We start from the raw sequence: 54,137 nt of genomic DNA, 5'->3' as shown, positions 1-54,137 counted from the left end.
TTGAGTTCACGCATTACCGCCCCATTTGTCGGCGAATCCAAACGTAACAGCAAGGTCTGGCAGTGCACATGCGGCCAGTCGGTGTTTTTCCCCAATTCCCAATGCCTGGCCTGTTCGGCTGCGCTGGGTTACCTGCCCGAGCAGGGTCGCGTGGCTACGCTTGAAGCAGGGCCTGAGCCTACCTGGCGCCTGAGCGACGAACCGGGTGCGGGTCTGTATCGGCGTTGCGCTAACCTCGATACCCCGGCAGCCTGTAACTGGCTGTTTCCGGAGCACAACGCCGGTGAGTTCTGCGTTGCGTGCAGCCTCAATCGCACCATTCCCGACCTGTCCATCGCCGAAAACGGTGAGCGCTGGCGCAAGGTCGAGACCGCCAAGCGTCGTCTGGTTGCGCAGCTGATTTCCCTGGGGCTGCAGGTCATCCCCAAGAGCGTCGATGAAGAAGCCGGCCTGGCCTTTGACTTTGTCGGTGTCGATCTGGAAGGCAAGCTGCCGACCACTGGCCACGCCAATGGCCTGATTACCCTTAACATCGAGGAAGCCGACGACGCTCACCGCGAAGCGATGCGCGTGCAGATGCACGAACCCTACCGCACCTTGCTCGGCCATTTCCGCCATGAAGTCGGCCACTATTACTGGGATCGGCTCATCGCCAATACCCACTGGCAGGACGGCTGCCGCAATCTGTTCGGCGACGAGCGCGCCAGCTACGCCGATGCGCTTGATCACCACTATAAAAACGGCGCGCCCGACAACTGGCAGGAAAGCTTTGTCAGTGCTTACGCCACCATGCACCCGTGGGAAGACTGGGCCGAAACCTGGGCTCACTACCTGCACATGATGGACGCGGTCGACACTGCCCTGGGTTTTGGCATGAGCGCCCGCGACATGGAGCTGGACTACCAGCCATTCCCGCTGGAAGTGCTCTACGATCCACAGCACCCAGGCGGCCCGGCGTTCCTGTCGTTCGTCAACGCCTGGATCGAACTGGCCAGCATGCTCAACGAGCTGTCACGCAGCATGGGCCAGCCGGACTTCTATCCGTTCGTGCTGCCTCCGGCGGTAATCGCCAAACTGCACTTCATCCACCTGGTGATTCAGGATGCGGGTGGCAAGGCAGACGAGGTGTTGCAGGCTCAGTAACCCAGGCAGCGTCTGACATCGCTGGATGTCAGGCGCGTGCTCAAACTTCGTATCAAAGTGTCAGCACCAGCCTGCGCTCAAAACCGATCCTTCCGCGGTAAGCCTCTCCGGTGTCCACCCAGCCCTGACCTGCATAAAGCCCGATAGCAGCGCTATTGTCTGCATCGACCGAGAGCATCAAATGCGTGATGTCTGGCCACTTCAGGCGCAGCGCCGCAGGCAATGCCTGCAAGCACGCCTTGCCTAACCCCTTGCCCTGTTCGCGGTGATCGATCTGCAACGCATGCAGCGTCGCAGCCAGCGTCTCCTGAGCCCAGTTCGGTAGACAGTCCCCGCGCTTGAGCAGGAAAAAACCCACCGGTTTATCGTCGCCCAGAAGCACAAAGCCGCAAACATTCGGGTTGGGGTTGACCAGCAGAGTATTGAGCGCGGTGTAAATATCGCCGGAGAACTGCATCTGCTCCTGCGTCACTTCAAGGTGTTCGAGCTGTTGACGTTGAGAGGCGTTGAGATCGTGGTAGCCGACCAATCGAGTCTGCATGAGCAACCTGCTGGCTGATTATTATTGAGGCGGGCAGGGTACAGGATCGAATGAGGGTGTTTCGAGGATTTGTCACACCGACGGCCGATGCAGCTTTGCGTTTCAGCCCCGGCACACAAGTGCTTGAGCCCCCTCGAAATTTTTATCCGAACCAACGGTTGTAAACTCACGCCAGACCGGTACAATGGCGCGGCTCGCCAACTGGTGAGTGTCGTTATGGTGACCCCATCGGTCCCCCCGCAACGATTACCCGTGAACCTGGTCAGATCCGGAAGGAAGCAGCCACAGCGGGAACATTGTGTGCCGGGGTGTGGCTGGTGGGGGCACCACCTTAACGAATCCTTAGTCGGCCCTCGACGCAGTTGCACTGAAATCTCCACATCCCCGATTACCTCCCAACCGTCTCCGTATGCCGAGTGCGTTAGCTGTTCCTGCGCCTGTATGCCATGCCCGATGTGAAAGCTGCTGGTAATGCGATCCGAATTCGTCTGAACCCTCGGCGTCATGTGCCACCTAACCCCTTACGCGTCGCTTGAAACCGTTTTACGGCAAGGGGCAATTCAAGTCGCTGCGGGTGTCACGGGCTTTTCGGTCAGGCGTCTCGTAGCAGTGGAGCCGGGGGCCGGATGGAACAGGACATCATCAGATTTTTCACAGACTCGCAATTTCTGGGCATTTCGCTCGCCAACTGGATACTCGCTGTGTTCGCCTCGACCATGAGTTTTATTCTGGTCAGGGGGGTTATCGGTTTTGTGCTCCGAAAGATGCGCTCGCGGCCTGATTCGCCCAGCACGCATATGCGCTACATCGTGGTGCAGGTGCTGTCGGGCACCAGCAATACACTGTTACTGCTGGCTTCGATTCTGATCGGGGTGGGCATGCTCGATCTACCGGAGCGCTGGCTTGGGCGGGTCAGCAGTCTGTGGTTCGTGGTTGCTGCATTGCAGGTCGGGTTGTGGGCTAACCGGGCAATTGCGCTCGCGCTGCAGCGCTACTTTGTACGTCACAACGCTGGCGGCACCTATCAGGGCAGTGCGCTGGCAACGTTGAGTCTGTGGGGCGCGAAGGTGTTGCTGTGGGCCACGGTGGTCATGGCGATGTTGTCGAACGTCGGGGTCAACATCACCGCGTTTGTCGCCAGCCTCGGGGTGGGCGGTATTGCGGTTGCGCTGGCGGTGCAGAACATTCTGGGTGATGTGTTTGCCTCACTCTCCATTGCAGTGGACAAGCCTTTTGAAGTGGGCGATTTCATTGTGGTTGGCGCGCTGTCCGGTACGGTCGAACATGTCGGTCTGAAGACCACGCGCATCCGCAGCCTGGGCGGCGAGCAGATCGTGATGGCCAACGCCGACATGATCAACAACACCATTCAGAACTACAAACGCTTGCAGGAGCGGCGGATTGTCTTCGAATTCAGGCTGACCTATGACTGTTCCGTCGATCAGATACGGGAAGTGCCAAAGAAAGTAGAAGCGATCATCAACGCGCAGAAACTCGCCCGTTTCGACCGCTCGCATTTCCGTGGTTTTGGCGAAACGTCACTGGAGTTCGAGACCGTCTTTATCGTTCTCGACCCCAGCTACAACGTTTATATGGATGTGCAGCAGGCGATCAATCTGGACATCATGGAAGCCTTCGCCGAACTGGATGTGCGTTTCGCGTTTCCGTCCCGCACGGTGTATGTGGCGTCCTTGCCACCGGTCAAGACGTCGCGTCCGACTGCACTGGAGGCAGCCGACGCGAGTACCTGAGCCCTACAGCGACGGAATCAGGCAGGAAAGTGCAATGCGTTGGTCAGGTCGCCCATGGGGGCCTGGCCGCGCGCGATCATGGCGTCGTCGCGGCGCTTCAGCCCGTCGAGCTTTTCCAGGCCGTGAACACGGGTAATCAGGCGCAGAATCGAGGCCGTGTCGTAAACCGTGTGGTCGACCTTGCCTTTGCGGGCGAAGGGTGAAATGACCAGCGCCGGAATACGCGTGCCGGGGCCGAAGCGGTCGCCTTTGGGCGGTGCGACGTGGTCCCACCAGCCGCCGTTCTCGTCCACAGTCACGACGATCACCATGTTGTCCCACTGCGGGCTCTTGCGCAGGACCTTGATCACCCGGTCTATGTGTCGGTCACCCGCAGCCACGTCGGCATAACCGGCGTGCATGTTCAGGTTGCCCTGAGGTTTGTAGAAGGTCACGGCGGGCAACTTGCCCGCTTCGGCATCGGCGAGGAAGCGGTTGGTGCTCGACTCGTCACCCAGGCCGCCGTCACGCAGACGTTTTTTGCGTTCTTCAGGGTTTTGCGGGCCCTGTTGCTTGAAGTAGTTGAACGGCTGGTGATGGTATTGAAAGTTAGGGATTTTCGGGATTCCCGTGGAGTCCTTGAACTCGTCCAGCGTCACTTGCCAGGCCCCTGCGTACCAGGCCCAGTCGACATTTCTTTTCGACAGTTTGTCGCCGATGTGTTCGTGGCTTTGCGGAACCAGCACGTTGGGCAGATCCGGTTTCGAGTAATCAGGGTTCTGCGGGTCGCGCAGCCAGGTTGGCCAGTAGGGCGGGGCCATGGTGTTGACGGCGTAGTTGTCCGGGGTAATGGCGCTGGGACCGAACTGCGGTGGCCCCTCCATCGCGCTGGCAGGCGACTTGTCCAGCGGCTTGAGGCGCGGGTCCTGCGGGTTGAAGCTCTGCAGGGTCGCGATCTGCGATTTGGCCGGAGACTCGGCAGCGTTAGGGTAAATCGGCGCGGTGGCTGAAATCAGGTACTGGTGGTTGAGGAACGAGCCGCCAAATGCACCCTGAAAAAAGTTGTCGCACAGCACGAATTCCGAGGCAACGTCCCACAGGCGTAGCGAGTACTGAGTCTGTGCGTAGTTGCCCATGGTCAGTCCGCCGGCGTCGGCCCAGGCGACGAATCGATCATTGCGACCGTCGTTGATCTGCATCTGATTCTGATAGAAAACGTGCCACAGGTCGCGAGTGACCAGACTCAGCGGCAGGTCTTCGCCGTTCGGCCCCTTGAGCGGGAAGGGGGCGTTGGGCAGGTCTTTCTGAAACTGCTCGCCTGCCGGGTAGGTCACGCCGTCAACGGTTTGCGGCCCGACCTGTAACACACCACCCCAGGCGGGCGGCAGTTTGGACAATAGCGTGCCGTCGCGGTCGCGCTGTTCATAGTCGGAAGGTCTGAGCGAGGAGAGTGGCTTCTGGACCCCGGGGAAATCGCCGAACAGGTTATTGAAGCTGCGGTTCTCGGCGTAGATCACCACAATAGTCTTCACGTTTTCGCGCAAGGCCCGGTCCAGCGCAGGCCCGGCAAGGTGATGATGCTTGTCGTTGTCGGCGGGCGGTTTCTCGTGGGCCGACACGTAGCTGCTCAGCGTGACGCCTGCGCCCAGGGCAGCCATCCCGCCCAGAAAACGACGGCGGCTGGGGTTGTTGTTGGTGTCTTCGTCGTCTGATCTGTCGCTCATCGCCAAATACTCGCGCTGGTTAATGTATTACCAAAGATTTCAGGCGAGCGTAACGACGGAATATGACGCTATTGCTACACCGCAGATGAAGGGTCACGGGGGCGTGGGCGCGGTGTAGTGATCGATGATTTGCTGAATCTCGCCTGACAGGCGCATTTGCACCAGTGTGCGCAGGATTTTACCTGTCGGCAGCTCGGGGGTGTTGCGTATCAGGCAGGCCGCAGGCTGCTCTGCGACCAGCGATATGGGCTTCAGCTTTTTGCCGACAGGCAGGTTTCGATTGGTCCATTCGAGGATCAACTGGTTGGTCACGGCGTAGTTGTAGCGTCCAGCCATCAGCTTGCCGAGCGTCTGGTTCTGCGTGCGTGCGTCTTCACGTATCAGTTGATGATTATCAAAAAGGTGCTGCAGGGCAGGGTAGTTATAGCCTAGTACCGTGCCGACGGTTTCATTGTCGAACTGCTCTGGGTATGGGCCCGCAGCCGTTTCGGCTGAAGCGACCAGCCAGTCGCGTTGATAGAGAATCGGCAGGCTCCAGAGGTAATCCCCGGACAGATCGGGATACCACGCCTGTGAGCTGTAGCAATGCATGTCTACTTCACCGCGCTCAAGCGCCGACTGGATGCGCAGGCGCGGCATCACGTGGTACGTGGCTTCGAGGCCGACATGGTGCGCAACGCTTTGCATGATGTCGAACAGGATGCCGGATTCGGGCCGAAAGTCGGTGATATGCATCATCGGCATGGTCCAGCCTTCGTTGACCGCGAAGTCCAGAGTAGCTTTGGCCGCGCTGACGGTCTGCGTCGACAGCAATAGCATGCACGCCACGGCTGCACGAGGTAGCCGAGGCTCTGCAAACGTCCGTTTAAAGCGCGTCATTGGATTCATTTGCTCAGCTTAGCCACAATAGAGACGCACACCAGATGCAATTTTGCCCCTGCTCGGCTAGCATTGGCGGTCTTCCGCTTACCAGTTGCGACGGTTTTAAATGAGTTATCAGGTTCTTGCACGTAAATGGCGTCCGCGCTCGTTCCGCGAAATGGTCGGCCAGGCTCATGTGTTGAAGGCCCTGATCAACGCGCTGGACAGCCAACGCCTGCACCATGCCTATTTGTTCACCGGCACGCGGGGCGTCGGCAAGACTACTATTGCGCGGATCATCGCCAAGTGCCTGAACTGCGAAACCGGCATTACCTCTACGCCCTGTGGCACTTGCTCGGTGTGCAAAGAGATCGATGAAGGTCGTTTCGTCGACCTGATCGAGATCGACGCCGCCAGCCGCACCAAGGTCGAAGACACGCGCGAACTGCTGGATAACGTGCAATACGCGCCAAGTCGCGGTCGCTTCAAGGTCTACCTGATCGACGAAGTGCACATGCTCTCCAGCCACTCGTTCAACGCCTTGCTCAAGACGCTTGAAGAGCCGCCGCCCTACGTCAAGTTCATCCTCGCTACCACCGATCCGCAGAAGCTGCCCGCGACCATTCTGTCGCGTTGCCTGCAGTTCTCGCTGAAAAACATGACGCCCGAACGTGTGGTCGAACACCTGACCCACGTACTGGGCGTCGAGAATGTGCCGTTCGAAGACGATGCGCTGTGGCTGCTCGGGCGCGCTGCCGACGGTTCGATGCGTGACGCGATGAGTTTGACCGATCAGGCCATTGCCTTTGGTGAAGGCAAGGTCATGGCTGCCGATGTGCGCGCCATGCTCGGCACGCTGGATCACGGTCAGGTGTTCGATGTGCTGACTGCGTTGTTGGAAGGCGACGCTCGCGGTGTGCTGGAAGCGGTGCGTCACCTGGCCGAGCAGGGGCCTGACTGGAACGGCGTGCTCTCGGAGATTCTCAATGTTCTGCACCGCGTGGCGATTGCCCAGGCGTTGCCGGAAGGCGTCGACAACGGGCACGGCGACCGCGACCGGGTGTTGGCGCTGGCCCAGGCATTGCCTGCCGAAGACGTGCAGTTTTATTACCAGATGGGTCTGATTGGTCGTCGTGACTTGCCGCTGGCCCCGGATCCGCGTGGCGGTTTCGAGATGGTCCTGCTGCGCATGCTGGCATTCCGCCCGGCCGATAACGACGATGCGCCGAGGCAACCGCTAAAGCCGGTGGGGATCAGCCAGGCCACGGTTGATTCCCGAAAAGCAGTGGCCGATGCGACACCTGTTGCATCGGTAGCTCCCGCAGTTTCAATAGCACCGGTTATGGCTGCGCCCGATCCGGCCTTCGAAGCGCTGCCGCCAGCCGCCGCCCCGATGCCGACCTCTGCTGCACGAGCTGAGCCCGCAGCACAGCCAGAATCACAGCCGCAAGCACAGCCCGAGCCGGTCGAAGAAGTCGATCTGCCGTGGAATGAGCCAAAGGCACCGGTTGCCGAAAAAAACGCTGAATCCGCACCTGACACTGGCACTGTTGCAGAACCGGTAGCCGAGCCGGTTCTGGAGACTGTCTCCGAACAGCCAGACCTCACCCCAATGCCGACGCCTGCGCCCGCCAGCCCAGTGCCAGATGCGCCGGAGGCGGAACCTGCGCAGCCGGTTGCCGAGCAGCAGGTTACACCGGCGATGCTTGAAGCTATCCCTGATTCCGCCTATCTGTCCATGAATCCGGATTCGATGTCTTCGAATTCCGGCCCAATGGGCCGCGATGACGAGCCGCCAGCGGATGACGATTACGTCGAGCCGGATATCGACATCGACCCGGCGTCCTACAGCTATCTGGATGAACTGGCCCACGAGAGCGTCGTCGAGCTTGAAGCGGTCGAGCCCGAGCCCGCTCCGGCCGCCAAACCAGCCACCGGCCTTGCTGCCGACTGGCTGGAGGTATTCCCCAAACTGCCGATCTCCGGCATGACCGGCAGCATTGCCGCCAACTGCACCTTGATGGCGGTCGATGGCGATAAATGGCTGCTGCACCTGGACCCGGCGCACAGCGCCCTGTTCAACTCAACCCAGCAGCGCCGCCTGAACGATGCGTTGAACCAGTATCATGGGCGCACGATCAATCTGAGTATCGAGCTGATCAAACCCGAGCAGGAAACCCCTGCCCAGGCTGCTTCGCGACTGCGTGCCGAGCGTCAGCGTCAGGCCGAAGCCTCGATCCAGGCCGACCCGTATATCCAGCAGATGCTGCAGCAGTTTGGCGCTGTTATCCGGGAAGATACGATCCAGCCTGTGGACGCGCCTGCGGTGCAGACTCAATAACTGAAGACAGGGCGCCATTGGCGCCGCGTAAACGAACCATCCATTTTCGAGGAGATATCCCATGATGAAAGGTGGCATGGCTGGCCTGATGAAGCAGGCGCAGCAAATGCAGGAAAAAATGGCCAAGATGCAGGAAGAACTGGCCAACGCGGAAGTCACCGGTCAATCGGGCGCGGGCCTGGTGAGCGTTGTGATGACCGGTCGTCACGACGTCAAGCGCATCAACCTGGATGACAGCCTGATGCAGGAAGACAAGGAAGTGCTGGAAGACCTGATCGCCGCCGCCGTCAACGACGCCGTGCGCAAGATCGAGCAAGCCAGCCAGGACAAGACCGCTTCCATGACCGCAGGTATGCAATTGCCACCGGGCATGAAACTGCCGTTCTGACGGTCGCTTGGGTCACGATCAATGCCAGGCCATGTGCCTGGCATTTTTCTGTCTGCTGTCTGGCCGCACGCCGCCGTTCGGCTTCAGGACAACCATCAGTATTTGGCCTGACCGACTGAATTGAGCGACAATCGTCACCCGCTTCTGGAGTGCCCCATGTCTGAGCCCATTGAAAACCTCACCGTCGACGCCGTGCTGGACGCTGTCGGGCTGTTCTGCCCGGAACCGGTGATGATGCTGCATCAAAAGGTGCGTGACCTGCCTGCGGGCGGCCTGCTCAAGGTGATTGCGACCGATCCTTCCACGCGCCGTGATATTCCGAAATTCTGTGTTTTTCTTGGGCATGAGCTGGTTGCGGAGCAGGCCGAAGAGGGCACATTCCTGTACTGGATACGCAAAAAGTCCGATTGATTGATTGTTACATCGCTGCAACCCGCGCCGGTTCACGACGCACCTGTTCCCACTGGGGACCGGTCCCTGTTCGCCAGACCCAGAGAGTCTTCCATGCGCATTGTTGCTGACGAAAATATTCCCCTGCTCGACGCTTTTTTCGCTCATTTCGGTGAGATTCATCGCTTGCCGGGACGCGCCATAGATCGCGCTGCGGTGGCGAACGCCGACATCCTGCTGGTGCGCTCCGTGACACCCGTAACCCGTGAGCTGCTCGAAGGCAGCCCGGTGCGGTTTGTCGGTACCTGCACCATCGGCACCGATCATCTGGATCTGGACGGGTTTCAGCAAGCTGGTATCCAGTGGGCCAGCGCACCGGGCTGCAATGCACGCGGTGTGGTGGATTACGTGCTCGGCAGCCTGCTGACCCTGGCGGAAATCGAAGGCGTCGACCTCGCGCAACGTACTTACGGTGTGGTCGGTGCAGGGCAGGTGGGTGGTCGTCTGGTCGCTGTCTTGAAGGCGCTGGGCTGGAACGTACTGGTCTGCGATCCGCCACGCGAGTCTGCTGAAGGCGGTGACTTCGTCAGCCTTGACGAGATTCTGCAGCGCTGTGACGTCATCAGCCTGCACACGCCGTTGAGCAAGACCGGGGCGTTAGCCACCTGGCACCTGCTCGACGAAGCCCGTTTGCGCCAACTCAGGCAGGGTGCGTGGCTGATCAATGCCAGTCGTGGTGCCGTGGTGGACAACACAGCGCTGCACGACGTGCTGCTTGAGCGTGAAGACCTGCAAGCCGTGCTGGATGTGTGGGAAGGCGAGCCGCAGGTCAACGTTGCGCTGGCCGACTTGTGCGTTCTGGGTACGCCGCATATCGCCGGTTACAGCCTTGATGGCAGGCAGCGGGGCACTGCGCAGATCTATCAGGCGCTGTGTGCCTTTCTGGGGCAGCCTGCGGTGATAAAACTGGACGATCTGCTACCCAAACCCTGGCTGGCGCAGGTCAGCCTCGATGCTGACAGCGATCCGGTCTGGGCACTGAACATGCTGTGCCGTGGCGTGTACGACCCACGGCGTGACGATGCAGATTTTCGGCGCAGTCTGACCGGCGACACTGCCAGCCAGCGCTTGGCCTTCGATGCGTTGCGCAAGCATTACCCGCCACGTCGGGAAATCGAAGGGCTGAAGGTCCGCGTAGAAGGTGAGTCCGGGGAGCTGGCGCAACTCGTGCGGGCACTGGGGGCGGTACTGGTCTGATCGTCCGGTAAACGCGGGGCATAAAAAACCCGACTCAGGGTCGGGTTTCAAGGCATTTGGCACGGTTCGGTTTTATTTTTCCGGGGTTACCCAGTTCTTGTCGCATTCCTGGCAGGCAGCCTGAACCATTGCTTCAGTGATCAGGACTTCTTGCCCATGCTCGTCGAGAATTGCACCGCCAACCGGCAGATTGGGCGTGGCTCGAACGACTGGAACTTCGTTGCTGCGCTCTTGCAGGCTCATGGTGTTTCTCCTTTCATCAGGTAACGGCGTTAAATTAACCGCGCTTGATGACCGGTCCGTGACAGGTGCTGTCAGCCGCTCAAACGCGTTCCCAGTGCAACAGAAATGATGCGAATCTGCCAGTAGACGCTTAGATCGATGTCTTATAGCGGCCCCTGTAAAGCAGTCATAACCTGACCTTTGAAGCCGGGCGCAAGTTCATTCGAAATGATGCACAGCGCGCCATGCATGACAGGTGTAGGCTTCGCCATTCAGAAAGATCGGGCAAACAGGCAGGCTTCATGATTTCACTGATTACGCGACGTCACCGCCAGGCCCTTCGCCTGGCTGCGAGTTTCATTGCGCCGTATCGCTGGCAAGCGTTCGGAGCATTGTTGGCACTGGTCATTACTGCGGGCATCACCTTGTCGATCGGCCAGGGCATCAAGCTGATGGTCGATCAGGGCTTCATGACCCGCTCGCCGCAGTTGCTCGAGCGCTCGATCGGCTTTTTCATGCTGCTGACGGTCGGCCTGGCCATCGGAACGTTCGCCCGCTTTTATCTGGTGTCATGGATCGGCGAGCGCGTGGTCGCCGACCTGCGCAAGAAAGTATTCGATCACCTGATAGAGCTGCATCCGGGCTTTTACGAGAACAATCGCAGTTCGGAAATCCAGTCGCGGCTGACCGCCGATACCACGTTGTTGCAGTCGGTGATCGGCTCGTCACTGTCGATGTTCCTGCGCAACGCACTGATGGTCATTGGCGGCATCGTGCTGTTGTTCATCACCAACCCCAAGCTCACCAGCATCGTGGTGGTGGCGTTGCCGCTGATCATCGCGCCCATCCTCATGTTCGGACGGCGGGTGCGAAACCTGTCGCGCGAGAGCCAGGACAGGGTCGCCAATGTGGGCAGCTACGTGGCCGAGGCGTTGGGGCAGATCAAGACGGTGCAAGCCTACAACCATCAGCAACAGGATAAGCAGCGTTTTTCGCATACGGTGGAGCAAGCGTTCGAGACCGCTCGCAAACGGATTTTGCAGCGCTCCTGGCTGATCACGCTGGTGATCGTTCTGGTGCTGGGTGCGGTGGCGGTGATGCTGTGGGTCGGCGGTATGGACGTGATCAGCGGCCGCATATCAAGCGGTGAGCTGGCAGCGTTCGTGTTCTACGCGCTGATGGTCGGTATGGCGTTCGGCACGTTGAGCGAGGTGATTGGCGATTTGCAGCGCGCCGCCGGTGCCGCAGAGAGGATCGGCGAACTGCTTCAGGCACGTAGCGAGATTAGCGTGCCGACCACCGACCTGCAGAGCCTGCCACAGCGCATCAGCGGGCGTCTGGCGCTGGAGAATGTCACCTTCGCCTACCCTTCGCGTCCCGAGCGCAATGCGCTGGATAGCCTGACCCTGAACATCGAGCCCGGTGAAACCCTGGCGCTGGTCGGGCCTTCCGGAGCAGGTAAGTCGACCATCCTCGACCTGCTGCTGCGTTTCTACGACCCGATTCAAGGGCGCATCCTGATCGAGGGCGTGCCGATCGCACAGCTTGATCCGCACGATCTGCGCCGCTGCTTCGCGCTGGTTTCACAATCGCCCGCACTGTTTTTCGGCAGTGTCGAGGACAACATTCGTTACGGTAACGCCACTGCCAGCCTTGAGCAGGTACAGGCAGCAGCGCGTATCGCCCATGCGCATGAGTTCATTCTCGACATGGCCGACGGCTATGGTACGCACCTGGGTGAGGGCGGGGTGGGATTGTCCGGCGGACAGCGGCAGCGTCTGGCGATTGCCCGCGCGTTACTGGTCGATGCGCCGATTCTGCTGCTGGACGAGGCGACAAGTGCGCTGGACGCGCAGAGTGAGCACTTGATTCAGCAAGCCTTGCCAAGCCTGATGCAGGGGCGTACCACGCTGGTTATCGCCCACCGGCTGGCCACGGTGCAGAATGCCGACCGGATTGCCGTCATGGATCAGGGCCGGCTTGTGGCGGTCGGTACCCATCAGCAACTGATCGCCAGCAACCCGCTCTACGCACGTCTGGCGGCGTTGCAGTTCAATGCTGGCGTCGAATAGAAAGGCGCAGTGTAAGCAGGTGTGCGGGCAATGTGGGAGGTCAGGCCCCCCACGTGTTCAGTCTCAGCGGTATTCGCACAGGTAAGCGGTATCAACGCTGACCTTGAGCTGGAACTTGCTGTTGGCCGGGACATTGAACTGGCTGCCGGTGGAGAAAGTTTCCCAGTCGGTACTGTCCGGGAGCTTCACGTTCAGCTCGCCGGAGATCACGTGCATGATTTCCCGTTGCGCTGTACCGAACTCATATTCGCCCGCCGCCATGACACCGATGGTTGCCTGACCGTCGACCTGGCTGAAGGCGATGGATTTGACGGTGCCGTCGAAGTACTCGTTGACCTTGAACATGGGCGATTCCTTTTGAAAGGGCTGGAAATGGCCCGCCAGTATGCCCAACACGGTAAAACTCGTCACGCCCCTTGCAAGTCGATGCTGAACAACTGACGACGTGCAGCGAGATTCAATTAGGCAGTATCAACGGCAAGAGCCGGGCGGTATTGCGCGCATCAACCAGTGCCCGGTGTTGCTGACCTGTGAATTGCATGCCAGCCAGTTGCAGGGCGCTGTTCAGGCCCATCGGCTTTTGCAACTGACGCGCTTGAGCGAATCGCTGTTTGAGGTTGACGTGCGGCATGCTCGACAGTGCGCTGTCGAGGCGATGGTAGCGCCATTCCTCTTCCAGTTGCTGGCGGTCGTAATCCCCCCAGCTGGCCCATCCCAGCACGCGGGCACGGTGATGGCTCAACCAGCGCTCGAACTGAGGCCACACGGTCGTCAGGGGCGCAGCGCTGTCGATACTGCTTTGATTGATATGGGTCAGCTCCCGGCAAAAATGAGTCAGCACAGGCCTGCGTGCGGGTCGTACGAAGCGCTCGAAATGGTCCAGCTCGCGCCCGTCCTGATTGACCAGCGTCGCGCCTATTTCGATGACTTCCATTTCTGCGACCGGCCAGCCACCTTCTTCGGTGGTAGCCTCCAGATCAATCACCAGCCAATGCGGCATCATCAAGCTCCCTTACGATAGTCAATGGCTTCAGCGTAGCCAGATTAGCCTGTTGCGCCCACGCCTGACGCTGCGCCGACAATATCGTTTTTACAACTGCCCTTACAGTGACCGCTGCTAATTGCATTGGTGCCTCACGCGAGTTCATCGCAGCGGTGCACAATAGTAACCACTGTGAGCGATGCTGACGCCGTTGATTTGACAGTTGTTTAAATCATGGAAACCGCATAGCGTGGAGGGCTTTGATTGATGTCGTGTTTTATGAAAAAATTTGCAGTATTAATTGATGGCGTCGCGCGGACGTTCGCCACAGGCCTTCTGCTCTTTGTGCCGTTCATGGCAACGTCCCACGTCTTTGCCGCGCAGGTCGTGCGGGTGGCCGCCGTGCATTTCCCTCCGTATATGGTGCGCCCTGAAAAAGGCGAAGACGCCGGTCTGTTGCCCAAGCTGATCGATGCCCTGAATGCCGAGCAGGACGATTACGAGTTTGTGATGATCCCCACCTCCGTGCCCCGGCGTTTTCGTGACTTCGCGGAAGGGCGTTTCGATGTTGCGATCTTCGAGAACCCTGACTGGGGCTGGAAGGATATTGCGCACGAAACCGTCGATCTGGGCCTTGAAGATGCCGAGGTCTATGTAGCAAGGCGGGTCGAAGGGCGTGATCAGAATTACTTCGATGATCTGTCTGACAAACGTCTGGCGTTGTTCAGTGGTTACCATTATGGATTTGCCAACTTCAATACCGATCAGAAGTACTTGAGTGAGCACTTCAATGTGACCTCCACCTATTCTCACGACAGTAATCTATTGATGGTGGTGCGCAATCGGGCGGATATCGCGCCTGTTACCCGTTCTTATCTGATTGATTTTATGGCACATAACAAAGATGAAGCGGCGCAGTTAATGGTCTCCGAACGCGTTGATCAGATCTACCGTCAATACGCGTTGTTGCGCCCCAATGGCAACATTGATGTTCCACACTTCAAAGCGCTGCTGGAGAAGTTGCGCGCGGACGGCGAGTTGGAGACGATCTTTCAGCCGCTTCATATCAAGGTGCTTTCGGTCAGCGCAGAGATCGGGAAATAGGCAGGGGCAGGTTTTCAGCCTGCCACCCGGACTTATTTAACGGTCCTTGGCTTCCTTGGCGTCCATTTCGGCGTTGCGCTCATGGACGCGCTTGAGTTGTTCTTCGGTGAGGGGCAGTTTCTTGGCTGTATCGCGCAGCATCATAAGACCGCCGACGATCGAGCCGATGGCTACGAGCAGAATTAACCAGGCATACCAGGGCATAGCGCTCTCCTTGTTGTGATACCGGTTTGAGCAGCGAGGCTGCTCAATGGTTCAAGTGTATGCGCCTTGACCGGGTTGCGTGCAAAACCCTTTGCGCGCAACCCCGGAAAGTCTCTGAATTATTGCCCGGTCAGCATCGCGTCGGTCGGTGCATCGGCGCGCGATTTGGCAGTCAGGCTGAAGTAGATAAAACCGATGGCCATCAGCCCGAGGAAAATCAGGCCGATCAGCATGTTGAACCAGGCCATTGCCACCAGGCACACGACTGCCAGAGCCAGCGCAATACCGGGCACCACCGGGTAACCTGGCGCGCGGAAGCTGCGCTCAAGGTCAGGTTCGGTCTTGCGCAGCTTGAACAGGCTGAGCATGCTCATGATGTACATGACGATAGCGCCGAATACAGCCATGGTGATCATTGCAGCGGTGAGTGTCATGCCGCTCAGGTTGATCAGGCCATCGCTGTAGATGGCCGCGATACCGATCAGGCCACCTGCGATGATCGCCCGGTGCGGTGTCTGAAAGCGTGACAACTTGGCCAGCGAGGCAGGCAGGTAACCGGCGCGAGCCAGAGCGAAGAACTGGCGCGAGTAACCCATGATGATGCCGTGGAAGCTGGCGACCAGACCGAACAGGCCGATCCAGACCAGCATGTGCAGCCAGCCGGAGCTGTTACCGACCACGGCTTTCATGGCTTGTGGCAATGGGTCGTTGATGTTGGCCAGAGTGCGCCAGTCACCCACGCCACCGGCAAACAGCATGACGCCGATAGCGAGGAATACCAGGGTCAGAATGCCGCTGATGTAAGCCTTTGGAATGGTGCGTTTCGGGTCCTTGGCTTCTTCGGCGGCCATTGCAGCGCCTTCAATGGCCAGGAAGAACCAGATCGCAAAGGGGATGGCGGCGAACATGCCGGCAATCGCTTCCGGCCCGAAGGTCTGGGAACCGGCCCAGCCGTTGAGGGCGAAGTTGCTGAAACTGAATGCGGGCGCGACCACCCCCATGAACACCAGCAGCTCGGCCACGGCCAGAATGCACACGACCAGCTCAAAGGTTGCTGCCAGCTTTACGCCGACGATGTTGAGCGCCATGAACACGATGTAAGCGCCGACAGCCGCATGTTTGGGGTCCAGCCCCGGGTATTGCACGTTAAGGTACGCACCGATTGCCATGGCAATGGCCGGTGGCGCGAATACGAATTCGATCAGGGTGGCCATACCGGCGATCAGACCGCCTTTTTCGCCAAAGGCGCGGCGGCTATAGGCAAACGGGCCGCCCGCGTGCGGGATGGCCGTAGTGAGCTCGGTAAAGCTGAAGATGAAGCAGGTGTACATGGTCGCAACCATCAAGGCTGTTACCAAAAAGCCCAGTGTACCCGCCACGCCCCAACCGTAGCTCCAGCCGAAATATTCGCCGGAAATCACCAGCCCGACAGCGATCCCCCATAAATGAATCGTGCCCAGCGTTGGCTTGAGTTGCGTGCTCATGGTCATCTCCCTGAGATTCGGTAATCGTTGAAACATCCTGTTGCAGAGGCCGTGCCAGTGCACTGATCATTGTCGTGTTGCTTCAAAACGGGTCGTTTACAGAACGCTGCAGTGAACCGATTCACCGGGTTGTGCAGGTTTGGTGCAGGCCGCCGAAGCAATGGTCGCTGCGAGTGCAGGGAATCATGAGTTTTTACGACAGCGGCTGGCTAAATGCCGATCTACGGGTCCCGTCTGCTCGCCGGTTCGGCTACAATGCGCGCCGATTTCGACTTACCTGAGACCACGCTCATGTCCGCCTGCCAGACTCCTGTCATCGTCGCCCTGGATTTTCCGACCCGTGAAGCCGCCTTGCGGTTGGCTGATCAGCTCGATCCCAAGCTGTGCAGGGTCAAGGTCGGCAAGGAGCTGTTCACCAGTTGCGCGGCCGATATCGTCGAGACCCTGCGCAACAAGGGCTTCGAGGTGTTTCTTGATCTCAAATTCCACGATATCCCCAATACCACGGCGATGGCGGTCAAGGCCGCTGCCGAGATGGGCGTGTGGATGGTCAACGTGCACTGCTCAGGCGGGCTACGCATGATGACGGCGTGCCGCGAAGTGCTGGAGCGGCGCAGCGGTCCTCAGCCACTGCTGATTGGCGTGACCGTTCTGACCAGTATGGAGCGGGAAGACCTTGCCGGTATCGGCCTGGACATTGATCCGCAGGTGCAGGTGCTGCGCCTTGCAGCGCTGGCCGAGAAGGCCGGTATGGACGGTCTGGTCTGTTCGGCGCTGGAAGCGCAGGCCCTGAAAGCGGCTCACCCGTCGTTGCAGCTGGTGACGCCCGGCATTCGTCCGGCGGGCAGTGCGCAGGACGATCAGCGCCGCATCCTGACTCCGCGCCAGGCCCTGGACGCCGGCTCCGATTATCTCGTCATCGGCCGCCCGATCAGCCAGGCAGCTGACCCGGCAAAGGCCCTGGCTGCGGTGGTTGCCGAGCTGGCTTGAGCGCGAGGACGCACAGCGTCAGGCAAGGCACCCCACGCCGAAGCACGAGGTGTCCGGCCCACGGGTTTTATTCCACTTTCAAGATCAGCTTGCCCTGGTTCTCACCGCTGAACAGCATCTGGAAGGTCTCCGGGAAAGTCTCGAGACCGTCGACGATATGCTCTTTGCTCTTGAGCTTGCCTTCCTTGATCCAGCCCGCCATAACCTGACCGGCTTCAGCGAAGCGCTCGGGGTGGTCGAGTACGATGAAGCCTTCCATGCGTGCACGGTTGACCAGCAGTGACATGTAGTTGGCCGGGCCTTTGATCGCCGTGGTGTTGTTGTACTGACTGATGGCACCGCAGATCACCACACGCGCGCCGACCGCCAACTGGCTGAGCGCCGCGTCCAGAATGTCGCCGCCAACGTTGTCGAAGTACACGTTCACGCCATCCGGACAGTGGCGCTTCAAACCATCCATAACGTCTTCGGACTTATAGTCGATGGCTGCATCGAAGCCCAGTTCTTCGGTCAGTAAACGGCATTTTTCTGCGCCTCCTGCGATGCCGACAACCCGGCAGCCCTTGAGCTTGGCAATTTGCCCGGCGACGCTGCCCACAGCACCCGCTGCGCCGGAGATCACTACGGTGTCACCGCTTTTTGGCTGGCCGACATCCAGCAGCGCCAGGTAGGCAGTCATGCCGGTCATGCCCAGAGCAGATAGATAAAGCGGTAGCGGGGCAAGGCTGGTATCAACCTTGTAAAAGCCTTTTGGCTCGCCCACAAAGTAATCCTGAACGCCAAGTGCGCCTTGCAGATGGTCGCCTACGGAAAATTTCGGGTTTTTCGATTCAAGCACTTCGCCCACGCCCAGGGCGCGCATCACTTCGCCCAGCTTTACGGCCGGAATGTAGGATTTTCCGTCATTCATCCAGCCACGCATCGCCGGGTCCAGCGACAGGTATTTGTTCCTGACCAGTATCTGGCCTTCGGCAAGTGCGGTGACCGGAGCCTCTTGATAGGTGAAGTCTTCACGGCGCACATCGCCCGACGGACGCTTGGCGAGCAGGAACTGGCGGTTGGAAAGATCAGTCATGGCAGGGTCTCCAGAAAATGGTTCAAAGGTGGATTCAAACGCTCGCCGCGTTGCTCAGGCAAGAAGCGATCATCAAGCGAATGCTGTTTGATCCATGTGATTGATAGGAGTCCGTTGCGGCTTTGGCGTTCAGACGGATCTGCAGACGACGCATGCTGAAGGCCGATAGGGCTTGAGTCAGTTGCGGCGGTGCTCTAGATTCGTCGCTCGACAAACGCCAGGGTGACCGTAATGCCAGCTATATCCAAACCGACGCTTTACCCTCAGGTTCTGCGCGCTGGCGACGCCGTGGCGTTGGTGTCGCCTGCCGGGCCGGTTGACCCTGGCAACATCGACGCTGCGGTCGAAGTACTCAAGGGGTGGGGGCTGCGGCCGCGCGTCTATCCGCATGCGCTGGGTAAATACTCATTCTATTCGGGGACCGACGAGGAGCGGCTTGCTGACCTCAACGCCGCACTGGCTGATCCGGAGATTCGTGCGGTCATCTGCAACCGCGGTGGCTATGGCGTGCAGCGAATTGTCCAGCAGGTAAATATGGACGCCGTGCGTCGTGACCCCAAGCTGGTAACCGGCTTTTCCGATATTACCGCGCTACATGGTGCGCTGTGGAACCATGCGCGTCTGGTCACTGTTCATGGGCCGGTCGCCTCGCAGCTGGAACGCGGTGGCCTGTTCGTCAGCGGCATGCACCACGTGCTGATGAGTACCGAGCCGGTATTGCTCAAGGCTGATCCTGGCTCACCAACGGCGAAGGTCAGAACCGGCGGCAGCGCGCAGGGCCTGTTGCTGGGCGGCAATCTGTGCATCCTCGATACCTCGGTGGGCACGCCGTTCATGCCCGACATGACCGGTGCGATTTTGCTCATCGAAGAGGTCAACGAACCGGCCTATCGGGTTGATCGCATGCTGACCCATCTGGGTAACTGCGGCATCCTTGCGCGTCTGGCGGGTATTGCGGTGGGCGAGTTCACCCCGGCCGCTAACACCGGCGGCACCATTAGCCCCGCCGATGTGCTGCTGGAACGGCTGGGCAGCCTGGGCATTCCGGTGCTGGGCGGCTTGCCGGTAGGGCATGGAGATCTCAATCAGGCCGTGCCACTCGGAACGCAGGCAATACTTGATGCAGATGCCGGAACCTTGCTGGTATCGGCCGCTGCCCGCAGTTGATTGCTGTTTTGCCGTACGCTTGAGGCAGGCTTATCCGGGCTTGCGTGCATTGAGGATCAGTATGGTCAGCAGGCCCGCAACAATGCCCCAGAATGCCGAACCTATGGAAAACAGCGTCAGCCCTGAGGCCGTCACCATAAAGGTGATAAGAGCGGGTTCGCGCTCGCGGGGCTCGGCCATGGCCACGGTCAGGCCATTGGTGATCGAGCCGAGCAGCGCCAGTGCGGCAATCGAGAGCATCAGTTCCTTGGGGAACGCACTGAACAGACCTGCCAGCGTGGCGCCGAAGATCCCGGCGATTGCGTAGAAAATCCCGGCCCAGATCGCCGCTGTGTAGCGTTTGGACTTGTCTTCGTGCGCATGAGGGCTGGTACAGATGGCGGCGCTGATGGCGGCCAGGTTGATCCCGTGGCAGCCGAACGGTGCGGTAAGCAGAGAGGCAAAGCCTGTTACCGATATCAGCGGTGAGGTAGGCGGGTAGTAACCGTCGGCTCGCAACACCGCCACACCGGGCATGTTCTGCGAGGTCATAGCCACCACAAAGAGCGGAATGCCGATGCTGACCGTCGCAGCCCAGGAAAACTCGGGAGTGGTCCAGACCGGCATGGCGACTTGCAGCGCCAGGCCGCTGAAGTTCAGCAAGCCCAGCGCGCCCGATATCCCGATGCCGACCAGCAGTGCGAGCAGCACCGAATAACGTGGCGAAAGACGCTTCACCACCAGATACGTAAAAAACATGCCCAATACCAGGATGGTGCGGTGCTGGGCGGCGATGAATATTTCACTGCCGATTCTGAACAGGATTCCCGCCAGCAAGGCCGCAGCCAGCGAGGCTGGCAAACGCCGCACGATACGTTCGAAGCTGCCCGTTACGCCGCACAGAATAACCAGCAGCGCGCTGGTCATGAACGCGCCAATCGCCTGCGGGTATGCCACACCACCCAGACTGGTGATCAGCAGTGCGGCACCGGGTGTGGACCACGCGACAGTAATCGGCATGCGGTAGCGCAACGAAAGGCCGATGCTGCACACCGCCATGCCCATGAACAACGCCCACAGCCAGGACGAAATCTGCACGCTGCTCAGACCGGCCGCCTGTCCGGCCTGAAACATCAGCACCAGTGAGCTGGTGCAGCCAGTCATCATGGCAATGAAGCCGGCAACCACCGCAGACGGCGATGAGTCGGTCAGCGGGCGCAATGGTGCCTTGAGGGTTTCGTTCATGCAGGGCGTTCCTTGAAGCGGGCAGGTAGCAAAGGACGCCAAGCCTAAACGCATGACCGCTCGGCTTTACGATACAGCGATATGAGTAAATGCCAGCACAGTTGCGCCAGTGGTATTTATTCGACGTCAGTCCCGATTGGACACGCACCGGATTGCAGTGTCTGGCCCAGCGCGAGGTTGACTGTCATCCAGCCATCCACCGCTTCCTGACCCGCTTCGGCGAACACGCGTTGCAGCAGCTTGACCTGTTCACGCCGCAACGCCTGCTCGAAACGGGCGCCTTCATCGGTGAGCCCGAGCAGTCGTTTACGCTTGTCGGTTTCCGGGGCGGTGCTGTGCACCAGGTCCATGCCGATCAATTGGCGCAGCGGGGCATTGAGCGCCTGCTTGCTCACGCCCAATACCGTGAGCAGTTCCTTGACGCTCAGTTCGGGATAGCGAGCGATAAAAAATACAATGCGCTGATGCACGCGACTGAAGCCGCGCTTGGCCAGCATTTCATCAGCCTTGGCGGTGAACGCCTGATAGCCGAAGAAGAAGGCCTCCATGGCCATTTGTTGATTGGCAGGTTTTTTTAAGTCAAGCATGTTGACGTATCCGGGCTGGGCGTCGTAATTTGAGTCAACAAGTTTGACTTATTTTCCTTCGTCTCGGCTACAGGTAAGTGCCATGGCTTTTTCCGAACGCGTTTCCCGTCTGAAAAGTTCTCTGATTCGCGAGATCCTCGCCGCCGCTCAGCGTCCGCAAGTGATGTCGTTCGCTGGTGGCCTGCCTGCCGAGTCGATGCTGCCCAAAGTCGAGTGGGCTGACATGCCTGTTTCTCTGGGCCAGTACGGCATGAGCGAGGGCGAACCTGCGCTGCGCGAAGCGCTGGCTGCCGACGCCCGCGCCCTGGGTATTGCTTGCGATGCCAGTCAGGTCATGGTGGTCACTGGTTCTCAACAGACCCTGGACCTGGCAGCCAAGCTCCACATCGACAAAGGCACCGAGATTCTGCTTGAAGCACCCACCTACCTGGCGGCGCTGCAGATATTTCAGCTGTTTGGTGCCGACTGCATCACCGTGCCTCTGCAGGCCGAAGGCCCGGACCTGGTCGCCATGCGTCAGCGCCTGGAGCAGCACAGGCCCGCTTTCGCCTACCTGATCCCGACCTTCCAGAACCCCTCGGCAGTGCGCTATAGCCAGGCCAGCCGCGATGCAGTTGCGGCGTTGCTTGACGAGTTCGGCGTCACGTTGATCGAGGATGAGCCGTACCGCGAGTTGAGCTTTGACGGTGGCAGTGCCAGGCCGATTGTCAGCGGCCTGAAGAAAGCCAGCTGGATCTACACCGGCACGGTCTCCAAAACGCTGTTGCCCGGCCTGCGTGTGGGTTATCTGATCGCCAGTCCTGATCTGTTTCCGCACTTGTTGCGCCTGAAGCAGTCCGCCGATCTGCATACCAATCGCCTCGGCCAATGGCAGGCCTTGCAGTGGATTGGCACTGAGCACTATCGTGAACATCTACTGACGCTGTGCGAGTTCTACCGCGGTCGCCGGGATGCATTCGAGGATGCCTTGCAGACGCATTTTTCAGACCTGGCCGAGTGGAATAGCCCGCAAGGCGGATTGTTCTTCTAGCTGACCCTGAAACAGCCGCTGGACACCCGTACCTTGCTGGATGCCGCGTTGGCGCAGGACGTCGCGTTCATGCCGGGCGAACCTTTTTTTGCTGACCCGGACGCCAATCACGGCCATCTGCGCCTCAATTTCAGTCATATCGACCCGGCGCGTCTGAATGAAGGCATAAAACGACTGGCGTCTGTGGTCCGTGCGGCACAGAATCTGAAAGCCGCCTGATCATAGCCGGCAATACAGGCATATCGAGGGAGCAGGGCGATGTACAAGGTTTATGGCGATTACAACTCGGGCAACTGCTACAAGGTCAAGCTGATGCTTAACCTGTTGGGCTGCGAGTACGAGTGGGTACCGGTCGATATTCTCAATGGCGAAACCCAGACCCCGGCTTTTCTGGAAAAGAACCCCAACGGCAAGATCCCGGTGCTGGAGCTGGAAGACGGCACCTGTCTATGGGAGTCCAATGCGATTCTCAATTTTCTGGCTGATGGTTCCAGGTATCTTCCGAGCGAACCGCGGCTGCGTACCCAGGTACTGCAATGGCAGTTTTTCGAGCAGTACAGCCATGAGCCGTCGGTGGCGGTTGCCCGTTTCATCCAGTTCTATCTGGGCTTGCCGGCTGAACGCATGACCGAGTATCGCGCCATGCAGAAGTCCGGTTATCGAGCGCTGGCGGTCATGGAGCAGCAGCTTGATCGCACACCGTTTCTGGTCGGTGAGAATTTCTCCATCGCCGATATCGCCTTGTACGCCTACACCCACGTCGCTCATCAGGGCGGTTTCGATCTGGCACCTTACACCGGAATTCGGCGCTGGCTGGATCGGGTCAAGGCGCAGCCCGGTTATGTCGGTATGCTGGATTGATGCCCCCATTGGCTGAATAAAAGGAAATTTATGCGCGTTTCAATAGCACTTCTGGCCGCTTTTATCGCGCTGGGTATCGGCTGCTCGGCACAGGCTCAGGATTGTGACGCCAATCAGGCCAGCATGAATCAATGTGCAGCCAATGAGCTGGCGGCGCTCGATGCCGATCTCAACAAGCAGTACAAGGCGCAGATGACGTGGCTGAAGACGCCGGCCAAAAAGCAGGCGTTCAAGGATGCACAACTGAAGTGGATAGCCCTGCGTGACGCCGATTGTCTGTATCAGGCTGGCAAGCCCGAGGATTCAGGCTCCATCTGGCCGTTGCTGCAGTCGCAATGCCTGGCTGACCAGACCCGCGTGCGCCTCAAGCAGTTGCAAGCCTATGTCGCCTGCCGCGAGGAAGTTTGCCCGCGTTGAGGCACTTCGGGCATGTAGTGTTCAGATCGCGCCGAACCGTTGGTTCAGGTAGTCGATAATGACTTTGGATTCGTACATCCACACAGTTTTGTCGCCTTCTTCGATTCGCAGGCAAGGCACCTTGATTTTACCGCCCTCGTTTAGCAGCGTCTGACGGTCAAGCTCGTTGTTCTTCGCATCGCGCAAAGCAACAGGAACATTGAGACGGTGCAGGGTGCGACGGGTTTTCACGCAGAACGGGCAGGCGTGGAACTGGTACAGCGTCAGGTCTTGAGCCGCCTCAGCGACAGCCGCCTGTGCCTGCGGATCGCGCTTCTTCTTGCTCGGGCGGGTCAGGAAGTCGATACCGATGACGAGCTGGCCAAGGCCGACTCTTAACGCTTTCATGAACACGGTCATACCTCTTGCGGACAGTGGCGGAAATCGGCCGGACGTTCAGCGTGCGCCAGGGCACGTGAACGCGGGCTGAACGGGTCACTTGATCAGGCTGAGAAACTCACTGCGAGTGGCAGCGTTTTCACGGAATTCGCCGAGCATCACCGAAGTGATCATGGCCGAGTTCTGCTTCTCGACACCGCGCATCATCATGCACATGTGCTTGGCTTCGATCACCACCGCCACACCCAGTGCACCGGTAACCTGCTGGATGGCCTCGGCGATCTGACGGCTGAGGTTTTCCTGGATCTGCAGGCGGCGGGCGTACATATCAACGATCCGCGCCACCTTCGACAGGCCCAGCACCTTGCCGTTGGGAATGTAGGCGACATGTGCCTTGCCAATGAACGGCAGCAGATGATGCTCGCACAGCGAGTACAGCTCGATGTCCTTGACCATGACCATTTCACTGGCATCGGAGCTGAACAGCGCGCCGTTGGTGACTTCTTCCAGCGTTTGCGCGTAACCGCGACACAGGTACTGCATGGCCTTGGCGGCGCGCTTGGGGGTGTCCAGCAGACCTTCGCGCGAGACGTCCTCGCCCAGTTGCCCGAGTATGGCGGTGTAATTCTGTTCCAGTGTCACAGGGGTGTGTTTCCGTGTGGGTTTCGATGGGTGCGAGGGCAGGCCCGTCGCCGACGGCGCACATAGTAACTTACGCAAGAGTGCGGGTGCACGGCAGCGCTGCAAATCAACCGGGCGTTATGCGTTTTGTATCGTAGCGCTTACACGTTGGCGACCAGATCGCTACCCACTTCCCCGGCACCGCGCTGTCTGAATGTGCAGGTTATTAATCAATTGCCTGTCGAGAGAGTGAATCCGGATGTTGGGTCGAGTAGCAAAAATAGCGTTGTTCGCCATCGTACTGTCGTCGGTTTCCGGCTGCTGGCCGTTTTGGCCTGGTCCGGGCGGACATGGCGGCGGCGGTGGGCATCATGAAGGGGGTGGACCTGGTGGGCCTGGTGGCCCCGGCGGTCCTGGTCCGCGCTAAGTAACACGCCGGGCAGCATATTGCTGTCCGGCAAAAGGGGCGCGAGGAGGATTACTCGTCGCGCCCTTCCATCATGGTGCGTCTGAGTATCACGTACACCGCACCCGCACCGCCATGCTTGGCCAGGCATGAACAAAAGCCCAGTACCTGCGAATGCTGACGCAGCCAGGTGTTGACGTGGCTTTTGATCATGGGGCGCTTGCCGTCCAGGCGTACCGCCTTGCCGTGGGTAACACGTACGCAGCGTATTTCCAGTCGGGTCGCTTCCGCCAGAAACTCCCACAGCGTCTCACGCGCCACTTCGACGCTCATGCCGTGTAAGTCCAGGCTGCCTTCGAAGCTGATCTGCCCGAGTTTGAGCTTGCGCATCTGGCCTTCCTGCACGCCGTCGCGCGACCAGCTCAGGACATCTTCCGGACCGACATCGATTACGAATTGATCCGACAAACCGTCGACGGTCACCGAATCGGTGCGCACGGTCGCCGACTGACGCAGGCGGGCCAGCATTTTTCGATCGGTCTTGGGTTTGCCGACATCGGCGTGTTCATGCTTGAGCGGCTTTACGCCGCGCGTTTCGCTTCTGAACAGGGAAAAATCGTCGTCTTGCATGGGGCCTCCGCGAAGGAAGCCATTCTAACCGTTCATGCGCGAGGGTCAGTTGTGTTTTTTCATCAGGTGCGCAGAGATACTCAAGCCGCTGGCACTGCGCTGACGACGGCAGCGGCGCCATAGCCAGACGCCCACGTACAGCACCAGCAACCCGCCGACAGCGACAAATGCGGCGCCTCCCGGGCTGGCATTCAGCTCGCCGAGCATCTGCGGGTGAATGGTCAGGCTGGATACACCGGCAACGGTCAGCAACACGCCTGACGCCACAAGAAGCAGCGCAATCAGCGTGCCGATGCGTTTGCCCCAGTTGCCCTGACCCCTGGGGCGCAGGCGACGTGCATCGAAACCATCTGACGTTTTCATGCCTTTTCCTCAATAGGTATCGGCTCAATGGAGTATCGGCGCTCTGACCCGGAGAAGAAGGGGTGGTTCCCGCCTCCGGGATGATACGGGCTGGCAAGGGATGGGCGGTTATGTGAATACGCCCACACAACCACTCGTTCCGGCGCAGATCAGATCAGATCAGATCAGGTCTTTGGTCAGCGCCAGTGTGGCGAAGTTGTCGGCCATGATCGCCATCTCGGTTCTGTGCACCACTTGTGCGCTGACGACGCCGTGCGGGCTCGGCAAGTCGCGGGTTGCGCAGGCATCGTCGACCAGTGTGCAGCGATAACCGTAGTCCTTGGTAGCGCGAACCGTGGTGCTGATGCTCGAGTGGCTCATGAAGCCGCAGACGATCAGGTCCAGATGACCCAGCTTTTGCAGAAGATCATGCAGGCCGGTGCCATTGAAAGCGTTGGGCAGGCGTTTTTCGACCAGATGTTCGTCGTCTTTTGGTAACAGCTCCGGCACCAGTTGACCGCGCTCGCCCTGTGGGTCGAACAGGCCGCCCACAGTGCCCAGATGGCGAATATGAACAATCGGGCACTTGACCGCACGTGCCTTCTCGACCAATTGGCAGATATTGGCCAGGGCTTCGTCGACGCCGGTCAGGGCCAGTGGGCCGCTGAGGTATTCTTTCTGGGCATCGATGATGATCAGCGTCGCATTGCTCAAATTGGCGGGCGCATGCACCCGGCCGCTGAGTTGGAACATGGTCTTTAAATCGGACATTCACGGGCTCCTTGGTGTGGGGCTTTTGTGACATTGTCCTCTGGCTGAGGCGTTCTGGGAATGGCAACCATCGCAGGCCACGGTTTTTATGGCCTGCAGGGCAGTTGGGGGAGGGTGTGGCTGGCGGTTTGCCTTGATGGCAGTACGCGAATCATGGAAACTTCCACGCCTATCGGGTACGAAGAATGTGCATTGTTCGGAACCAGACTTTTCACCGTGGCTCGTCTTACAGCAGCTCGTCGCCTTTTCAAGGAGTTTGTCCATGATCACTTCCCGTTTGCGTACCGTGCGCGACCATATACGGTGGGCCGTCAGCCGCTTTCACGAGGAAGACGTATTTTTTGGTCATGGCACCGACAATGCCTGGGATGAAGCGCGGCAGTTGGTGCTGGGCGCACTGCACCTGCCTTGGGAAATCGCCGACAGCTACCTCGATTGCCGCCTGGAAGTCGACGAAATATCCGAACTGCAACGCCTGATCAAACGCCGAATCGATGACCGTGTGCCAACGCCATATCTGCTGGGCGAAGCCTGGTTCTGTGGCATGTCGTTCATTGTCGATGACCGCGTATTGATCCCGCGCTCGCCTATCGCCGAGCTGATCGAAGAGCGTTTCGCCCCCTGGCTGGCCGATGAGCCGGCACGGATTCTGGACCTATGCACCGGCTCCGGTTGCATCGGTATCGCCTGTGCCGATGAGTTTCCGCAAGCTGAAGTGGCGCTGGCTGACCTGTCTTATGACGCGCTCGAGGTGGCTAACCAGAACATCGAGCGTCACGGCATGGAGGACCGCGTCTATACCGTGCAGGGCGACGGGTTCGACGGTTTGCCGGGGCAGCGCTTCGACCTGATCGTGTCCAACCCGCCCTATGTGGACGCCGAAGACTTTGCCGACATGCCCGACGAGTATCAGCACGAGCCGGAGTTGGCGCTGGCCTGTGGCAGCGATGGTCTGAACCTGATACGTCGTATGCTTGCCCAGGCAGCCGATCACCTGAATGAGAAAGGCTTGCTGATCGTCGAAGTAGGCAACAGTCAGGTGCACGTGCAGGCGCTGTACCCGGAAGTCGATTTTGCCTGGCTGGATTTCCAGCGCGGTGGTCACGGGGTGTTCATGCTGACTACAGAACAATGCCGCAACCATCAGGCGTTGTTCCAGTCGAAGGTTTGATAGGGACGACTGAGAGAAGGGGGAGCTGAGATCAGCTCCTTTTTTCATCGGTGGGTCGCGATCCAGATCAGCAGTCCCGCCTGAAATACCGCGAAGGTCACCAGGCAGGCAATCGTGAAGCGCAGACCGGCGTCCTCGCGCTTGTACTTGCCGACCCGGTCCTCGTGCTGGCGAATGGTCACTTCCTGTTCGATCAGGTTCTTCTCGGCCTTCTCCAGCATTTGCGAGGCTTCGAGAATTTCGATGATCTGCACCTTGTCGTTGTTCCAGGTGCTGTGCAGGTTGCCGACGTGTACGTCCTTGATGGTGCCTTTCATGTGTTGGGCATCGGCGTAAGCCACTTCAAAACCCAGGGTGCGCAGAAAGTGGTCACGGCGCAGGCGGGTGTCTTCGTTCAGGCCGTCCTTGCTCGCCAGCGCTACGCCTTCAATCTTGTAGGATGACCATCTTTTCTGCGCCCAATGCACGGCATGGGCAATCATGAAACGACCGATGCCGCGGTTCCACGGCTCGATCTGCAAGCCTGATTCGGGACCGAAGCGCACAGTGCGCTTTTCGTGGTCGGCCCAGACATCCAGATTGTTCTGTTCCTTGCGAACCCGTTGGCCTGGCAGCTGCACATTGATGCGCAACAGGCTCAATTCCTTGCTGTGCCGCTCGGCACGGCCAAACTGCACAAAACGCAAGGGTCGCCCACCCGTGGCGCGGTCGGTGGGCTGTGGTGCCAGACGCAACATCTGAAAGTTCTCGGGCAGAACGTCTTCCCACGGCTGCGGCGGTGCCTGAACCTCGGCTTCGGCGCTTTCGGGTGCTGCAGTGGTTTCAGTCATGATATTCGCGTCAGTCATAATGGTGTCCTTTCCTGGGCCTTGCACCGGAATACTTGCAACGGAACAAGAAGCCAGCAAACCGCTATCGGCCAGATATCCCAAGACTGAAGGGCCTGCAATTATCTGGCGTCAGATTTTTTTTCCGGGTGGGGCAGGGCCTTGATGAAGGCCAGGATCCGCTTGGTCACTTCACTGGCCAGCGGCTGGGTCGGGTTGCGGTAGGACAACAACTGTTGCTGCAGATCGTCAGGCACGATACGCAGCACATGATTCATCCCGTCGATCAGGGCCAGCTCGGCATCCGGTCTGGCTTTTTGCAGCAGCAGGGCATCGCCCACGCCCACCTGAATGTCGTTGCGCCCCTGAACGATCAGCGCCGGAATGTGCACTGCAGCGAAGGCTGCGGCGGGGTCCTGGCGAAACAGCGAGATCAGATACGGCTGGACACTGGGGCGAAATACCACTTCCAGCTCGGCGGGCACGTTGTCATCGGTCTTGCCCGCCTTGAGTTCATCGAGCAACTGATTGCTGCGTTGCAGCAGGTCCGGTGGCAAGCGCTCCTGAAACTGTTCGCGCAGCACCTGATCGACAGGCCGTCCGGTGCCGGCCACGGAAATCAGCGCCGCTGCCCCCACTTTTTCAGCCGCCAGCGTCGCCACCAGCGCACCCTCGCTGTGGCCCAGAAGGATCAGCTGGCCAAGGCGCGGGTTGGCTTTGAGCGCTCTGGCCCAGAGTTGAACGTCGGCCACGTAGCGCTCGACGCTCAGATTGCGTTCATCCGGCGTGACGGCCTTGCTGGCTGCGACGCCGCGTTTGTCGTAGCGCACGCTGGCGATATTGTTTTTGGCCAGAATCACCGCCAGGCGTTTCATGCTGTCGTTGCGTCCACCCTCTGGGTTGTTGCCGTCGCGGTCGGTGGGGCCGGAACCGGCGATGATCAGCACCACCGGGACCGGTTTGTCCGAACGGGGCATCAGCAGGGTGCCGTACAGTTTGCCGTTTTCGGTATCCACCGTGATCGGCCGCTGCACCACGCTGGGCGCCGCAGCACTGGCTGTTCCGGCGATAAGGCTCAGGGTCAATGTTATCGGCAGGGCCAGCAGACGCAGCGCGTTTGATACTCGAAGCAGGGAATTACCGGATAACATCGCAAGGCCATCATAGGGAGGGTCTCGCTTGGACGCACGGCGTGACAGAAGGTTCGAGGATGAACTGAACCGCGAGCCTGCGTATACTGGCGCGCTTGGTTTAACGATCTGGTTTTTTGGCTGATTTTTCGGAGCGCCCGCATGTCCGGCAACACTTTCGGCAAGCTGTTCACTGTTACCACCGCCGGCGAAAGCCACGGCCCGGCGCTGGTCGCTATCGTCGACGGCTGCCCGCCGGGGCTGGAGCTGGACCTGCAAGACCTGCAGCGCGATCTGGACCGGCGCAAGCCGGGCACCAGCCGTCACACCACGCAGCGTCAGGAGGCCGATGAGGTCGAGATCCTCTCCGGCGTCTTCGAGGGCAAAACCACCGGTGCCTCCATAGGCCTGCTGATCCGCAACACTGACCAGAAGTCCAAGGACTACTCGGCCATCAAGGACCTGTTCCGTCCGGCCCATGCCGATTACACCTACCACCACAAGTACGGTATCCGCGATTACCGCGGTGGCGGTCGCAGTTCGGCACGGGAAACCGCCATGCGCGTGGCAGCGGGGGCGATTGCCAAGAAATACCTGGCAACCCAGGGCATCGTCATTCGCGGCTACATGAGCCAGTTGGGCCCGATCCAGATTCCGTTCAAGACCTGGGATTCGGTAGAAGACAACGCGTTTTTCTGCCCCGACCCTGACAAGGTGCCGGAACTGGAGGCCTACATGGATCAGTTGCGTCGTGATCAGGACTCGGTCGGTGCGAAAATAACGGTGGTGGCCGAAGGCGTAATGCCCGGCCTTGGCGAGCCGATCTTTGATCGTCTGGACGCCGAACTGGCCCACGCGCTGATGAGCATCAACGCGGTCAAGGGCGTGGAGATCGGTGCCGGTTTCGACTGCGTTGCACAACGCGGCACCGAGCACCGCGACGAGATGACCCCACAGGGTTTCCTGTCCAATCAGGCGGGCGGCATTCTTGGCGGCATTTCCTCGGGCCAGCCGATCATTGCGCATCTGGCGCTCAAGCCAACCTCCAGCATCACCACGCCGGGGCGTTCGATCGATACCGATGGCAACGCGGCCGACGTCATCACCAAAGGTCGGCACGACCCGTGTGTCGGCATTCGCGCCACACCGATTGCCGAGGCGATGATGGCCATCGTGTTGCTCGATCATCTGCTGCGTCATCGCGGTCAGAACGCCGATGTCAGCGTCAATACGCCTGTGCTGGGGCAGTTGTAATGCACACTGTCACGGTCGCGGACTGCTAGCGTGACGCAAACATCCGGCGGACAGCTTCCTTACTGGCGGCTGTCCGGCTTTTACGTGTGCTATTTCGCCTTGCTCGGCCTGTCTGCGCCGTTCATGGCCCTCTATCTTCATCACCTGGGTTTTTCCAGCTCACGCATAGGCGAACTGATCGCCATCCCCATGCTGATGCGCTGCGTTGCGCCCAATCTCTGGGGGTGGCTGGGTGATCACACCGGTTGGCGTCTGACCATTGTGCGTTCTGGCGCCATCTGCACGTTGTTGGCGTTTTCGCTGATTCTGGTCGAAAAAAGCTATGCCTGGCTGGCGATGGTCATGGCGCTCTATGCGTTCTTCTGGCACGCCGTCCTTCCGCAGTTCGAAGTCATCACCCTCGCGCACCTCCAAGGCCAGACCTCGCGCTACAGCCAGATCCGCCTGTGGGGCTCGATCGGTTTCATTCTGGCGGTCGTGGTGCTGGGACGGGTGTTCGAATGGTTCAGTCTGGATCTGTTTCCTTACATCGCGCTGGCGATCATGGCCGGTATCGTCGTCAGCAGCTGGTGGGTGCCGAATGCGCATCCCTCGCCGTCGAGCCGTGAAACCGTGTCGGGCGGCTTTCTCAGGCAGCTGGCGCGTCCCGGTGTCTTGGCGTTCTACCTCAGTGTCGCGCTGATGGTGCTCAGCCATGGGCCGTATTACACCTTTTTGACCCTGCACCTCGAAGCGCTCGGTTACAGCCGTGGCCTGATCGGCCTGCTATGGGCGGTCGGCGTGGTGGCTGAAGTGCTGATGTTCATGGTCATGAGCCGGATTCTGCAGCGTTTCTCCGTGCGCCAGGTGCTGTTCGTCAGCTTTCTGCTGGCCGCATTGCGCTGGCTGCTGTTGGGACTGTTTGCCGATTACCTGACCGCGCTGCTGATTGCCCAGGTGATGCACGCCGCCACATTCGGCAGCTTTCACGCCGCTGCCATTCATTTCGTGCAAAGTAGCTTTGGCCCGCGTCAGCAAGGACAGGGACAGGCGCTGTATGCCGCACTGTCAGGCGTGGGTGGCGCGTTGGGCGCTCTGTATTCCGGTTACAGCTGGAACGCGCTGGGGCCAGCCTGGACGTTTGCCATTGCCAGCCTTGTCGCCTTTGCCGCAGCCATCATGATTATCACACCCAAGAAAGAGGAAGGTGTATGAGCCGCGAACAACTTAGCGTGGAAATAATCGAGGCCGGACGCTTCCTGTATGGCCGCGGCTGGTCGCCTGCCACCAGCAGCAATTACTCCGCGCGTCTTTCAGCCACCGAGGCGCTGCTGACCGTATCCGGCAAGCACAAGGGCCAGTTGGGTCCTGACGATGTGCTGGCTACCGATATGGCAGGCAACAGCCTGGAGCCCGGCAAAAAACCGTCTGCCGAAACTTTGCTGCATACCCAGTTGTACAGCAGCAGGCCGCAGGTCGGCGCGGTGCTGCACACCCACTCGGTGAATGCGACGGTGCTGTCGAGGCTGACTACCGCCGATCATCTGGTGTTCGAGGATTACGAGCTGCAAAAGGCCTTTCACGGCGTGGTCACTCATCAGTCGCAGGTCGTGGTACCGATTTTCGACAACGATCAGGATATTGCCCGTCTCGCCGCAAAGGTGCAGCCTTGGCTGGACGCCCATCCCGAGTGCGCTGGTTACCTGATCCGCGGTCACGGTCTCTACACCTGGGGGGCAAAAATGAGCGACGCCTTGCGCCAGATCGAAGCGTTCGAGTTTCTGTTTGAATGCGAACTTAAAATGCGCGCGGTATTGAACTGTTGAAAACGTCGTATTAAAACCAGCCTGTAAGCCTGACCTGCCTGTAAAAGCCGGAAGGTGGTGCCCCAAACCGAGGATTCATGCCATGAGCAGCCTGTCCGTTTATCACGTTTCAAGCCCTGACACGCCCAACAAGGTGCTGACCCATCTGGAAGATATTGCTTCGACGCTGGCCGAGCACGGCGTGGCATTCGACCGCTGGGAAGCGGCAGCGCCGATTACCCCCGGTGCCAGCCAGGAAGAAGTGATCAGCGCCTATCGTACCCAGATCGACAAGCTGATGACCGAGCATGGTTATGTCACCGTGGACGTCATCAGCCTCAACAGTGACCACCCGCAAAAAGCCGAATTGCGCGCCAAATTTCTTGAAGAGCATCGGCATGGTGAGGACGAAGTGCGCTTTTTCGTAGCCGGGCGGGGCTTGTTCACATTGCACATCGACGACTATGTGTACGCCGTGCTGTGTGAAAAGAACGATCTGATTTCCGTACCGGCCGGCACCCGGCACTGGTTCGATATGGGCGAAAACCCGCATTTCGTTGCCATCCGCCTGTTCAACAATCCGGAAGGCTGGGTGGCGAATTTTACCGGTGAAGACATTGCTGGCCGTTTTCCACGGCTGGAAGACTGACAGGAGCCCGATTCTGATGCCCATCAAAGCTATCCTCACGGATATTGAAGGCACCACCAGCGCAGTGAGTTTCGTTTTCGACGTGCTGTTTCCGTTTGCCAAAAAGCACCTGCCCGGGTTCGTTCGGCAAAACGCCGGACAACCGGCAGTGGCGTCGCAGCTGCAAGCAGTACGCACCGAGGCCGGCGAGCCTGATGCCGATGTCGAGCGGGTTATTGCGATACTGCTGGAATGGATTGCCGAAGACCGTAAGGCCACGCCGCTCAAGGCGTTGCAGGGCATGGTCTGGGAGCAGGGCTATAACGCCGGACAGCTCAAGGGCCATGTTTATCCGGATGCTGTCGATGCCTTGAAACACTGGCATCAACAGGGCTACAGGCTTTACGTTTATTCCTCGGGCTCAATTCAGGCTCAGCAATTGATTTTCGGCTGTTCCGAGGCGGGCGATCTGTCCGGTCTGTTCAGTGGTTACTTCGATACGACGTCCGGCCCCAAGCGCGAAGCGCAGTCCTACCGGACGATTGCGCAGGCAATCGAGTGTCCTGCCGAGGACATTCTGTTCCTCTCGGATATCGTCGAAGAGCTCGACGCAGCGAAGGCCGCTGGCATGATCACCTGCGGTCTGGCGCGTGACGGCGGGGTGCTTGCGGGTCACAAACATGTGGGCAGTTTCGCGCTCATCGACCCTGCTTCTTTCTAAACGAAGTCAGCCTGTCGTGCGCGGCATTGTCCTGATGCCGCGGTATGAAAATCTGCCCGCCGCAAGGCTTGCACGCTATTTTCTGTAAGGAGCGTCCTGCTTTTGAGTGGGACGTTGCCTACCTGAAAGTGCGTTGAATCTGTTTGTTCTGCTCGTCATTCTTCAACGCGATTATTCGTGTAAGTTCTGCGCCCATCGTCCCCTGAGTCACGGACAACACCTGTACCGATTCACGGGCGCATAAGGAGCGGCAGCGATGTGCAGTGCCATTACAGAAAGCGCAAGCAGGGACTTATTGATACAGCAGATGGTGAGCACGATCAGCGAACTCGATGGCCAGACCGCTATCGAGAATGCCCTCGAATGGCTAAGGCGCGAATGTAACAGTGAGCGGGCGATGTTCTATCAGTTCAAGGGCCCGGTGCTGCTGACGTTCATTACCTGCAATATCGATGATGCCTGGGGCCAGGCTTACCGCCAGCGCGGGTTGATCACCCAGGACCCGGTCATCCGTTGTTATCGCAACCAGCTGGGGTTTGTAAACTGGCAGGATGCATTCAGACAGTATCCGGTGTCAGCGTGTTACGAAGAAATCGTCGATACGTGCGAACTGCTTCCGGCCATTTCCTACGGTTACATGAACCATTGCCGTGGTGCCGACAGCGTGACGTCGGTTTGTACGCTGGGTGAAGTGGGGCGAGCGATCTCCGCTGAACAAAAATACCTCATGAGCAGTCTCATGCCGGTGCTGCACAGCGTTGCGCGGGGTTTGAAGTTCTGCTCTCGCGGTTTGACCCATCGGGAACTGGAGGTACTGCAGTGGGCCAGGGATGGAAAAACTGCCTGGGAGATCTCAATGATCCGCGACGTGTCGGAGTCGACGGTGAAGTATCACCTCAAGACCATCTATTCCAAGCTCGGTGTCGCCAATAGGGCGCAGGCGGTAGGCGAAGCGCTGTGCCGGGGGCTGATCAGGTAATAGACACCTGAAAACGCGGGCAAAAAACGCGGGCAAAAAAAAGCCACGAGAACAAGGTGTAATCGCGGCAAACAAGGGATGAGAGCGTACAGCGGGTGCCGCCTGTCAAGGCGGCGGGAAAATCAACGGGTGTGGTAAGTCGGCAGGTCGAAGCGGTGCTGACTTTGCAGCATCGAAATAGCTGGCAACTCGCTGGCTTGTGCAGCCAGGTCGCGGCGGATAGCACTGATTACCCATTCCAGCTGGACCGGAGTGTGCAACTGAGCATAAGACACGGAGCGACGGATCTGCTTGCCATCGTGAGTACGCAGTGACAACAGAACACCACCATCAGGACGTGGCTGGGTGGTAACGGTGTAGTCGGAGAATACGGAAGCGAATTTTTCTTGAATAAAAGTCATGTCAGGCGGCTCCATTGCTCATGGGATAATAAGCTTGGAAGTACTATTGCAGTGTCTGTGCCAGTCTTTGACTTAAAATAAATCCTTTAAAATCAACAACTTGAAATATCCTCTATTTTAAGGCTTCGTGCATTTTGCATGAACCCCCTTCGTGCGCCCTGCATTTTGCCGTTTCCTGCACGATGGGTATCGGGCAGAAGGGGGATTGCATCGATTGCGGTGATCAGGAGTAGGCATTGCGCATCCGTATCGATGCTGATCGAACAGCTGGCGAGACTTGAGGTCAGTGTGTGTATCGACGCCGGGTCAACGCATGCCCGGAGTACCGTGCGCCAAGGAGTAGTTAATGACCGATACAAATATCAGCGCTTCGCAAACCATGACTGAAGACGAAGCCGCCGAGTTCGCCGAGCAGGTATTCGATGTGGCTCGCCAGGGAAATGCAGTCATGTTGGAGCGTCTGCTTGAAAAGGGCCTGCCTGCAGACTTGCGCAACCACAAGGGCGATACGCTGTTGATGCTGGCCAGTTATCACTGTCATGCGGATGCGGTCCGGGTGCTGCTTGATCACAAGGCCGATCCGGAAATTCGCAACGACAATGGTCAAAGCCCTATCGCCGGTGCTGCGTTCAAGGGCGATCTGGCGGTGGTGAGGCTGCTGGTCGAGGCCGGTGCCGACGTCGATGGTGCCTCTGCCGATGGTCGTACTGCGTTGATGATGGCGGCGATGTTCAATCGCAACGAAATAGTCGATTACCTGATCAGTCAGGGCGCGGACCCGCATGCCACTGATGCCAAGGGCATCACCGCACTGGGCGCCGCTCAGGCAATGGGCGCGACCGTCACCATTGATCAACTGATCAAACTGGGCGTACAGCCGGCCCGGTCCTGATGCCGAGTGCTTTCAGGGCATGAACACATAGAGGCGCGATGGATTTACCGTTATCCTTCGCGCCTCTTTTTTTGCCCGCTATCAGGATCGCTCCCATGAAAGACTCACTGGTCGAATTAATCAGCAAAGTCAGCTCTGGCTGCATGGGCGATGATGAAATCGTGCGTATTGCCGATGAAGCCGCGCAGGCGTATGCCGACCCGCAGGCGTTTCTGGCCGCCAACCCTGATATCAACTACGACGACACCTTTCCGATTCCGCTGGGCGAATGGGTGATGGTGGGCAGTCTGCCGGAAACCGTGCTGTTCCAGGCCGACAGCTATATGGACCTGTTCGAGCAGATCGTGCAGTCATTCGGCAAGGACGTCACGTTCAATATCAAGCCGAAACAACTGGCCAAGGTCGAACCACTGGTAGCGCTCAACCGGATTCAGATTCAATTGAGCAGCATGAACAAGGACATGGGCGGCTATGTGCTGATGAACTTCAGCCAGCCGCTGGATGACGAACTGCAAGCGGTGCTGGTGTATGGCCGTGACGAGGAGCGGGTGCTTGAACTGGCAGCGTTGGCCGGCATCCATGCCGCACCCGCGCTAAAGGCATTGCGCGGTTAACCCAGCGCCGTATCGAGAAACATCATTACCGCGAAGCCGCCCATCAGGCCGAGCGTTGCCGAGGTCTGATGGCCGTTGCGGTGGGTTTCCGGGATGACTTCATGGGACACCACGAAGATCATCGCACCTGCCGCCAGCCCCATGCTCAGCGGGTAGGCGATGGCAAACCCGCTGGAAATACCCAGGCCCACCAGCGCGCCCAGCGGCTCCATGAGTCCGGAACCGATGGCCACTAGCATCGCTTTGAAGGCTGACAGGCCGGTTGCGCGCAGGGCCAGCGCAATGGCCAGGCCTTCAGGAATGTCCTGAATGGCGATGGCGGTGGTCAATGGCAGGCCGACATTCATGTCGCCGCTGGCGAAGCTCACGCCTATCGCCATGCCCTCGGGCAGGTTATGCAGGGTGATCGCCAGCACGAACAGCCAGACCCGGCTGATTCGCTCTGAATGAGGGCCCTGACGGCCCACGCTTTCATGCTCGTGCGGGGTGAACTTGTCCAGCCCGAGCATCAACAGCACACCAAGGCCCAGACCGGTCACTACCGTCGCAGCTGCCCAGGGGCCGCTGTCGGTTATGCCCCGGGCGGCCTCCAGCCCCGGCAGTATCAGCGAGAACGAGCTGGCAGCCAGCATCATGCCAGCGGCAAAACCGAGCATGATGTCCTGAGCGCGTTGCGAAACGTTGCGCAGGGCGACCGCCATGACTGCACCCAGCGCCGTCGCCAGGAAACCGGCCGTGCCGCCCAGCAATGCATGATTGAAGTTGACCTGGCTGGTGCCATAGAAGGCATTGTAAAGACTGATGCCGCCGAGGCCGACGACGATCAGCAGAGCAAGGGCGAAACCCAGGCTCACCAGCGGGCTGCCCTGAAGATGGTTGAACCATGTCGCCCAGGGCGTTCGGGGTTGTGCGGGCGTTGGCATGAAGAAGGCTACCTGTATAAGGGTTGAACGCGATAATGAATGAAAAGCAAAGTCGACCCCGGTTGGGAGCCCGAGAATATAAGGTTGGTTCAACGGAACCCCCGAACGGCGCAACTATCCTAGGAAGGTAAGCATTCAATTAGGGGCAACACCATGGGTTCTAGCTTCAACGGCCTAGTCGGCTTGATCATTCTGGCGCTCGATATCTGGGCCATCATCAATGTCTTGAAAAGCGGCGCCGAGACCGGCAAGAAAATTCTCTGGGTATTGTTGATCGTGCTGTTGCCTGTTGTGGGCCTGATCATCTGGGCAATCCTCGGACCGCGCGGCAACGTGCGAATCTGACACGCCGGCAGGTTGGTAGCGAACGCTTGATTACCTTGGGTAATCAGGCGTTTTTCGTTCATGGGCCAAGGCATTTGCAAGCAAGACGCTGCACAGAGGTTCGACCTGTCATGTTCCTCGACGTAGAATGCGCGCCTTTGTTGTGGGCGGTCGGCCGTCCTGTCATCAGTACCCAGCGGGAGCTTACCCATGAGCGATTATCAGGAAACGTTATACGAAGGCTACGGCCAGCGCTTTCGTATGGAAAAAATGCTTCACGAAGTGCGTACCGAGCACCAGCATCTGGTGATCTTCCAGAATCCGCGCATGGGCCGCGTCATGGCTCTGGACGGCGTCATCCAGACCACCGAGGCGGATGAGTTCATCTATCACGAAATGCTCACTCACGTGCCGATTCTGGCTCACGGCGCAGCCAAGCGTGTACTGATCATCGGCGGCGGCGATGGCGGCATGCTGCGTGAAGTGGCCAAGCACCTGACGGTGGAACATATCACCATGGTCGAGATCGACGCCACGGTGGTCGAGATGTGCAAGGAGTTCCTGCCCAATCACTCCAGTGGCGCTTTTGACGATTCGCGCTTGAACCTGGTCATCGACGACGGCATGCGCTTTGTCGCGACCACCGAAGAGAAGTTCGACGTGATCATCTCCGACTCCACTGATCCTATCGGTCCGGGTGAAGTGCTGTTTTCGGAGAACTTTTATCAGGCCTGCCATCGCTGCCTGAACGAAGGTGGCATTCTGGTGACCCAGAACGGTACGCCTTTCATGCAGTTGAGCGGTGTGCAGACTACGGCCGGGCGTATGAACGGTCTGTTTGCCGACTGGCATTTCTATCACGCAGCCATCCCGACCTACATCGGCGGTGCAATGACCTTTGCCTGGGGCTCGACCGACAAGAGCTATCGCAAACTGCCGCTGGAAACCCTGCGTCAGCGTTTCTCGGGCAGCGGTATTGTTACGCGTTATTACAATCCAGAAGTCCACATTGGTGCGTTCGCCTTGCCGCAGTACGTTCTGCAGGCCGTGGGCAAGGCCAGCAACGACTGATCAATCGATCTGACGTTCACCGGCCGGGTCGCCCTGAACGCCGCCTGAGAGGCGTTCAAGCGCGCAACTGGCGACAGAAATTTCACACTTTTTGTCCCAGAATTGCGCGCGAAGCTGAACAGGCACGCTTATTCATGGGCCGCCCCGGCCCCTAGCGACCTGCAATCAAGTAATATCTGCGCCCTGTCGTACGCCGCCCGCCCTCGGGGAGGGCGGTGCTGCACCCTGAACCTACCCCTGAATCCACCGGATCCTGACAACCATGGCTAAAACGGACGCCCAGATTCATCGGCAAGCCCGCCTGCTAAACCCGACTGTCAAATCGCATCTGGCTTACATCCTGCTCAGCGGTTTCGCTTTGATGGTGATGTACACGCTGCTGCGTATCGGTCTGCTGGTCTACAACCGCGAGATGATTGGCGACACGCCAGCCTCGACATTCCTTGAAGCACTCTTCAACGGCACGCGTTTCGACCTGCGCCTGACCATGTATCTGCTCATTCCGTTGGTGCTGTCGCTGTTCAGCGCCCGGGCCATGGCGGCACGCGGGTTCTTCCGGTTCTGGCTGACCCTGGTCGGCAGCATCACGCTGTTCTTCGGCTTGATGGAAATGGACTTCTACCGCGAGTTTCACCAGCGCCTGAACGGCCTGGTGTTTCAATACGTCAAGGAAGACCCAAAGACTGTCCTGAGCATGCTCTGGTACGGTTTTCCGGTGGTTCGCTACCTGCTCGCCTGGGCAATCGTGACCTGGCTGTTGAGCCTGGTGTTCAAGGGCATCGACCGCCTGACGCGGCCACGCCTCGTAACGACTAAGGGCACCCAGACGGTCAGTACAGTTGCGCCGTGGTACATGCGCATTGGCGTTTTCGTGCTGGTATTGCTGGTTATGGTGGTGTGCATCCGTGGCACCCTGCGCCAGGGCCCGCCGCTGCGTTGGGGTGACGCTTACACCACCGATTCCAACTTCGCCAATCAGCTGGGCCTGAACGGCACACTGACCCTGATTACGGCGGCCAAGAGCCGTATGTCCGAAGATCGCGACAACATCTGGAAAGCCACGCTGCCACAGGCCGAAGCGCAACAGACTGTGCGCGACATGCTGCTGACCTCGCATGACAAGCTGGTCGAACCGGATATTGCGGCTGTGCGTCGTGACTTCACGCCACCGGCAGAGAACACCTTGCCGATCCGCAACGTGGTCGTGATCCTGATGGAAAGCTTCGCCGGTCACTCGGTAGGGGCGCTGGGCAACGATGCCAACATCACGCCTTACTTTGACAAGCTGTCCAAGGAAGGCCTGCTGTTCGATCACTTTTTCTCCAACGGTACCCACACCCATCAGGGCATGTTCGCCACCATGGCGTGCTTCCCGAACCTGCCGGGCTTTGAGTACCTGATGCAGACGCCAGAGGGCAGCCATAAGCTGTCGGGCCTTCCGCAATTGCTGAGCGCGGGTCGCAACTACGATGACGTCTATGTCTATAACGGCAACTTCGCCTGGGACAACCAGTCGGGTTTCTTCAGCAACCAGGGCATGACCAATTTTGTCGGTCGCGAGGACTTCGTCAATCCGGTGTTCTCCGATCCGACCTGGGGCGTTTCCGACCAGGACATGTTCGACCGTGGCGCTCAGGAGCTCAAAGCCCGTCAGGACGGCAAGCCGTTCTATGCGCTGCTGCAGACCCTGTCCAACCACACGCCGTACGCGTTGCCGGACCCGCTGCCGGTCGAGCGCGTGACCGGACACGGCTCGCTGGATGAGCATTTGACTGCCATGCGTTATGCCGACTGGGCGCTGGGACAGTTCTTCGAGAAGGCCAAAAAAGAGCCTTACTACAAGAACACCCTGTTCGTGGTGCTGGGCGACCACGGTTTCGGCAATGACAAGCAGTTGACTGAAATGGATCTGGGGCGTTTCAACGTGCCATTGCTGCTGATCGGGCCTGGTGTACAAGAGAAATTCGGCCAGCGCAGCAGCATTGTCGGCACACAGGTTGACGTCGTGCCAACCATCATGGGCCGTCTGGGTGGTCTGAACCGCAACCAGTGCTGGGGCCGCGATCTGCTGAACCTGCCGGAAGGCGACAAGGGTTTTGGCGTGATCAAGCCGTCGGGCAGTGAGCAGGTGGTCGCGATCATCAGCGGCAACCGCATTCTGATCGAACCGACAGAAATGCCGGCCAAGCTGTTGACCTACACGCTGGGTGCCAAGCCTTCTGCCGAAGAAGTGCCTGACGCACCTGACACGCAGGAACTCAAGCGCAAGCTGGAAAGCTTCCTGCAGACCGCCACCAAGAGCCTTCTGGACAACACGGCCGGTGTCGAGGCCAGCAAGAACCGTAACTGACCGTGACTGACTTGTCCGGGTAACCGGCAAGTCGGATCAGCAGCACACAAAAGGCCCTCGGCATCCATTGCGAGGGCCTTTTGTTTTGCCCGTCATCGCGGGCTTTCCGGCTTAATTTGTTGGAACGAATGCGTGGGCCAAAAGGTCCTTATCACATAAGCCAGAGTGCCTGGCTTCGTTCTGGAGGCATTGATGAAAAAGTGGGTCATTTCGTATCTGGACAAGGACGGCATGCAGCAGCACCTCGAGGCCGATTTTGAACAGCATCCCAGTGACGAGCAAGTTGCACGTCTCCTGCGCAAGGACCTGTATCCAGTCACCGATGAGCTGGATCTCAATGATCTTGACGGGCGCACCGACGAGCCTACGGTGAAAACGCTCAAAGACCATAACAGTGTGCGGATCATTTCCATTACAGAAGTTGCCTGACCTGCGGTGATTCAAAAAGCTTTTCGTGGCAACCACTTGGCATTCGACCCACGATGGGTCTACTCTGCAGACGAGGCTGTTCAAACGGCCTCTGACATCTCGATACCGACCTGTGCCAAGCCTGGTCTGGTCAGCTACATGCTTGATTCCCCACGCCGGATTATCTGTCGTGCGGCGGCCCCCGATGATCCGGCGGTCGCTCTGGAAGAGTTGAAACTCTATCTATCGTTGCATAGGAGGACGTTTCATGAGCACAGCCTATCAAGAGGACATCAGCAGTAACGTACTGCGCCGCATGAAAGAAGGCGGTTTTGATTTCGCGCGAATCTATCCCATCGAGTTTTACGCCATCTTCCCGGACGAGGAGCGGGCACGGCAGGCCGCAGAGCAATTTCGCGGCGAATCCCTCAATACTCAGGTAAACGTACGTGATGACGGTAACTGGCACTTGCAATTGAGCAAAGTGATGTATGCCACTTATGACGGTATCGGTGATTTCGAGCAGGACTTTCAGATGGTGATTTCACCCATGGGCGGTGAGGTCGAAGGTTGGGGCGTCACTCAGGAGATCAGAAGACTGCACGCTTGATGGCTTTTGATTGTCAGGCAACACATTACCGGCTGATTCGGGATACGTTCTGGATCGGCCGGTTCTGTTTTTGCTTCGCGCTCATAAACAGTGGTCAAAAAAAAGCCACTCAAATGAGTGGCGCAAAGGGAAGTCTGTTTAGAATCCGCACGCGTTCTTCGCCTGCTGGACAAAATAACGGTTAGCGCAAAAACGGAGTTTGGTGCCCTGTTTGCTCGGTTGCTGTGGAGTGTGGCGAACTAATGTTGTTGGCGGAAATCAACTCTGACTATGCTGATCATAGATTTCACGGTTGAATGACGCTTCCGAATGAGGCGCGAAATAATCGGCTTGGGCGTTTAGTGCACAGGAATGGTGCGTAGAACGTCGAGTGTTTACCTAACCTTTTGAAATTAAAGCGTTTATGCCGGTGGCACGGGCTTTGCGATGGTCTTGGTGTCCATGGTGACAAGGAGTACGGCATGATCCGCACCTTTTATGACGAGATGTACGATGCGGGCGGCGTAGTCCGTCCGCACTATCGGGAGTTTGCCCGCTGGCTGGGTGATACGCCTCCCGAGCTTTTGGCTCAACGCAGGCGCGAAGCCGATCTGCTGTTTCATCGCGCCGGTATCACGTTCACGCTCTATGGCGATGAGCAGGGCACCGAGCGGCTTATTCCTTTCGACACCATCCCGCGCAGCATTCCCGCCAGCGAATGGCGTGTTGTCGAGCGTGGCTGTATTCAGCGCGTCAAGGCGCTGAACATGTTTCTGGCGGATCTTTATCACGACCAGCGGATTATCAAGGCCGGAATCATTCCTGCCGAACAGGTGCTGGCCAACGAGCAATATCAGTTGGCGATGCAGGGCCTGAACCTGCACCGCGATTTGTATTCGCACATTTCCGGCGTCGATCTGGTGCGCGACGGTGATGGCACGTATTACGTGCTGGAGGACAACCTGCGAACCCCGAGCGGCGTGAGCTACATGCTCGAAGACCGCAAGATGATGATGCGTTTGTTCCCGGAGCTGTTCTCGGCCCAGCGCATTGCACCGATCGATCACTACCCGAATCTGTTGCTCGACACGCTCAAGAGTTCCAGCCATCTGGACAACCCGAGTGTCGTGGTGCTGACGCCCGGGCGTTTCAACAGCGCCTTTTTCGAGCATGCGTTTCTGGCTCGCGAGATGGGGGTCGAGCTGGTTGAAGGTGCCGATCTGTTTGTTCGCGACGACCGCGTGTTCATGCGTACCACCGACGGTCCCAAGGCTGTCGATGTTATCTACCGTCGGCTTGACGATGCATTCCTTGATCCGCTGGCGTTCAACCCTGATTCCATGCTGGGCGTTCCCGGGCTTCTGGCAGCGTATCGCTCCGGCAATGTGGTTCTGGCCAATGCTATTGGTACCGGCGTTGCCGATGACAAGTCGGTTTATCCGTATGTCACCGACATGATTCGCTTCTATCTGGACGAAGAGCCGATTCTCAAGAACGTGCCGACCTGGCAGTGCCGTAAGCCGGAAGAGCTGTCACATGTGCTGGCCAACCTGGGCGACCTGGTCGTCAAGGAAACCCAGGGCTCTGGTGGCTACGGCATGCTGGTCGGCCCTGCAGCGACCGCCGCCGAGATCGAAGCCTTCCGGGCGCGCCTCAAAGCCAAGCCGCATGCGTACATCGCCCAACCCACCTTGTGCCTGTCGACTTGTCCGACCTTTGTCGAAAATGGCATAGCCCCGCGACATATCGATCTGCGCCCCTTTGTTCTGTCCGGTCGCGAAACCCGCGTCGTACCTGGCGGGCTAACCCGAGTGGCCTTGCGTGAAGGCTCACTGGTGGTCAATTCGTCACAGGGTGGCGGAACCAAAGACACCTGGGTGGTCGAGGATTAAGGATGCCTGCCAATGTTAAGTAGAACTGCCTCTGATCTTTTCTGGATGTCGCGTTACCTGGAGCGAGCGGAGAACCTCGCCCGAATGCTGGACGTGAGCTATTCACTGTCGTTGATGCCGCAGGACGGGCGGGGCGACGGGCTGGATGAAATAGCCATGCCGTTGCTGATTACCGGAACGCTGGAAACCTACATCGAGCGTCATGGTGAACTGCATGCCGAGCGCATGCTGCATTTCTTTGCGCTGGACGCGACCAACCCGGCCAGCATCTATAGCTGCCTGGGTGCCGCAAGGGCCAGCGCGCATGCCGTGCGCGGGCGTATCACTGCCGACATGTGGGAGAACATCAACTCCACCTGGCTGGAAATTCGCGGCATTGCTCAACAGGGCCTGACCCGTTACGGCATGAGTCGCTTTTGCGAGTGGGTCAAGGAGCGTTCGCACCTGTTCCGTGGTGCGACCTACGGCACCATCATGCGTAACGATGCGTTCCGTTTCATTCGTCTGGGAACGTTCATCGAGCGCGCTGACAACACCATGCGCATGCTCGACGCCCGCTATGAGATGCTCGAACTGCGTGGGCCACAGGCCAATGCTGCGGCGGACAACTCGGCTGCCGGGTACTACCAGTGGAGCGCCTTGTTGCGCGCATTGTCTTCGTTCGAGGCTTACACTGAAGTCTATCGGGATGCGCCAGGCGCGCGTCAGGTTGCCGAACTGTTGCTGCTGCGTGCAGACATTCCGCGCTCGTTGCGCGCCTGTCTGGAAGAGATGGACGTCATTCTGGCCAGTCTGCCCGGCGTCAATGGCCGACCTGCGCAGCGCATGGCCGCCGAGATGGATGCAAGATTGCGCTACACCAGTATCGACGAGATTCTGGATGAGGGCCTGCATGAGTGGTTGAACGAATTCATTCCAATGCTGGCCCAACTGGGTGATGCCATCCACACTTCGTACCTGGAGGCTGCATGAGACTTTCCATAAGCCATGAGACCACCTATCACTACGATGATCAGGTGCGTTCAAGTATCCAGTATCTGCGCCTGACGCCTCACGACAGTGAGCGCCAGCAGGTGCTCAGCTGGCAATTGACGTTGCCGCGCCCGGTGCGCGCGCAGATTGATCCTTTCGGCAATATCCTGCATGTCCTGAGCCTGGAAGAGCCGCACGAGGCGATCATCATCGGCGCTCGCGGGCAGGTGGAAATCGACGAAACCCGCGAAGCCGAGCACGAAAGCCAGTCGGCGTTGCCGTTTTTGCGCGTTACCCGGCTGACCGAGCCTGACGAAGCGATTCGCAGTTTCGCGGCCAGGGAGTGTCGCAAGCGCGCTGACCGCAGCGCATTGATCGACTTGATGCAGGCGCTCAACCAGCACATGACCTACACGCAGGGGGCGACCGAAGTCGACACCAGTGCCGCTCAAGCCTTCGCCGGACGCTCGGGAGTCTGTCAGGACCATACCCACGCCTTTCTGGCCTGCGCCCGCAGTCTTGGGGTTCCGGCGCGTTATGTGTCCGGTTATCTGTGCAGCGAAGACAGCGAACATTTGTCCAGTCACGCCTGGGCCGAAGCGTGGATAGACGACGCTTGGTACAGCTTCGATGTCACTAACCAGCTGGCCATTCCCGAACGTCATTTGAAGCTGGCGGTAGGGCTGGACTATCTGGATGCTTGTCCGGTGCGCGGCATGCGCCGTGGTGGCGGGTCTGAACAGATGCACGCCAAGGTCGTGGTTTCACCCATGACCGGTACGCCAAAAGTGAAAACCCGAGTGCAGGTCCAGGCGCAGCATCAGTAGCGCGTATGCACTGATCTGCGCGTCGCTGAAATGGCCGGAATTGAATCTCCGGCCGTTGCTTATTCAGCGGGGTCGTCGGTGGTGCTGTAGAGCGCGTTGTGCAGCTCTTCGTAATTACCGCCATTGATGACGCTGAAATAGCCCGCCGCCCTGAGCTTTTCCTGAGCCTTGTCGGCTTTGCTATCGGTGCTGCTGAAAATGACGAACACCGCATTGCGGTCGTTGAGCACCTGCTTCATCTGATTGACCAGCCGTCGGTCATCGACCCGCACTGCATTCAATACTGTGCCGGCGTCATAGTCGGTCTGGCTGCGTACATCCATCGCCAGTTTGCCTTCCTTGAGCGCAGCCACCGCTGCAGCCTGATCTACCATGCCCGCGTGGGCTGCGAAGCTGCTGAAAAGTGCAAAAACAGCAATCCATTGGCGCATAGGCGCATCTCCTTCAGTCGAGTGGAAAGAGTGGCACAGTTACACACTGACCGAAAGCGTGTCAGATCAGCCGAACAACCTGTTCAGGTTAGGCACGATCAATAACAGCGCAGTGGTAAAGAGGATTAATCCCGCCTGACGTACTTTGGAGTGCTTGAACTTGAACATGGCTGACCGCCTTTTGTTGTTATTCCTGTGCGACAGAAGCAGGTCGATTCTGCAACGTAGAGAGTCGACTGCTGGCAAGGTTGCGCGTTGAACAGGTGGGCCCGGTCATTTGACCGCTGGCCAGTGCGCTGAAAGGATTTTGCGCGCTTCCTGTTACAGATTTAACAATAGAGCCGAGGTGCCCCACGCCTTAGAACGGTTGGGAATTTAAACGTCTACTTATCCAACTTAACGTTATCAATCAACCGCTCGCCAGAGGCACAGGCCTTTGCTAGACGCTTCATTCACATCGCTCAGCTTTGCACCGTTCGTCTGGGCCAGACTTTTCCTACGCGCATTAAACCTCCGACAAGGCGCGGGGGTGCTGCTTGATTTGCCGAAGCCTTCAAGGCAGGCTCTGCCCGTGCGCTATTGCCTCATCATTGCTTCAGGGCCTCTTTTATGTCTTTACGCATCTGTATTCTGGAAACCGACAACCTGCGACCGGAACTGGTCGAGCAATATCAGGGGTACGGGCGGATGTTCGAATTGCTCTTCGCTCGCCAGCCGATTGCTGCAGAATTGACCGTTTACAACGTGGTGCAAGGGGACTATCCACCTGCAGACGAGCAGTTCGATGCTTATCTGGTGACCGGCAGCAAGGCAGACTCATTTGGCACCGACCCGTGGATTCAGACCCTGAAAGCCTACCTGCTGGAGCTGTATCAGCGCGGCGAAAAACTGCTTGGTATCTGCTTCGGTCACCAGTTGCTGGCCTTGCTGCTGGGCGGCAGGACCGAGCGTGCCGTACAGGGTTGGGGCGTCGGTATTCATCACTATCAATTGGCACCCGCCAGACCGTGGATGACGCCAGCAATGGACAAGCTCACGTTGCTGATCAGCCATCAGGATCAGGTGACCGCGCTGCCCGAGAACGCAACGGTGATTGCGTCCAGCGAGTTCTGTCCATTTGCGGCCTACCATATCAATGATCAGGTGCTGTGTTTCCAAGGCCATCCCGAGTTCATTCACGAGTTTTCCCGGACCTTGCTTGATCTTCGTCAGGAAGCGCTGGGCGAGCAGGTTTACCGGCAGGGTGTTGCCAGCCTGGATCACGAGCATCACGGGGCGACGGTGGCAGAATGGATGATGCGCTTTGTGGCGCACAAGCCGGAAAAACAGTCCGTCTGACCCGGCGCATGGCCGTCTGAACGGGAATGCGGTGGCGGTGCTATAGCCAGCCAGAGCGCTTGAAGCTGGCGAACAGCGCCGTACACCCGCCCAGAATGACGCCCAGCACGATGAAGTAGCCGTATTCCCACTTGAGCTCCGGCATGTTCTCGAAGTTCATGCCATAGATGCCGGCAATTGCGGTTGGAAAGGCCAGAATCGCTGCCCAGCCAGCGAACTTGCGCTGCACGATGCTTTGCCGCGAGGACTCCAGCAACAGGCCGATTTCGATTGTCTGGCTGGCGATGTCACACAGGTTGCCCAGGTCTTCCATCTGCCGCTTGACGTGAATTTCCACGTCGCGAAAGTAGGGGCGCATGTTCTTGTCGATGAACGGGAAACTGAGTCTCTGCAGTTCTTCACCCACTTCCACCATCGGCGCTACATAACGGCGCATGCGCAAAAGGTCACGGCGCAGTGCATGAATGTGCTGGATGTCGGACTCGCGCAGTGAGCCGCCGATGACACTTTGCTCCAACAGCTCAAGTTCGGTATGGATGGCTTCGGTCACCGGTTGATAGTTCTCGGTCACGAAGTCCAGAAGGGCGTAAAGCACGAAGTCTTCGCCGTGCTCCAGCAGCAGTGGCCGTGCTTCGCAGCGCTGACGCACCAGCCCGTAGGACTTGGAGTGGCCGTTGCGTGAGGTGATGATGTAGCCCTTGCCCGCGAAGATATGGGTTTCGATGAACAGCAGCTTGCCGTTTTCGCGTACTGGCGCGTAGGTCACGATGAACAGCGCATCGCCAAAGGTTTCCAGCTTCGGACGGCTGTGAACCTCCATGGCATCTTCAAGGGCCAGTTCATGCAGGTTGAACTGCTCTTTCAGGCTGGTCAGTTCCTCGTTGCTGGGCTGCTCCAGGCCGATCCAGACGAAATGATTGGGTTTGGCGGCCCAGGCGGCACCCTCATCAAGGGTAATATCGCGGACCTTCTTGCCTTTGCTGTACACCGCTGCTGCAACAACTCGACCCATGGCGCTATCGCTTCTTCAATATGTCAGTGGCGCAAAAAACATGCGCGGTAGCTGATCAGATTGATCAAATGCGTATGAGTTCGCCGGTAAACAAAAGCCCGCACGCGCGGGCTTAGGTTGGGTATCACAGCATGTGTTGCCGATCCTGCTCGATAGCTGCATCCAGTGTATCGAGCAAGGCCTTTCTGACCTTGAGTTTGGTCTTCTTGTGCGCGCTCATGTTGATCTTCTTCAGCTGTGCGGCGACCGCAAGTGCGGTACTTTGCAGTTCATCGACGCTGACCACCTTGTCCAGGAAGCCGGCGGCCATCGCGCCTTCAGGGTCGAACATTTCGGCGTTGATCACCGAGCGATTAAAGGCTGATTTACGTAACCGGTCACGCGCCAGTTCGATGCCGACGTGGTGCATGGGCATGCCGATCTGTACTTCGTTCAATCCGATACTGAATGGCCCTGCGACACCGATTCGATAATCGGCGGACAGCAGCAAAAAGGCACCCTTGGCAACGGCGTGGCCGGGGCAGGCGACGATGATCGGGAAGGGGTGCGACAGCATTCTGCGCGCCAGGGTGGAACCCTGAGCAACCAGATTGATCGCCGCTTCGGCGCTCGAGGTCATCACCTTGAGGTCGTAGCCGCCCGAGAGAATGCCGGGCTGTCCAGTGACGATCACGATTGCCCGGTCCTGTTCGGCCTGATCCAGCGCAGCATTGAACGCGATGATTACGTCCGGGGAAATGGCATTGACCTTGCCGTTGTTCAGGGTCAGCGTGGCGACACCGTCGTCCAGATGGTACGAGACCAGATCACTCATGACGTGATTCCTTTATTGAAGTGAGCAGACGTTACTCACCCATAAGGAACAGGTAAAGCGCTGACTGATGAGTCACTCGGTAGATCGCCAATCAATGGCCGATTTACCCTCAACGGCGGCTCGGGTCATGGCTGGATATCATTGAAGCCGCAATATTCTTCCCAGTCCATGCCCAGCGCCTCGGCCACCTGGCGGTGTGCTTCAAGGCGCATGCTCTGCAACTGTTCGGGCGACTCGGCAATCAGTTCCAGCGCCAGTTCCCAGGTCTCGATGCCCTGGCTCTCGGCCTCATCTTCAAAAGCCCACTGTAATTGCTGCTTTTGCTCTTTCGGGCTCAACGCGCTGATTTCGTCCTTCAAGGTCGGATGGGTAGCGAGGTATTTCGCCAGCGCGGCCTCGTTCCACTCAAGCGTATTCATGCGGGGTTCCTCAAAACGTTTCGATAGCCCGGCCGCTTTTCACGGCAGCGGGCAAGACGGCGTGATTGTGAGGGAGCACGTCATTGATGTCAGCACCCGGCCGCAATAATCGCTAGAGTGCTCAGACGAATGTATTGATCCTTCACTCAGGAGCCTATCGAGATGATCAAAGTCAGTGTGCTGTATGCGTATGAAGAGGGTGCCCGTTTCGACCACGATTACTATCGCGACAAACACTTGCCGCTGGTGCAAGAGCTGATGGGCAGTTACTGCAAGGGCTACAGCGTCGACAGAGGCATAGGCGGAGCAACGCCGGGCTCGGAGCCTCGGTATATCGGCATGTGCCACATCTATTGCGATTCCATTGAAGACTTTGAAGCCGGCATGGGGCCGCATTCAAAGCAGATCAATGCCGACATCACCAACTACACCGACCTGATCCCGGAGATACAGATCAGCGAAGTGCGTGCCGATGTGAAAACCGCGCCATAGCTTATCGAGCGGCGTCCTGGCGAGCCGCTTGTTTTTTTGAAGACATCCCACCCGACGGATCAAAACACTGGCTGTCGTAACGTGGGCTCTGGCACTGCGAAGGGATGTTCGGCGGTGGCGGGCGGTTTCGTTGATACGCCTTGTAGCGTTCCGTCTCGTAAACCGTCACGTGGGTGCGGCCGCTGATCTTCAGGTATTCAGTGGCCTTGAGATTGGTCTGGTGAACATAATCGAGAGGCTCACCCTCGCGCCGCATGTTCGGCGGGCCCTGGCGCTGCAGCGCGCTCTGTGCAGCGTTGTCACAGGGGATAGATGCATAGCTCACCTGTCCCTGCGCTGATGTGCATTTGAAGATCTCACCGTATGCCGTGCCTGCGCCCAGCAGCGCTGCCACTGCCAGCGTGATTGAAAGCCTTTTCATGGTTCTCTCCTTGCATGGCGCAAGGCTACCATTTGCCTCTGAACGCCGCCATATCCTCTTGCTGCAAGGCCCCGTTCGTCAGACATATCGCACGGCTATGTTGATCCGCTTTCTGACTATCAGGTTCTGAATTTAACCAGTGGAGGCGCATATGACCGGCACCAAGCCAGGCAGCAGCAACGAAGACAAGAATGATCCGGGTTTTGACGAAGAGTCACCGAAAACCCAGGACCCGCAAATCGATCCGATCGGGCCCGCCAAGACTCCAGCCACTGACAAGGGCAGCAAGGATGATTACCCGCCGTACACCCCGGACAAGTAACTGAGCGACTGCCCTCGGTAAACACCGAGGGCGGTTTATTTACCTGTCCGTATTATTTGTTTGCGTCCAGGTATTCGAGCAGGTCTTCCATTCGCTCATCGTTGCCCATCCACCACAGTTTCATCCGCGTGCCAGGCACGACTTCGCCTGGGTCCTTGATATACGTGCGCAACTCTTCACGCGTCCAGACCAGCCCCGAGTTTTTCATTGCGTCGGTATAGACGTAGCCTTCCTGTTGCCCTGCCTGACGGCCAATAATGCCGTTGAGGGGTGGGCCAAATGCGTTGCGTGCAGAAGGGCCGATCTTGTGACAGCCGGAGCAGAGGCGGGTAAAGACTGCTTTTCCGGCCTCTGCATCACCTGCGCCGTAAGCCAGCGGTTGCAGTGCCAGCGCCACTATGAATAAGGCAGTTTTTCTCATCGATATCCCACAGCACGTGCGGCCGTCTGGTCAAAAGCGACGAATGTTAGCGCAATTATCGGAGGTTCACTTGCTGGCAGGTATCTGGCTCGACAACTCGTCGAAGTCGCGCTTGTAACTCGCCATCTCTGCGGCACTGACGAAGCTCTGTTCAAGGACCACTTTCTTCGCTCCGGACTCGATGGTGTCCAGTTGATGAAGGAAGCGCTTCTTCTTTCTGGCCTCCATCCGTGTGCCAGCCTCATCGATAGCCGTGCGTAGCTCATTTGCTCGCTGGTTTACAAAATCCTGGCCTCGACGATCAACGGTAAGCCCGTCGTTTTCGACATAGCCCTCCAGCCCGGTTTTCTTCAACACCAGCCAAAGCGCCTGATCCGGCGTGAACGTACCCTTGAATTTCTTGACCTTTCTGCTGCTGTCAGCGCCCAGGTCGACGGTAACCGGGCAGCCGGATCTATGCGCCAGTTGTTGCAGCGCCTCATCCAGGCGTTGTGAAGGCATGTCATAGGAAACGGGTGCCATCTGGCATGCAGCGAAGGCCGGAGCCGCCGTCAGACACGCAACGGTGAGGACCAGTTTTTTCAGGGTGTATTTCATGTGGGAGGTTTTCTTCCGGGAAGTAGGGCTTGGAAACCATTTTCTGCATGATGTTCCCTATCTGCCCGACGCCTGTGAAAGCAGTCGTGTTCCTGATGTCTCTGGGCGCATGTGGGGTGCCATGTGCTCAAATCGCAGACAAAGAAAAGCCCGCGATGGGGGGTAGCGGGCTTAAGGTCTTGCTGGGAATTGAGTTAACAATAAACCCGCGAACGTGAAAAAAGCGTGAACTGCCGGATACAATTTATGAACAATTGAAATCAGGGCTCGCCTTCCCAGTAATCGAGGTTTTCAGTGGTCCGCTGGTTGGCGGTAAACACCCGGGTTCCCTGCACTGAAACCATCGCCTGATACTTCCCCGAGTCCGGGTATTCACAGACCTCCGGCGTTTCCCGGGTGCTGATCGACAGGTACTTCAGCGGCGCCTGCGAGGTGTTGATTATCTGATGAGGGTATTCGGAGCCCGCCGGGATAAACACGATGTCACCCGTCCGGATCGGCAGCATCTCGCCTGCGACACGCAAACTGCCTTCGCCCTCGACGATCACGAACATCTCTTCCTGCACATGATGAAAATGATAAGGGCAGGAGCGCTTGCCCGGCGCGACGACATCAATAGAGGCACCGAGCTTTTGTGCCGCCGTGCCTGTGCCCAGGCGGGCTGCCGAGCTTTCATAGAGAGGTTCACGAACCTCATGTTGGAGTGGGGCCTCATTGAAATTGCGAATCAGACGAGACGCCAGTTCACGTGCGCGTTCATTCATGTCAGTCGAGGCTCGGGGAGTTCAGAAGAGGATACTTTAGACCAGACGGCGTGATGCGTTGCAGGCAGTTACCTTGATCAGGAAAAAACGGTCTTGGGCAGTCGCCACAAAAAGCCCGCCGCGCCGTGTGCAGCAGTTGCGCAGGTCGGAAACCTATTCACCTGAAACTCGTCTACTCTTTACATCACGATCCAGCCCTTTGCAGAGGACGCACCATGTTTTCAAAAACCGATATTCAACGCGTTCTTGAAACGGCCTTTCTGCCGTCAAAGTGCGAGTGCGTCGTCGCGCTGGATGAAACCTTTTCAGTGAAGCTTCTCCACCCCGAGTCAGGTGATATCCAGCTGTATGTAAAGGGGCTGTCCTTGTCCGAGGTAGAGAGCAGCCGATCCATCGCGCGGCTGGTG

61 protein-coding genes, 1 other RNA gene and 1 pseudogene (2 of these 63 cut by a window edge) are annotated in these 54,137 nt (G+C 58.6%); 35 read left to right on the top strand and 28 right to left on the bottom strand.

The window, feature by feature from the left end; all coding sequences use genetic code 11:
- Nucleotides 1-1,143, top strand: partial view of a zinc-binding metallopeptidase family protein gene (locus AO068_RS25065; protein ID WP_005731470.1) — the 3' portion only. Its footprint begins 21 nt before the window's first position; 1,143 of the gene's 1,164 nt are visible here — the last part of the coding sequence; the start codon falls outside the window, past its left edge; it ends in the stop codon at nt 1,141-1,143.
- A 52-nt stretch (nt 1,144-1,195) separates the two neighbouring features.
- Here AO068_RS25065 and AO068_RS25060 read toward each other — a convergent pair whose 3' ends face one another.
- Nucleotides 1,196-1,684: a GNAT family N-acetyltransferase gene (locus tag AO068_RS25060; protein WP_058409759.1), complete on the bottom strand. Its 489-nt coding sequence runs from the start codon at nt 1,682-1,684 to the stop codon at nt 1,196-1,198.
- 226 nt (nt 1,685-1,910) lie between these two features.
- On the opposite strand from AO068_RS25060, the gene ffs reads away from it, so the two are divergent.
- An RNA gene (ffs, locus tag AO068_RS26265) (signal recognition particle sRNA small type) lies at nt 1,911-2,007 on the top strand.
- Nucleotides 2,008-2,310: 303 nt separating this feature from the next.
- Nucleotides 2,311-3,435 carry a mechanosensitive ion channel family protein gene (locus AO068_RS25055; protein ID WP_058409758.1) on the top strand — a complete coding sequence of 375 codons (1,125 nt, stop codon included), beginning with the start codon at nt 2,311-2,313 and terminating at the stop codon, nt 3,433-3,435.
- Between the two features lie 17 nt (nt 3,436-3,452).
- Here AO068_RS25055 and acpA read toward each other — a convergent pair whose 3' ends face one another.
- Nucleotides 3,453-5,138, bottom strand: a complete 1,686-nt coding sequence (gene acpA, locus AO068_RS25050) for an acid phosphatase (RefSeq protein ID WP_058409757.1) — start codon at nt 5,136-5,138, stop codon at nt 3,453-3,455.
- A 93-nt stretch (nt 5,139-5,231) separates the two neighbouring features.
- Complete coding sequence (locus AO068_RS25045; RefSeq protein WP_058409756.1) at nt 5,232-6,017, bottom strand: substrate-binding periplasmic protein; 786 nt, start codon at nt 6,015-6,017, stop codon at nt 5,232-5,234.
- A 109-nt stretch (nt 6,018-6,126) separates the two neighbouring features.
- On the opposite strand from AO068_RS25045, the gene dnaX reads away from it, so the two are divergent.
- From dnaX to pdxB, 4 genes are all read left to right on the top strand, one after another.
- Nucleotides 6,127-8,340, top strand: a complete 2,214-nt coding sequence (dnaX, locus tag AO068_RS25040) for a DNA polymerase III subunit gamma/tau (RefSeq protein ID WP_058409755.1) — start codon at nt 6,127-6,129, stop codon at nt 8,338-8,340.
- 61 nt (nt 8,341-8,401) lie between these two features.
- Nucleotides 8,402-8,728 (top strand): YbaB/EbfC family nucleoid-associated protein, encoded by a 327-nt coding sequence (locus AO068_RS25035; RefSeq protein ID WP_002552818.1) that lies wholly within the window; start codon nt 8,402-8,404, stop codon nt 8,726-8,728.
- 156 nt (nt 8,729-8,884) lie between these two features.
- Nucleotides 8,885-9,139, top strand: coding sequence for a sulfurtransferase TusA (gene tusA, locus AO068_RS25030; protein ID WP_058401984.1), 255 nt, complete (start codon nt 8,885-8,887; stop codon nt 9,137-9,139).
- A 93-nt stretch (nt 9,140-9,232) separates the two neighbouring features.
- On the top strand, nt 9,233-10,375 hold the full coding sequence (gene pdxB / locus AO068_RS25025) for a 4-phosphoerythronate dehydrogenase PdxB (protein ID WP_058409754.1): 1,143 nt from the start codon (nt 9,233-9,235) through the stop codon (nt 10,373-10,375).
- A gap of 72 nt (nt 10,376-10,447) precedes the next feature.
- Here pdxB and AO068_RS29090 read toward each other — a convergent pair whose 3' ends face one another.
- Nucleotides 10,448-10,618, bottom strand: coding sequence for a PA1571 family protein (locus AO068_RS29090; protein ID WP_002552821.1), 171 nt, complete (start codon nt 10,616-10,618; stop codon nt 10,448-10,450).
- Nucleotides 10,619-10,899: 281 nt separating this feature from the next.
- Here AO068_RS29090 and AO068_RS25015 point away from each other — a divergent pair, with 281 nt between their 5' ends.
- Nucleotides 10,900-12,669: an ABC transporter transmembrane domain-containing protein gene (locus AO068_RS25015; RefSeq protein ID WP_058409753.1), complete on the top strand. Its 1,770-nt coding sequence runs from the start codon at nt 10,900-10,902 to the stop codon at nt 12,667-12,669.
- 63 nt (nt 12,670-12,732) lie between these two features.
- Here AO068_RS25015 and ppnP read toward each other — a convergent pair whose 3' ends face one another.
- Complete coding sequence (gene ppnP / locus AO068_RS25010) at nt 12,733-13,014, bottom strand: pyrimidine/purine nucleoside phosphorylase (RefSeq protein ID WP_004658419.1); 282 nt, start codon at nt 13,012-13,014, stop codon at nt 12,733-12,735.
- Between the two features lie 112 nt (nt 13,015-13,126).
- Nucleotides 13,127-13,669: an exonuclease domain-containing protein gene (locus tag AO068_RS25005; protein WP_005744336.1), complete on the bottom strand. Its 543-nt coding sequence runs from the start codon at nt 13,667-13,669 to the stop codon at nt 13,127-13,129.
- Between the two features lie 249 nt (nt 13,670-13,918).
- Here AO068_RS25005 and AO068_RS25000 point away from each other — a divergent pair, with 249 nt between their 5' ends.
- On the top strand, nt 13,919-14,755 hold the full coding sequence (locus tag AO068_RS25000; RefSeq protein WP_058409752.1) for a substrate-binding periplasmic protein: 837 nt from the start codon (nt 13,919-13,921) through the stop codon (nt 14,753-14,755).
- Nucleotides 14,756-14,791: 36 nt separating this feature from the next.
- Here the strand turns inward: AO068_RS25000 and AO068_RS26260 are convergent, their stop codons facing one another.
- Both AO068_RS26260 and eat read right to left on the bottom strand, forming a co-directional pair.
- On the bottom strand, nt 14,792-14,959 hold the full coding sequence (locus AO068_RS26260) for a DUF2897 family protein (RefSeq protein ID WP_002552826.1): 168 nt from the start codon (nt 14,957-14,959) through the stop codon (nt 14,792-14,794).
- Between the two features lie 119 nt (nt 14,960-15,078).
- Nucleotides 15,079-16,443: an ethanolamine permease gene (eat, locus tag AO068_RS24995; RefSeq protein WP_058409767.1), complete on the bottom strand. Its 1,365-nt coding sequence runs from the start codon at nt 16,441-16,443 to the stop codon at nt 15,079-15,081.
- 291 nt (nt 16,444-16,734) lie between these two features.
- On the opposite strand from eat, the gene pyrF reads away from it, so the two are divergent.
- The gene (gene pyrF / locus AO068_RS24990) at nt 16,735-17,433 is read left to right on the top strand and encodes an orotidine-5'-phosphate decarboxylase (protein WP_058402064.1); all 699 of its coding nucleotides are present in this window, start codon (nt 16,735-16,737) and stop codon (nt 17,431-17,433) included.
- A gap of 67 nt (nt 17,434-17,500) precedes the next feature.
- On the opposite strand, the gene AO068_RS24985 is transcribed toward pyrF, so the two are convergent.
- Entirely contained in the window at nt 17,501-18,508 is a 1,008-nt protein-coding gene (locus tag AO068_RS24985) for an NADP-dependent oxidoreductase (RefSeq protein ID WP_058409751.1), read from the bottom strand.
- A 231-nt stretch (nt 18,509-18,739) separates the two neighbouring features.
- Between AO068_RS24985 and AO068_RS24980 the strand changes: the two genes are divergently transcribed.
- Nucleotides 18,740-19,675, top strand: a complete 936-nt coding sequence (locus AO068_RS24980) for a S66 peptidase family protein (RefSeq protein ID WP_058409750.1) — start codon at nt 18,740-18,742, stop codon at nt 19,673-19,675.
- A 30-nt stretch (nt 19,676-19,705) separates the two neighbouring features.
- Here the strand turns inward: AO068_RS24980 and AO068_RS24975 are convergent, their stop codons facing one another.
- Together AO068_RS24975 and AO068_RS24970 are read right to left on the bottom strand one after the other, a co-directional pair.
- Nucleotides 19,706-20,899: a benzoate/H(+) symporter BenE family transporter gene (locus tag AO068_RS24975; protein ID WP_058409749.1), complete on the bottom strand. Its 1,194-nt coding sequence runs from the start codon at nt 20,897-20,899 to the stop codon at nt 19,706-19,708.
- Nucleotides 20,900-21,015: 116 nt separating this feature from the next.
- A complete protein-coding gene (locus AO068_RS24970; RefSeq protein ID WP_004658431.1) occupies nt 21,016-21,486 on the bottom strand; it encodes a MarR family transcriptional regulator in 471 nt (156 codons plus the stop codon).
- 82 nt (nt 21,487-21,568) lie between these two features.
- Here AO068_RS24970 and AO068_RS24965 point away from each other — a divergent pair.
- From AO068_RS24965 to AO068_RS24955, 3 genes and pseudogenes are all read left to right on the top strand, one after another.
- A pseudogene (locus AO068_RS24965) lies at nt 21,569-22,735 on the top strand (aminotransferase-like domain-containing protein).
- 39 nt (nt 22,736-22,774) lie between these two features.
- Entirely contained in the window at nt 22,775-23,377 is a 603-nt protein-coding gene (locus AO068_RS24960; RefSeq protein ID WP_058401992.1) for a glutathione S-transferase family protein, read from the top strand.
- Between the two features lie 30 nt (nt 23,378-23,407).
- Nucleotides 23,408-23,794: a lysozyme inhibitor LprI family protein gene (locus tag AO068_RS24955; RefSeq protein ID WP_058409748.1), complete on the top strand. Its 387-nt coding sequence runs from the start codon at nt 23,408-23,410 to the stop codon at nt 23,792-23,794.
- A gap of 21 nt (nt 23,795-23,815) precedes the next feature.
- Here the strand turns inward: AO068_RS24955 and AO068_RS24950 are convergent, their stop codons facing one another.
- The 5 genes from AO068_RS24950 to AO068_RS24930 form a co-directional block, all read right to left on the bottom strand.
- On the bottom strand, nt 23,816-24,193 hold the full coding sequence (locus AO068_RS24950; RefSeq protein ID WP_080395079.1) for a glutathione S-transferase N-terminal domain-containing protein: 378 nt from the start codon (nt 24,191-24,193) through the stop codon (nt 23,816-23,818).
- Nucleotides 24,194-24,268: 75 nt separating this feature from the next.
- On the bottom strand, nt 24,269-24,814 hold the full coding sequence (gene folE / locus AO068_RS24945) for a GTP cyclohydrolase I FolE (RefSeq protein WP_002552836.1): 546 nt from the start codon (nt 24,812-24,814) through the stop codon (nt 24,269-24,271).
- 457 nt (nt 24,815-25,271) lie between these two features.
- Complete coding sequence (locus AO068_RS24940; RefSeq protein WP_002552837.1) at nt 25,272-25,829, bottom strand: Smr/MutS family protein; 558 nt, start codon at nt 25,827-25,829, stop codon at nt 25,272-25,274.
- 45 nt (nt 25,830-25,874) lie between these two features.
- Entirely contained in the window at nt 25,875-26,192 is a 318-nt protein-coding gene (locus AO068_RS24935) for a hypothetical protein (RefSeq protein WP_058401994.1), read from the bottom strand.
- A 159-nt stretch (nt 26,193-26,351) separates the two neighbouring features.
- Nucleotides 26,352-26,942: a cysteine hydrolase family protein gene (locus AO068_RS24930; protein ID WP_002552839.1), complete on the bottom strand. Its 591-nt coding sequence runs from the start codon at nt 26,940-26,942 to the stop codon at nt 26,352-26,354.
- Between the two features lie 262 nt (nt 26,943-27,204).
- On the opposite strand from AO068_RS24930, the gene prmB reads away from it, so the two are divergent.
- On the top strand, nt 27,205-28,113 hold the full coding sequence (gene prmB / locus AO068_RS24925) for a 50S ribosomal protein L3 N(5)-glutamine methyltransferase (protein WP_058409747.1): 909 nt from the start codon (nt 27,205-27,207) through the stop codon (nt 28,111-28,113).
- A gap of 44 nt (nt 28,114-28,157) precedes the next feature.
- Here the strand turns inward: prmB and AO068_RS24920 are convergent, their stop codons facing one another.
- Both AO068_RS24920 and AO068_RS24915 read right to left on the bottom strand, forming a co-directional pair.
- Nucleotides 28,158-28,961 carry a hypothetical protein gene (locus AO068_RS24920; RefSeq protein WP_080395078.1) on the bottom strand — a complete coding sequence of 268 codons (804 nt, stop codon included), beginning with the start codon at nt 28,959-28,961 and terminating at the stop codon, nt 28,158-28,160.
- Between the two features lie 101 nt (nt 28,962-29,062).
- Entirely contained in the window at nt 29,063-30,091 is a 1,029-nt protein-coding gene (locus AO068_RS24915; protein WP_058409746.1) for an alpha/beta hydrolase, read from the bottom strand.
- A 141-nt stretch (nt 30,092-30,232) separates the two neighbouring features.
- Between AO068_RS24915 and aroC the strand changes: the two genes are divergently transcribed.
- From aroC to AO068_RS24885, 6 genes are all read left to right on the top strand, one after another.
- A complete protein-coding gene (gene aroC, locus AO068_RS24910) occupies nt 30,233-31,324 on the top strand; it encodes a chorismate synthase (RefSeq protein ID WP_005744350.1) in 1,092 nt (363 codons plus the stop codon).
- Nucleotides 31,325-31,354: 30 nt separating this feature from the next.
- Nucleotides 31,355-32,518 carry an MFS transporter gene (locus tag AO068_RS24905; RefSeq protein ID WP_011168228.1) on the top strand — a complete coding sequence of 388 codons (1,164 nt, stop codon included), beginning with the start codon at nt 31,355-31,357 and terminating at the stop codon, nt 32,516-32,518.
- Nucleotides 32,515-33,129: a methylthioribulose 1-phosphate dehydratase gene (locus AO068_RS24900; protein WP_058409745.1), complete on the top strand. Its 615-nt coding sequence runs from the start codon at nt 32,515-32,517 to the stop codon at nt 33,127-33,129. Before AO068_RS24905 ends, AO068_RS24900 begins: the two co-directional genes overlap by 4 nt.
- Nucleotides 33,130-33,211: 82 nt before the next feature.
- Nucleotides 33,212-33,757 (top strand): 1,2-dihydroxy-3-keto-5-methylthiopentene dioxygenase, encoded by a 546-nt coding sequence (locus tag AO068_RS24895; protein ID WP_054076416.1) that lies wholly within the window; start codon nt 33,212-33,214, stop codon nt 33,755-33,757.
- A 16-nt stretch (nt 33,758-33,773) separates the two neighbouring features.
- On the top strand, nt 33,774-34,457 hold the full coding sequence (gene mtnC / locus AO068_RS24890) for an acireductone synthase (RefSeq protein ID WP_058401999.1): 684 nt from the start codon (nt 33,774-33,776) through the stop codon (nt 34,455-34,457).
- 256 nt (nt 34,458-34,713) lie between these two features.
- Nucleotides 34,714-35,436, top strand: coding sequence for a response regulator transcription factor (locus AO068_RS24885; RefSeq protein WP_058409744.1), 723 nt, complete (start codon nt 34,714-34,716; stop codon nt 35,434-35,436).
- A gap of 122 nt (nt 35,437-35,558) precedes the next feature.
- On the opposite strand, the gene AO068_RS24880 is transcribed toward AO068_RS24885, so the two are convergent.
- The gene (locus AO068_RS24880) at nt 35,559-35,837 is read right to left on the bottom strand and encodes a DUF3509 domain-containing protein (protein ID WP_002552849.1); all 279 of its coding nucleotides are present in this window, start codon (nt 35,835-35,837) and stop codon (nt 35,559-35,561) included.
- Between the two features lie 346 nt (nt 35,838-36,183).
- Between AO068_RS24880 and AO068_RS24875 the strand changes: the two genes are divergently transcribed.
- Both AO068_RS24875 and AO068_RS24870 read left to right on the top strand, forming a co-directional pair.
- Entirely contained in the window at nt 36,184-36,729 is a 546-nt protein-coding gene (locus AO068_RS24875) for an ankyrin repeat domain-containing protein (protein ID WP_005744355.1), read from the top strand.
- Nucleotides 36,730-36,824: 95 nt separating this feature from the next.
- Nucleotides 36,825-37,343: a hypothetical protein gene (locus tag AO068_RS24870; protein WP_058409743.1), complete on the top strand. Its 519-nt coding sequence runs from the start codon at nt 36,825-36,827 to the stop codon at nt 37,341-37,343.
- Here AO068_RS24870 and AO068_RS24865 read toward each other — a convergent pair.
- Complete coding sequence (locus AO068_RS24865; protein ID WP_004665830.1) at nt 37,340-38,266, bottom strand: ZIP family metal transporter; 927 nt, start codon at nt 38,264-38,266, stop codon at nt 37,340-37,342. The two genes, AO068_RS24870 and AO068_RS24865, sit on opposite strands and share 4 nt — an antisense overlap.
- Before the next feature lie 153 nt (nt 38,267-38,419).
- On the opposite strand from AO068_RS24865, the gene AO068_RS24860 reads away from it, so the two are divergent.
- From AO068_RS24860 to AO068_RS24825, 8 genes are all read left to right on the top strand, one after another.
- The gene (locus tag AO068_RS24860) at nt 38,420-38,611 is read left to right on the top strand and encodes a PLDc N-terminal domain-containing protein (protein ID WP_002552853.1); all 192 of its coding nucleotides are present in this window, start codon (nt 38,420-38,422) and stop codon (nt 38,609-38,611) included.
- 189 nt (nt 38,612-38,800) lie between these two features.
- Entirely contained in the window at nt 38,801-39,661 is an 861-nt protein-coding gene (gene speE / locus AO068_RS24855) for a polyamine aminopropyltransferase (RefSeq protein ID WP_058402003.1), read from the top strand.
- Nucleotides 39,662-39,923: 262 nt separating this feature from the next.
- On the top strand, nt 39,924-42,011 hold the full coding sequence (locus AO068_RS24850; RefSeq protein ID WP_058409742.1) for an LTA synthase family protein: 2,088 nt from the start codon (nt 39,924-39,926) through the stop codon (nt 42,009-42,011).
- Nucleotides 42,012-42,203: 192 nt separating this feature from the next.
- Complete coding sequence (locus AO068_RS24845) at nt 42,204-42,440, top strand: hypothetical protein (protein ID WP_010197145.1); 237 nt, start codon at nt 42,204-42,206, stop codon at nt 42,438-42,440.
- Nucleotides 42,441-42,687: 247 nt separating this feature from the next.
- Nucleotides 42,688-43,029 carry a ribonuclease E inhibitor RraB gene (locus AO068_RS24840; protein WP_058409741.1) on the top strand — a complete coding sequence of 114 codons (342 nt, stop codon included), beginning with the start codon at nt 42,688-42,690 and terminating at the stop codon, nt 43,027-43,029.
- A gap of 461 nt (nt 43,030-43,490) precedes the next feature.
- Nucleotides 43,491-44,900 carry a circularly permuted type 2 ATP-grasp protein gene (locus AO068_RS24835; RefSeq protein WP_002552858.1) on the top strand — a complete coding sequence of 470 codons (1,410 nt, stop codon included), beginning with the start codon at nt 43,491-43,493 and terminating at the stop codon, nt 44,898-44,900.
- Nucleotides 44,901-44,912: 12 nt separating this feature from the next.
- Complete coding sequence (locus AO068_RS24830; RefSeq protein WP_003378609.1) at nt 44,913-45,872, top strand: alpha-E domain-containing protein; 960 nt, start codon at nt 44,913-44,915, stop codon at nt 45,870-45,872.
- Nucleotides 45,869-46,699: a transglutaminase family protein gene (locus AO068_RS24825; RefSeq protein WP_002552860.1), complete on the top strand. Its 831-nt coding sequence runs from the start codon at nt 45,869-45,871 to the stop codon at nt 46,697-46,699. The genes AO068_RS24830 and AO068_RS24825 overlap by 4 nt, the downstream gene beginning before the upstream one ends.
- A gap of 59 nt (nt 46,700-46,758) precedes the next feature.
- Here AO068_RS24825 and AO068_RS24820 read toward each other — a convergent pair whose 3' ends face one another.
- Entirely contained in the window at nt 46,759-47,130 is a 372-nt protein-coding gene (locus tag AO068_RS24820) for a rhodanese-like domain-containing protein (protein WP_058409740.1), read from the bottom strand.
- A 609-nt stretch (nt 47,131-47,739) separates the two neighbouring features.
- Here AO068_RS24820 and AO068_RS24815 point away from each other — a divergent pair.
- Nucleotides 47,740-48,468: an amidotransferase gene (locus AO068_RS24815; RefSeq protein WP_058409739.1), complete on the top strand. Its 729-nt coding sequence runs from the start codon at nt 47,740-47,742 to the stop codon at nt 48,466-48,468.
- 40 nt (nt 48,469-48,508) lie between these two features.
- On the opposite strand, the gene AO068_RS24810 is transcribed toward AO068_RS24815, so the two are convergent.
- From AO068_RS24810 to AO068_RS24800, 3 genes are all read right to left on the bottom strand, one after another.
- A complete protein-coding gene (locus tag AO068_RS24810; protein WP_058409738.1) occupies nt 48,509-49,480 on the bottom strand; it encodes a magnesium and cobalt transport protein CorA in 972 nt (323 codons plus the stop codon).
- A 124-nt stretch (nt 49,481-49,604) separates the two neighbouring features.
- Nucleotides 49,605-50,294 carry a crotonase/enoyl-CoA hydratase family protein gene (locus AO068_RS24805; RefSeq protein ID WP_058409737.1) on the bottom strand — a complete coding sequence of 230 codons (690 nt, stop codon included), beginning with the start codon at nt 50,292-50,294 and terminating at the stop codon, nt 49,605-49,607.
- Between the two features lie 125 nt (nt 50,295-50,419).
- Nucleotides 50,420-50,713, bottom strand: a complete 294-nt coding sequence (locus tag AO068_RS24800) for a DUF6388 family protein (protein ID WP_004664517.1) — start codon at nt 50,711-50,713, stop codon at nt 50,420-50,422.
- A 162-nt stretch (nt 50,714-50,875) separates the two neighbouring features.
- Between AO068_RS24800 and AO068_RS24795 the strand changes: the two genes are divergently transcribed.
- The gene (locus tag AO068_RS24795) at nt 50,876-51,205 is read left to right on the top strand and encodes an EthD family reductase (RefSeq protein WP_005731513.1); all 330 of its coding nucleotides are present in this window, start codon (nt 50,876-50,878) and stop codon (nt 51,203-51,205) included.
- Nucleotide 51,206: 1 nt separating this feature from the next.
- Here the strand turns inward: AO068_RS24795 and AO068_RS24790 are convergent, their stop codons facing one another.
- Nucleotides 51,207-51,626, bottom strand: coding sequence for a DUF4124 domain-containing protein (locus AO068_RS24790; RefSeq protein WP_054097379.1), 420 nt, complete (start codon nt 51,624-51,626; stop codon nt 51,207-51,209).
- A gap of 151 nt (nt 51,627-51,777) precedes the next feature.
- Between AO068_RS24790 and AO068_RS29085 the strand changes: the two genes are divergently transcribed.
- The gene (locus AO068_RS29085) at nt 51,778-51,948 is read left to right on the top strand and encodes a DUF6021 family protein (RefSeq protein WP_054072234.1); all 171 of its coding nucleotides are present in this window, start codon (nt 51,778-51,780) and stop codon (nt 51,946-51,948) included.
- A gap of 52 nt (nt 51,949-52,000) precedes the next feature.
- Here AO068_RS29085 and AO068_RS24785 read toward each other — a convergent pair whose 3' ends face one another.
- From AO068_RS24785 to AO068_RS24775, 3 genes are all read right to left on the bottom strand, one after another.
- Nucleotides 52,001-52,369 carry a c-type cytochrome gene (locus AO068_RS24785; protein ID WP_031599503.1) on the bottom strand — a complete coding sequence of 123 codons (369 nt, stop codon included), beginning with the start codon at nt 52,367-52,369 and terminating at the stop codon, nt 52,001-52,003.
- A 66-nt stretch (nt 52,370-52,435) separates the two neighbouring features.
- On the bottom strand, nt 52,436-52,966 hold the full coding sequence (locus AO068_RS24780) for a hypothetical protein (protein WP_058409736.1): 531 nt from the start codon (nt 52,964-52,966) through the stop codon (nt 52,436-52,438).
- 260 nt (nt 52,967-53,226) lie between these two features.
- Nucleotides 53,227-53,730: a cupin domain-containing protein gene (locus AO068_RS24775; RefSeq protein WP_058409735.1), complete on the bottom strand. Its 504-nt coding sequence runs from the start codon at nt 53,728-53,730 to the stop codon at nt 53,227-53,229.
- A 215-nt stretch (nt 53,731-53,945) separates the two neighbouring features.
- Between AO068_RS24775 and AO068_RS24770 the strand changes: the two genes are divergently transcribed.
- Nucleotides 53,946-54,137, top strand: partial view of a DUF1652 domain-containing protein gene (locus AO068_RS24770; RefSeq protein ID WP_058409734.1) — the 5' portion only. 66 nt of this gene lie beyond the right edge of the window; the window shows 192 of its 258 coding nt (coding positions 1-192); the start codon lies at nt 53,946-53,948; its stop codon lies beyond the right edge, outside the window.

The organism is Pseudomonas sp. ICMP 3272, from assembly GCF_001466905.1.
Classification (GTDB): domain Bacteria; phylum Pseudomonadota; class Gammaproteobacteria; order Pseudomonadales; family Pseudomonadaceae; genus Aquipseudomonas; species Aquipseudomonas amygdali.
This window is presented reverse-complemented; position numbering and strand designations above follow the sequence as displayed.

Bases quoted from the DNA above. Each gene is read 5' to 3' on its own strand.
- AO068_RS25060 (WP_058409759.1), bottom strand. From the start codon at position 1,684: ATGCAGACTCGATTGGTCGGCTACCACGATCTCAACGCCTCTCAACGT.
- AO068_RS25055 (WP_058409758.1), top strand. From the start codon at position 2,311: ATGGAACAGGACATCATCAGATTTTTCACAGACTCGCAATTTCTGGGC.
- acpA (WP_058409757.1), bottom strand. From the start codon at position 5,138: ATGAGCGACAGATCAGACGACGAAGACACCAACAACAACCCCAGCCGC.
- AO068_RS25045 (WP_058409756.1), bottom strand. From the start codon at position 6,017: ATGACGCGCTTTAAACGGACGTTTGCAGAGCCTCGGCTACCTCGTGCA.
- dnaX (WP_058409755.1), top strand. From the start codon at position 6,127: ATGAGTTATCAGGTTCTTGCACGTAAATGGCGTCCGCGCTCGTTCCGC.
- AO068_RS25035 (WP_002552818.1), top strand. From the start codon at position 8,402: ATGATGAAAGGTGGCATGGCTGGCCTGATGAAGCAGGCGCAGCAAATG.
- tusA (WP_058401984.1), top strand. From the start codon at position 8,885: ATGTCTGAGCCCATTGAAAACCTCACCGTCGACGCCGTGCTGGACGCT.
- pdxB (WP_058409754.1), top strand. From the start codon at position 9,233: ATGCGCATTGTTGCTGACGAAAATATTCCCCTGCTCGACGCTTTTTTC.
- AO068_RS29090 (WP_002552821.1), bottom strand. From the start codon at position 10,618: ATGAGCCTGCAAGAGCGCAGCAACGAAGTTCCAGTCGTTCGAGCCACG.
- AO068_RS25015 (WP_058409753.1), top strand. From the start codon at position 10,900: ATGATTTCACTGATTACGCGACGTCACCGCCAGGCCCTTCGCCTGGCT.
- ppnP (WP_004658419.1), bottom strand. From the start codon at position 13,014: ATGTTCAAGGTCAACGAGTACTTCGACGGCACCGTCAAATCCATCGCC.
- AO068_RS25005 (WP_005744336.1), bottom strand. From the start codon at position 13,669: ATGCCGCATTGGCTGGTGATTGATCTGGAGGCTACCACCGAAGAAGGT.
- AO068_RS25000 (WP_058409752.1), top strand. From the start codon at position 13,919: ATGTCGTGTTTTATGAAAAAATTTGCAGTATTAATTGATGGCGTCGCG.
- AO068_RS26260 (WP_002552826.1), bottom strand. From the start codon at position 14,959: ATGCCCTGGTATGCCTGGTTAATTCTGCTCGTAGCCATCGGCTCGATC.
- eat (WP_058409767.1), bottom strand. From the start codon at position 16,443: ATGAGCACGCAACTCAAGCCAACGCTGGGCACGATTCATTTATGGGGG.
- pyrF (WP_058402064.1), top strand. From the start codon at position 16,735: ATGTCCGCCTGCCAGACTCCTGTCATCGTCGCCCTGGATTTTCCGACC.
- AO068_RS24985 (WP_058409751.1), bottom strand. From the start codon at position 18,508: ATGACTGATCTTTCCAACCGCCAGTTCCTGCTCGCCAAGCGTCCGTCG.
- AO068_RS24980 (WP_058409750.1), top strand. From the start codon at position 18,740: ATGCCAGCTATATCCAAACCGACGCTTTACCCTCAGGTTCTGCGCGCT.
- AO068_RS24975 (WP_058409749.1), bottom strand. From the start codon at position 20,899: ATGAACGAAACCCTCAAGGCACCATTGCGCCCGCTGACCGACTCATCG.
- AO068_RS24970 (WP_004658431.1), bottom strand. From the start codon at position 21,486: ATGCTTGACTTAAAAAAACCTGCCAATCAACAAATGGCCATGGAGGCC.
- AO068_RS24960 (WP_058401992.1), top strand. From the start codon at position 22,775: ATGTACAAGGTTTATGGCGATTACAACTCGGGCAACTGCTACAAGGTC.
- AO068_RS24955 (WP_058409748.1), top strand. From the start codon at position 23,408: ATGCGCGTTTCAATAGCACTTCTGGCCGCTTTTATCGCGCTGGGTATC.
- AO068_RS24950 (WP_080395079.1), bottom strand. From the start codon at position 24,193: ATGACCGTGTTCATGAAAGCGTTAAGAGTCGGCCTTGGCCAGCTCGTC.
- AO068_RS24940 (WP_002552837.1), bottom strand. From the start codon at position 25,829: ATGCAAGACGACGATTTTTCCCTGTTCAGAAGCGAAACGCGCGGCGTA.
- AO068_RS24935 (WP_058401994.1), bottom strand. From the start codon at position 26,192: ATGAAAACGTCAGATGGTTTCGATGCACGTCGCCTGCGCCCCAGGGGT.
- AO068_RS24930 (WP_002552839.1), bottom strand. From the start codon at position 26,942: ATGTCCGATTTAAAGACCATGTTCCAACTCAGCGGCCGGGTGCATGCG.
- prmB (WP_058409747.1), top strand. From the start codon at position 27,205: ATGATCACTTCCCGTTTGCGTACCGTGCGCGACCATATACGGTGGGCC.
- AO068_RS24920 (WP_080395078.1), bottom strand. From the start codon at position 28,961: ATGACTGACGCGAATATCATGACTGAAACCACTGCAGCACCCGAAAGC.
- AO068_RS24915 (WP_058409746.1), bottom strand. From the start codon at position 30,091: ATGTTATCCGGTAATTCCCTGCTTCGAGTATCAAACGCGCTGCGTCTG.
- aroC (WP_005744350.1), top strand. From the start codon at position 30,233: ATGTCCGGCAACACTTTCGGCAAGCTGTTCACTGTTACCACCGCCGGC.
- AO068_RS24900 (WP_058409745.1), top strand. From the start codon at position 32,515: ATGAGCCGCGAACAACTTAGCGTGGAAATAATCGAGGCCGGACGCTTC.
- AO068_RS24895 (WP_054076416.1), top strand. From the start codon at position 33,212: ATGAGCAGCCTGTCCGTTTATCACGTTTCAAGCCCTGACACGCCCAAC.
- mtnC (WP_058401999.1), top strand. From the start codon at position 33,774: ATGCCCATCAAAGCTATCCTCACGGATATTGAAGGCACCACCAGCGCA.
- AO068_RS24885 (WP_058409744.1), top strand. From the start codon at position 34,714: ATGTGCAGTGCCATTACAGAAAGCGCAAGCAGGGACTTATTGATACAG.
- AO068_RS24880 (WP_002552849.1), bottom strand. From the start codon at position 35,837: ATGACTTTTATTCAAGAAAAATTCGCTTCCGTATTCTCCGACTACACC.
- AO068_RS24875 (WP_005744355.1), top strand. From the start codon at position 36,184: ATGACCGATACAAATATCAGCGCTTCGCAAACCATGACTGAAGACGAA.
- AO068_RS24870 (WP_058409743.1), top strand. From the start codon at position 36,825: ATGAAAGACTCACTGGTCGAATTAATCAGCAAAGTCAGCTCTGGCTGC.
- AO068_RS24865 (WP_004665830.1), bottom strand. From the start codon at position 38,266: ATGCCAACGCCCGCACAACCCCGAACGCCCTGGGCGACATGGTTCAAC.
- AO068_RS24860 (WP_002552853.1), top strand. From the start codon at position 38,420: ATGGGTTCTAGCTTCAACGGCCTAGTCGGCTTGATCATTCTGGCGCTC.
- speE (WP_058402003.1), top strand. From the start codon at position 38,801: ATGAGCGATTATCAGGAAACGTTATACGAAGGCTACGGCCAGCGCTTT.
- AO068_RS24850 (WP_058409742.1), top strand. From the start codon at position 39,924: ATGGCTAAAACGGACGCCCAGATTCATCGGCAAGCCCGCCTGCTAAAC.
- AO068_RS24845 (WP_010197145.1), top strand. From the start codon at position 42,204: ATGAAAAAGTGGGTCATTTCGTATCTGGACAAGGACGGCATGCAGCAG.
- AO068_RS24840 (WP_058409741.1), top strand. From the start codon at position 42,688: ATGAGCACAGCCTATCAAGAGGACATCAGCAGTAACGTACTGCGCCGC.
- AO068_RS24835 (WP_002552858.1), top strand. From the start codon at position 43,491: ATGATCCGCACCTTTTATGACGAGATGTACGATGCGGGCGGCGTAGTC.
- AO068_RS24830 (WP_003378609.1), top strand. From the start codon at position 44,913: ATGTTAAGTAGAACTGCCTCTGATCTTTTCTGGATGTCGCGTTACCTG.
- AO068_RS24825 (WP_002552860.1), top strand. From the start codon at position 45,869: ATGAGACTTTCCATAAGCCATGAGACCACCTATCACTACGATGATCAG.
- AO068_RS24820 (WP_058409740.1), bottom strand. From the start codon at position 47,130: ATGCGCCAATGGATTGCTGTTTTTGCACTTTTCAGCAGCTTCGCAGCC.
- AO068_RS24815 (WP_058409739.1), top strand. From the start codon at position 47,740: ATGTCTTTACGCATCTGTATTCTGGAAACCGACAACCTGCGACCGGAA.
- AO068_RS24810 (WP_058409738.1), bottom strand. From the start codon at position 49,480: ATGGGTCGAGTTGTTGCAGCAGCGGTGTACAGCAAAGGCAAGAAGGTC.
- AO068_RS24805 (WP_058409737.1), bottom strand. From the start codon at position 50,294: ATGAGTGATCTGGTCTCGTACCATCTGGACGACGGTGTCGCCACGCTG.
- AO068_RS24800 (WP_004664517.1), bottom strand. From the start codon at position 50,713: ATGAATACGCTTGAGTGGAACGAGGCCGCGCTGGCGAAATACCTCGCT.
- AO068_RS24795 (WP_005731513.1), top strand. From the start codon at position 50,876: ATGATCAAAGTCAGTGTGCTGTATGCGTATGAAGAGGGTGCCCGTTTC.
- AO068_RS24790 (WP_054097379.1), bottom strand. From the start codon at position 51,626: ATGAAAAGGCTTTCAATCACGCTGGCAGTGGCAGCGCTGCTGGGCGCA.
- AO068_RS29085 (WP_054072234.1), top strand. From the start codon at position 51,778: ATGACCGGCACCAAGCCAGGCAGCAGCAACGAAGACAAGAATGATCCG.
- AO068_RS24785 (WP_031599503.1), bottom strand. From the start codon at position 52,369: ATGAGAAAAACTGCCTTATTCATAGTGGCGCTGGCACTGCAACCGCTG.
- AO068_RS24780 (WP_058409736.1), bottom strand. From the start codon at position 52,966: ATGAAATACACCCTGAAAAAACTGGTCCTCACCGTTGCGTGTCTGACG.
- AO068_RS24775 (WP_058409735.1), bottom strand. From the start codon at position 53,730: ATGAATGAACGCGCACGTGAACTGGCGTCTCGTCTGATTCGCAATTTC.